This is a genomic window from Streptomyces ureilyticus (assembly GCF_011045025.1).
In the GTDB taxonomy this organism is placed as follows: domain Bacteria; phylum Actinomycetota; class Actinomycetes; order Streptomycetales; family Streptomycetaceae; genus Streptomyces; species Streptomyces ureilyticus.
Genome location: NZ_JAAKZX010000004.1, coordinates 1 through 56,333, shown reverse-complemented (window position 1 = coordinate 56,333; position 56,333 = coordinate 1). Strand labels below are relative to the sequence as shown.

The 56,333-nt window shown below is 69.1% G+C and carries 56 protein-coding genes (1 of these 56 running past the window's edge); 35 read left to right on the top strand and 21 right to left on the bottom strand.

The genetic code is table 11. The annotated features are described in order from the left end of the window. From G6048_RS02065 to G6048_RS02050, 4 genes are all read left to right on the top strand, one after another. Positions 1–332 carry the final stretch of a glycoside hydrolase family 26 protein gene (locus tag G6048_RS02065; protein WP_165337670.1) on the top strand. It extends 742 nt beyond the left edge of the window, so only the last 332 of its 1,074 coding nucleotides appear in the window; the start codon falls outside the window, past its left edge; it ends in the stop codon at positions 330–332. After that, a complete protein-coding gene (locus G6048_RS02060; RefSeq protein ID WP_235989419.1) occupies positions 329–2,389 on the top strand; it encodes an ArnT family glycosyltransferase in 2,061 nt (686 codons plus the stop codon). The genes G6048_RS02065 and G6048_RS02060 overlap by 4 nt, the downstream gene beginning before the upstream one ends. Beyond that, complete coding sequence (locus tag G6048_RS02055; RefSeq protein WP_165337669.1) at positions 2,386–4,284, top strand: glycosyltransferase family 39 protein; 1,899 nt, start codon at positions 2,386–2,388, stop codon at positions 4,282–4,284. The genes G6048_RS02060 and G6048_RS02055 overlap by 4 nt, the downstream gene beginning before the upstream one ends. Before the next feature lie 74 nt (positions 4,285–4,358). Beyond that, positions 4,359–5,120: a polyprenol monophosphomannose synthase gene (locus G6048_RS02050; protein ID WP_165337668.1), complete on the top strand. Its 762-nt coding sequence runs from the start codon at positions 4,359–4,361 to the stop codon at positions 5,118–5,120. Between the two features lie 79 nt (positions 5,121–5,199). Here G6048_RS02050 and G6048_RS02045 read toward each other — a convergent pair whose 3' ends face one another. Continuing rightward, a complete protein-coding gene (locus G6048_RS02045; RefSeq protein WP_165337667.1) occupies positions 5,200–6,069 on the bottom strand; it encodes a hypothetical protein in 870 nt (289 codons plus the stop codon). Between the two features lie 290 nt (positions 6,070–6,359). Here G6048_RS02045 and rplM point away from each other — a divergent pair, with 290 nt between their 5' ends. The 3 genes from rplM (at position 6,360) to glmM (ending at position 8,883) form a co-directional block, all read left to right on the top strand. Beyond that, a complete protein-coding gene (rplM, locus tag G6048_RS02040) occupies positions 6,360–6,803 on the top strand; it encodes a 50S ribosomal protein L13 (RefSeq protein WP_033329151.1) in 444 nt (147 codons plus the stop codon). A 42-nt stretch (positions 6,804–6,845) separates the two neighbouring features. Continuing rightward, positions 6,846–7,373: a 30S ribosomal protein S9 gene (rpsI, locus tag G6048_RS02035; protein ID WP_165337666.1), complete on the top strand. Its 528-nt coding sequence runs from the start codon at positions 6,846–6,848 to the stop codon at positions 7,371–7,373. A 148-nt stretch (positions 7,374–7,521) separates the two neighbouring features. After that, the gene (glmM, locus tag G6048_RS02030) at positions 7,522–8,883 is read left to right on the top strand and encodes a phosphoglucosamine mutase (protein WP_165337665.1); all 1,362 of its coding nucleotides are present in this window, start codon (positions 7,522–7,524) and stop codon (positions 8,881–8,883) included. Here the strand turns inward: glmM and G6048_RS02025 are convergent. Beyond that, entirely contained in the window at positions 8,880–9,827 is a 948-nt protein-coding gene (locus tag G6048_RS02025; RefSeq protein ID WP_165337664.1) for a DUF389 domain-containing protein, read from the bottom strand. The genes glmM and G6048_RS02025 overlap by 4 nt on opposite strands. A 24-nt stretch (positions 9,828–9,851) precedes the next feature. Beyond that, complete coding sequence (gene coaA / locus G6048_RS02020) at positions 9,852–10,841, bottom strand: type I pantothenate kinase (protein ID WP_165337663.1); 990 nt, start codon at positions 10,839–10,841, stop codon at positions 9,852–9,854. Positions 10,842–11,025: 184 nt separating this feature from the next. On the opposite strand from coaA, the gene G6048_RS02015 reads away from it, so the two are divergent. Continuing rightward, on the top strand, positions 11,026–11,250 hold the full coding sequence (locus G6048_RS02015) for a hypothetical protein (protein ID WP_165337662.1): 225 nt from the start codon (positions 11,026–11,028) through the stop codon (positions 11,248–11,250). A 104-nt stretch (positions 11,251–11,354) separates the two neighbouring features. After that, positions 11,355–11,723 (top strand): holo-ACP synthase, encoded by a 369-nt coding sequence (locus G6048_RS02010; protein WP_165337661.1) that lies wholly within the window; start codon positions 11,355–11,357, stop codon positions 11,721–11,723. Between the two features lie 17 nt (positions 11,724–11,740). Here G6048_RS02010 and G6048_RS02005 read toward each other — a convergent pair whose 3' ends face one another. Beyond that, complete coding sequence (locus G6048_RS02005) at positions 11,741–13,189, bottom strand: NAD(P)H-hydrate dehydratase (RefSeq protein WP_165337660.1); 1,449 nt, start codon at positions 13,187–13,189, stop codon at positions 11,741–11,743. A 121-nt stretch (positions 13,190–13,310) separates the two neighbouring features. On the opposite strand from G6048_RS02005, the gene alr reads away from it, so the two are divergent. The 4 genes from alr to G6048_RS01985 all read left to right on the top strand — a co-directional run bounded on the left by alr (position 13,311) and on the right by G6048_RS01985 (position 16,626). After that, on the top strand, positions 13,311–14,453 hold the full coding sequence (alr, locus tag G6048_RS02000) for an alanine racemase (protein WP_165337659.1): 1,143 nt from the start codon (positions 13,311–13,313) through the stop codon (positions 14,451–14,453). A gap of 69 nt (positions 14,454–14,522) precedes the next feature. Beyond that, positions 14,523–15,770, top strand: coding sequence for an alpha/beta fold hydrolase (locus tag G6048_RS01995; protein WP_165337658.1), 1,248 nt, complete (start codon positions 14,523–14,525; stop codon positions 15,768–15,770). Next, positions 15,736–16,302 carry a tRNA (adenosine(37)-N6)-threonylcarbamoyltransferase complex ATPase subunit type 1 TsaE gene (gene tsaE / locus G6048_RS01990; protein WP_165337657.1) on the top strand — a complete coding sequence of 189 codons (567 nt, stop codon included), beginning with the start codon at positions 15,736–15,738 and terminating at the stop codon, positions 16,300–16,302. Before G6048_RS01995 ends, tsaE begins: the two co-directional genes overlap by 35 nt. Before the next feature lie 147 nt (positions 16,303–16,449). Continuing rightward, on the top strand, positions 16,450–16,626 hold the full coding sequence (locus tag G6048_RS01985) for a hypothetical protein (protein ID WP_165337656.1): 177 nt from the start codon (positions 16,450–16,452) through the stop codon (positions 16,624–16,626). Between the two features lie 50 nt (positions 16,627–16,676). On the opposite strand, the gene G6048_RS01980 is transcribed toward G6048_RS01985, so the two are convergent. After that, entirely contained in the window at positions 16,677–17,234 is a 558-nt protein-coding gene (locus tag G6048_RS01980) for a hypothetical protein (RefSeq protein WP_328825650.1), read from the bottom strand. Between the two features lie 121 nt (positions 17,235–17,355). Between G6048_RS01980 and tsaB the strand changes: the two genes are divergently transcribed. The 15 genes from tsaB (at position 17,356) to G6048_RS01905 (ending at position 33,183) form a co-directional block, all read left to right on the top strand. Further along, entirely contained in the window at positions 17,356–18,009 is a 654-nt protein-coding gene (gene tsaB, locus G6048_RS01975; RefSeq protein WP_165337655.1) for a tRNA (adenosine(37)-N6)-threonylcarbamoyltransferase complex dimerization subunit type 1 TsaB, read from the top strand. Between the two features lie 29 nt (positions 18,010–18,038). Continuing rightward, positions 18,039–18,512, top strand: a complete 474-nt coding sequence (gene rimI / locus G6048_RS01970) for a ribosomal protein S18-alanine N-acetyltransferase (protein ID WP_165337721.1) — start codon at positions 18,039–18,041, stop codon at positions 18,510–18,512. Continuing rightward, positions 18,505–19,602 carry a tRNA (adenosine(37)-N6)-threonylcarbamoyltransferase complex transferase subunit TsaD gene (tsaD, locus tag G6048_RS01965; protein ID WP_165337654.1) on the top strand — a complete coding sequence of 366 codons (1,098 nt, stop codon included), beginning with the start codon at positions 18,505–18,507 and terminating at the stop codon, positions 19,600–19,602. The genes rimI and tsaD overlap by 8 nt, the downstream gene beginning before the upstream one ends. Next, positions 19,599–19,868 (top strand): hypothetical protein, encoded by a 270-nt coding sequence (locus G6048_RS01960; RefSeq protein ID WP_165337653.1) that lies wholly within the window; start codon positions 19,599–19,601, stop codon positions 19,866–19,868. Before tsaD ends, G6048_RS01960 begins: the two co-directional genes overlap by 4 nt. 199 nt (positions 19,869–20,067) lie before the next feature. Further along, entirely contained in the window at positions 20,068–21,105 is a 1,038-nt protein-coding gene (locus G6048_RS01955) for a LacI family DNA-binding transcriptional regulator (RefSeq protein ID WP_165337652.1), read from the top strand. A 250-nt stretch (positions 21,106–21,355) separates the two neighbouring features. Further along, on the top strand, positions 21,356–22,648 hold the full coding sequence (locus tag G6048_RS01950; RefSeq protein WP_165337720.1) for an extracellular solute-binding protein: 1,293 nt from the start codon (positions 21,356–21,358) through the stop codon (positions 22,646–22,648). A gap of 9 nt (positions 22,649–22,657) precedes the next feature. Next, positions 22,658–23,674, top strand: a complete 1,017-nt coding sequence (locus tag G6048_RS01945) for a carbohydrate ABC transporter permease (RefSeq protein ID WP_165337651.1) — start codon at positions 22,658–22,660, stop codon at positions 23,672–23,674. 158 nt (positions 23,675–23,832) lie between these two features. Next, positions 23,833–24,597 carry a carbohydrate ABC transporter permease gene (locus G6048_RS01940; protein ID WP_235989423.1) on the top strand — a complete coding sequence of 255 codons (765 nt, stop codon included), beginning with the start codon at positions 23,833–23,835 and terminating at the stop codon, positions 24,595–24,597. Between the two features lie 55 nt (positions 24,598–24,652). Further along, positions 24,653–26,893: a beta-xylosidase/alpha-l-arabinosidase gene (locus G6048_RS01935; protein WP_165337650.1), complete on the top strand. Its 2,241-nt coding sequence runs from the start codon at positions 24,653–24,655 to the stop codon at positions 26,891–26,893. Between the two features lie 131 nt (positions 26,894–27,024). Then, complete coding sequence (locus tag G6048_RS01930; RefSeq protein ID WP_165337649.1) at positions 27,025–28,053, top strand: LacI family DNA-binding transcriptional regulator; 1,029 nt, start codon at positions 27,025–27,027, stop codon at positions 28,051–28,053. A gap of 166 nt (positions 28,054–28,219) precedes the next feature. Continuing rightward, positions 28,220–29,341, top strand: coding sequence for an LCP family protein (locus G6048_RS01925; RefSeq protein WP_165337648.1), 1,122 nt, complete (start codon positions 28,220–28,222; stop codon positions 29,339–29,341). 38 nt (positions 29,342–29,379) lie between these two features. Further along, a complete protein-coding gene (locus G6048_RS01920) occupies positions 29,380–29,928 on the top strand; it encodes a YciI family protein (protein WP_165337647.1) in 549 nt (182 codons plus the stop codon). Between the two features lie 347 nt (positions 29,929–30,275). After that, entirely contained in the window at positions 30,276–31,121 is an 846-nt protein-coding gene (locus tag G6048_RS01915; RefSeq protein ID WP_165337646.1) for a hypothetical protein, read from the top strand. A gap of 59 nt (positions 31,122–31,180) precedes the next feature. After that, on the top strand, positions 31,181–31,768 hold the full coding sequence (locus G6048_RS01910; RefSeq protein ID WP_165337645.1) for a Uma2 family endonuclease: 588 nt from the start codon (positions 31,181–31,183) through the stop codon (positions 31,766–31,768). Between the two features lie 65 nt (positions 31,769–31,833). Then, entirely contained in the window at positions 31,834–33,183 is a 1,350-nt protein-coding gene (locus tag G6048_RS01905) for an RNA polymerase sigma factor (RefSeq protein ID WP_408056110.1), read from the top strand. 215 nt (positions 33,184–33,398) lie between these two features. Here G6048_RS01905 and G6048_RS01900 read toward each other — a convergent pair whose 3' ends face one another. Further along, positions 33,399–34,241 (bottom strand): alpha/beta fold hydrolase, encoded by an 843-nt coding sequence (locus G6048_RS01900; RefSeq protein ID WP_165337644.1) that lies wholly within the window; start codon positions 34,239–34,241, stop codon positions 33,399–33,401. Between the two features lie 4 nt (positions 34,242–34,245). After that, positions 34,246–34,863, bottom strand: a complete 618-nt coding sequence (locus G6048_RS01895) for a dihydrofolate reductase family protein (RefSeq protein ID WP_165337643.1) — start codon at positions 34,861–34,863, stop codon at positions 34,246–34,248. Positions 34,864–35,084: 221 nt separating this feature from the next. Here G6048_RS01895 and G6048_RS01890 point away from each other — a divergent pair, with 221 nt between their 5' ends. Beyond that, a complete protein-coding gene (locus tag G6048_RS01890) occupies positions 35,085–35,534 on the top strand; it encodes a GNAT family N-acetyltransferase (protein WP_165337642.1) in 450 nt (149 codons plus the stop codon). 165 nt (positions 35,535–35,699) lie between these two features. On the opposite strand, the gene G6048_RS01885 is transcribed toward G6048_RS01890, so the two are convergent. After that, positions 35,700–37,043: a UDP-glucose dehydrogenase family protein gene (locus tag G6048_RS01885; RefSeq protein WP_165337641.1), complete on the bottom strand. Its 1,344-nt coding sequence runs from the start codon at positions 37,041–37,043 to the stop codon at positions 35,700–35,702. A gap of 227 nt (positions 37,044–37,270) precedes the next feature. Between G6048_RS01885 and G6048_RS01880 the strand changes: the two genes are divergently transcribed. Further along, positions 37,271–38,428 carry an acyl-CoA dehydrogenase family protein gene (locus tag G6048_RS01880; protein WP_165337640.1) on the top strand — a complete coding sequence of 386 codons (1,158 nt, stop codon included), beginning with the start codon at positions 37,271–37,273 and terminating at the stop codon, positions 38,426–38,428. Positions 38,429–38,528: 100 nt separating this feature from the next. On the opposite strand, the gene G6048_RS01875 is transcribed toward G6048_RS01880, so the two are convergent. The 3 genes from G6048_RS01875 to G6048_RS01865 form a co-directional block, all read right to left on the bottom strand. Beyond that, positions 38,529–39,272 carry an SAVMC3_10250 family protein gene (locus G6048_RS01875; protein ID WP_165337639.1) on the bottom strand — a complete coding sequence of 248 codons (744 nt, stop codon included), beginning with the start codon at positions 39,270–39,272 and terminating at the stop codon, positions 38,529–38,531. Positions 39,273–39,347: 75 nt separating this feature from the next. Further along, positions 39,348–39,815: a hypothetical protein gene (locus tag G6048_RS01870; protein WP_165337638.1), complete on the bottom strand. Its 468-nt coding sequence runs from the start codon at positions 39,813–39,815 to the stop codon at positions 39,348–39,350. Positions 39,816–39,899: 84 nt separating this feature from the next. Then, on the bottom strand, positions 39,900–40,124 hold the full coding sequence (locus G6048_RS01865) for a DUF397 domain-containing protein (protein ID WP_165337637.1): 225 nt from the start codon (positions 40,122–40,124) through the stop codon (positions 39,900–39,902). 67 nt (positions 40,125–40,191) lie between these two features. Here G6048_RS01865 and G6048_RS01860 point away from each other — a divergent pair, with 67 nt between their 5' ends. Further along, positions 40,192–40,422, top strand: a complete 231-nt coding sequence (locus G6048_RS01860) for a hypothetical protein (RefSeq protein WP_165337636.1) — start codon at positions 40,192–40,194, stop codon at positions 40,420–40,422. 301 nt (positions 40,423–40,723) lie between these two features. Here G6048_RS01860 and G6048_RS01855 read toward each other — a convergent pair whose 3' ends face one another. The 5 genes from G6048_RS01855 to G6048_RS01835 all read right to left on the bottom strand — a co-directional run bounded on the left by G6048_RS01855 (position 40,724) and on the right by G6048_RS01835 (position 45,515). Further along, positions 40,724–41,554, bottom strand: coding sequence for a helix-turn-helix domain-containing protein (locus G6048_RS01855; RefSeq protein ID WP_165337635.1), 831 nt, complete (start codon positions 41,552–41,554; stop codon positions 40,724–40,726). Continuing rightward, positions 41,551–42,075 carry a DUF6879 family protein gene (locus tag G6048_RS01850; RefSeq protein WP_165337634.1) on the bottom strand — a complete coding sequence of 175 codons (525 nt, stop codon included), beginning with the start codon at positions 42,073–42,075 and terminating at the stop codon, positions 41,551–41,553. The genes G6048_RS01855 and G6048_RS01850 overlap by 4 nt, the downstream gene beginning before the upstream one ends. Beyond that, entirely contained in the window at positions 42,059–42,250 is a 192-nt protein-coding gene (locus G6048_RS01845; RefSeq protein ID WP_165337633.1) for a hypothetical protein, read from the bottom strand. The genes G6048_RS01850 and G6048_RS01845 overlap by 17 nt, the downstream gene beginning before the upstream one ends. Positions 42,251–42,453: 203 nt before the next feature. After that, positions 42,454–43,065, bottom strand: coding sequence for a DUF998 domain-containing protein (locus G6048_RS01840; RefSeq protein ID WP_165337632.1), 612 nt, complete (start codon positions 43,063–43,065; stop codon positions 42,454–42,456). Between the two features lie 59 nt (positions 43,066–43,124). Further along, positions 43,125–45,515: an ATP-binding cassette domain-containing protein gene (locus tag G6048_RS01835; RefSeq protein WP_165337631.1), complete on the bottom strand. Its 2,391-nt coding sequence runs from the start codon at positions 45,513–45,515 to the stop codon at positions 43,125–43,127. Between the two features lie 239 nt (positions 45,516–45,754). On the opposite strand from G6048_RS01835, the gene G6048_RS01830 reads away from it, so the two are divergent. From G6048_RS01830 to G6048_RS01820, 3 genes are all read left to right on the top strand, one after another. After that, positions 45,755–46,183, top strand: a complete 429-nt coding sequence (locus G6048_RS01830) for a helix-turn-helix transcriptional regulator (RefSeq protein ID WP_165337630.1) — start codon at positions 45,755–45,757, stop codon at positions 46,181–46,183. Between the two features lie 10 nt (positions 46,184–46,193). Beyond that, on the top strand, positions 46,194–46,610 hold the full coding sequence (locus tag G6048_RS01825; RefSeq protein WP_206341054.1) for a VOC family protein: 417 nt from the start codon (positions 46,194–46,196) through the stop codon (positions 46,608–46,610). A 147-nt stretch (positions 46,611–46,757) separates the two neighbouring features. Then, entirely contained in the window at positions 46,758–47,123 is a 366-nt protein-coding gene (locus tag G6048_RS01820) for a four-helix bundle copper-binding protein (RefSeq protein ID WP_165337628.1), read from the top strand. A gap of 78 nt (positions 47,124–47,201) precedes the next feature. On the opposite strand, the gene G6048_RS01815 is transcribed toward G6048_RS01820, so the two are convergent. Both G6048_RS01815 and G6048_RS01810 read right to left on the bottom strand, forming a co-directional pair. After that, the gene (locus G6048_RS01815; RefSeq protein WP_165337627.1) at positions 47,202–48,479 is read right to left on the bottom strand and encodes an LCP family protein; all 1,278 of its coding nucleotides are present in this window, start codon (positions 48,477–48,479) and stop codon (positions 47,202–47,204) included. Positions 48,480–48,701: 222 nt separating this feature from the next. Next, the gene (locus tag G6048_RS01810) at positions 48,702–50,150 is read right to left on the bottom strand and encodes an LCP family protein (RefSeq protein ID WP_235989418.1); all 1,449 of its coding nucleotides are present in this window, start codon (positions 50,148–50,150) and stop codon (positions 48,702–48,704) included. A gap of 225 nt (positions 50,151–50,375) precedes the next feature. Between G6048_RS01810 and G6048_RS01805 the strand changes: the two genes are divergently transcribed. Then, complete coding sequence (locus G6048_RS01805; RefSeq protein WP_165337625.1) at positions 50,376–51,398, top strand: glycosyltransferase family 2 protein; 1,023 nt, start codon at positions 50,376–50,378, stop codon at positions 51,396–51,398. A gap of 22 nt (positions 51,399–51,420) precedes the next feature. On the opposite strand, the gene G6048_RS01800 is transcribed toward G6048_RS01805, so the two are convergent. The 3 genes from G6048_RS01800 to G6048_RS01790 all read right to left on the bottom strand — a co-directional run bounded on the left by G6048_RS01800 (position 51,421) and on the right by G6048_RS01790 (position 56,256). Next, entirely contained in the window at positions 51,421–53,088 is a 1,668-nt protein-coding gene (locus G6048_RS01800; RefSeq protein ID WP_165337624.1) for an LCP family protein, read from the bottom strand. A 77-nt stretch (positions 53,089–53,165) separates the two neighbouring features. Beyond that, entirely contained in the window at positions 53,166–54,914 is a 1,749-nt protein-coding gene (locus G6048_RS01795) for an LCP family protein (protein WP_165337623.1), read from the bottom strand. A gap of 244 nt (positions 54,915–55,158) precedes the next feature. Continuing rightward, positions 55,159–56,256 (bottom strand): LCP family protein, encoded by a 1,098-nt coding sequence (locus G6048_RS01790; protein ID WP_408056112.1) that lies wholly within the window; start codon positions 56,254–56,256, stop codon positions 55,159–55,161. Positions 56,257–56,333 lie beyond the last annotated feature (77 nt).

Sequence of the window (56,333 nt, the reverse complement as noted above, 5' to 3'; positions counted from 1 at the left end):
ACGTCGACTGGGTCGGCGTCATCGGCTACTACGCGGAGTACGGCCCCCACACGTACAAGTCGCTCTACGGACCGACGATGACCCAGATCCGGACCTTCACGAAGAAACCGTTCATCATCGCGGAGACCGCGGCGCAGGCGGGCGAGCGCAAGCCCGCCGACATCAAGGACCTCTTCCAGGGGACCGCGAAGCGCGACGACGTCATCGGGTTCGTCTGGTTCAACTACGACAAGGAAACCGACTGGCGCATCAGCAGCGGGCCGCTGTCCCAGAAGACCTTCCGGGAGCAGGCCCAGAGCGACAGCTTCGGATTCGATGTGACCAAGCCATGACGAAGCGACGCACGCCCACCTGGGCGGAGGACTCGGAGGTGCGCGGCGGGGGGCACGAGCGCCCGTACGCGTACGAGCAGGGGAATCAACAGGCCTACGACCAGGGGAATCAACAGCAGTACCAGGGACAGCAGCAGCCGTACGGGCAGGGGAACCAGCAGGCGTACGACCAGGGGAACCAGCAGGCGTACGGGCACGGGGATCAGCAGGCGTACGCACAGCCGGGGCAGCAGCCGTACGGGCAAGGGCACCAGCAGTCGTACCCGCAGGCGCAGCAGCGGCAGGTCGGGAACGAGAGCCTGCGGCAGTACGTGCAGAACGCGCCGCCTCCCCTGTACCCGCACCATCCCGAGTACGACGAGGGCGCCGCGGGCGGGCGGCAGCTGACCAATACCGGCACCTGGCGGTTCAACGGCCGGACGTCCAAGTACCTGGACCAGGCGACATTCCAGATCTACGCGCCCTTCGACCCGTACGCGCAGTACACCGCGGTCGAGCCGGAGCCCGAGGCGCAGGAGGAGAAGCCGGGGTACACGCTGCCCGCAGTGCCCGAGTCGGCCTGGTCGGTGGACACCCGGCGCAGCAGGCTGCTGGGGCGCTTGATACTGCTGTGCATCCTGCTCGTGCAGGCCGGGCTCTCCCTGCGACTGGGCGGGACGGCCTTCCAGGACGAGGCGCTGTATATCGCGTCGGGCCACTACGAGCTGGACAACCTGCTGCACGGCACCAAACTGCCGGTGGACTTCGCGGCCTACTTCTCCGGGCACCCGAAGCTGTACCCGATCCTCGCGGCCGTCGTGGACGACCGGTTCGGCCTGTTCGGCGTACGAGTGGTCAGCCTGCTGTTCATGCTGGGGGCCACCGGGCTGCTCTACTCGCTCACCCGGCGGCTGTTCAACCTGCGTGCCGCGCTCGGCGCGGCCGCGCTGTTCTCGGTGGTCCAGTCGACAGTGGTGCTCGGCAACCTCGCCACGTACGATGCCGCCGCCGTCTTCCTGCTCGCGCTGTCGGCTTGGGCGGTGGTGCGCACCGACCGGATGAACGCCCTGGCGGTGCTGCTCGCGGCGCCGCCGGCCGCCCTCGCGTTCGGGGTGAAGTACGCGTCCGGGCTGTATCTGCCGACCCTGGTGGTCCTCGCCGTGATCACCGCGCATCGGCACCGCGGCATCCGCGCGCTGGGCCGCGGTGTGGTGCTGGGCGCGGGCACCGTGGCCCTGCTCGCCGTCGGCTACTACTTCTCCGGTCCGCTCGGCGGCATCAGCTCCACCACCACCGACCGTGAGAAGGGCGCGGACACCGCGGCCACGATGCTCCAGCACAGCGCGGAGTGGGGCGGTCTCCTCTTCCTGGCCGCGCTGGTCGGATCGATCGCGTACGTGCTGCGCGCACGGATGGGCGAGATGCCGTGGATCGGCGGCGAGACCACGGGGCGCTGGCGGCGCGCCGCACTCGGCCTGGTGCTGACGGGGACCACGCTGCTCGCCCCCGCGTACCAGATCAACCTCCAGACCGAGATCTCGCTCTACAAGCACGTCGGCTTCGGTCTTCTCTTCGCCGCGCCGCTGGCCGGCCTCGGCATGGCCCGTCTGGTCGGCCCGCACTTCCGGCATCCGCAGCTCGGGATCCTGCTGTACGTCCTGACGTTGGTCTTCGGCATGGTGCAGGCCCAAGAACGGGCACACAGCTTCGCGGACTCCACGCAGATGATCGCGTACATGCGCACGATCGTCGACAAGAAGGGCGAGTACCTCGCGGAAGAGGCGGAGGTCCCCGGCTACTACCTGCGGGACAAGACCTACTGGACCCAGTGGAACAACACCTACTTCATGGACTACCGCGGCAAGGACGGCAAGCAGTACGCCGGCGCCGGCGCCTTCCGGCAGGCCGTTCGCGACGGAAAGTTCGACGCCATCGTGATGCACGGCGCGATCAGCCCGGCCACGTACGCGGCGGTCAAGGAGGGGCTGAAGGGCAACTCCCGCTACCGGCTGGCCGCCGTGTTCCCCTACACCTCGAGCTACGGAGAGAACGCCTACCGGATTTGGGTGAAGCGATGAGTACCAATGCCTCCCCTCCGTACGGCGGCGGATACCCCGATGCCCAGGGCGGCCATGATCCGTACGCGGGTCAGGGCGCCTACGCCTACGGCGGGCAGGACGCGTACACCGGTGGCCAGGGCGGCTACGCCCAACCCGGCCACCAGGGCACCTATGCCGACCCGTCGCAGGGCGCGTACGCGGCTCCTGGTCAGTACGCCGACCCCGGTGCGTCCCCTCACCCCGGCTCGTACGCCGTTCCCGGCCAGGACACCTACACCCCCGAGCCCTCTCCGGTCGAGCCGACCCCGCGCCGGCGCCGGGCGCCCGAGGCCGAGGCGGGCTCCAAGGCGGAGGAGCCCAAGGGCGACGAAGAGCCGCCCGACGAGCCGGAGGGCAGCCGGCTCGCCGCCGCGGTGACCTTTCTGCTGCCCACGGTGTTCGCTCTCGTGCTCATCCAGCGCGGGATCGGCGACCGGCAGCTGTCCACGGCCGAGCACGCCACCTGGTGGGCGGCCTCGCTGTCGCTGCACGACCTGAGCCTGCTGATCCGCTCCACCGACGTGGTGCTCACTCCGTACTACGTGCTCATGCACCTCTGGGTCGCCGTCGCAGGGGACTCACCGACCGCGATGCGCATACCCGGCGCGGTGGCCATGGCGGCGTCGGCCGGTCTGCTCGCCCTGCTCGGGCGGCGGCTGTTCACCACACAGGTGGGCGTCCTCGCGGGGTTCGCCCTCGCCGTCGTCCCGCTCACCACGCGGTACGGGCAGGAGATCCGGCCGTACCCCTTCGCGGTGGCCGCGGTGCTGCTGTCGACACTGCTGCTCGCCCGGGCGCTGGACCAGCCGTCGTTCAAGGTATGGGTCGCCTACACGCTGTCGGTGCCGCTGATCGGCTGGAGCCATCTCGCCTCGCTCGCGGTGCTCGGCGCACATCTGGTGATGATCCTGATCGCACGGCGCGCGGGCGACAAGATCGTGGGCTGGGCCTATGCCGCGGCTTGCACCCTGGGCATGTGCTTCGTCATCCCCATGGCCGTGTCGGGCTCGTCGCAGAGCGGGACGATCGCCGGGAACAACCCGGGGCTGACGGACCTGATCGACTTCCCCAAGGACCTCTTCGGTTCCTGGGCGGTGGCCCTGCCGGTGATGGCGCTCGGTGCGATCGGGTTGTTCTTCGCCGGCCGACTGGCTCTTCCGCTGGCCGTCTGGATCGTGCTGCCACCCGTGGCGACGTACGTCACCGCCGCGCAGCTGCATCTCTTCCTGCCGCGCTATCTGGTGTTCACGGCACCCGCGTGGGTGCTGCTGGCGGCCGTGGCAGCGTGCCGGCTCGCCGGTCCGGTGGCCGGGGCGAAGGCCGGTACGGGGGCGGCGGCCCGGCGCGGGTTCGGCTGGGTGCTCGTGGTGGCCACGGTCGCCGGGATCGTCTTTCAGGCGCGGCCCGGCATTCGCGAGGCTCGCCAGGACGCGCCGGGGGAGTCGGACTTCCGAGGCGCCGCGCGGGTCATCGAGGCGGAGCAGCGCAAGCGCGACGGCATCGTCTTCAACGGTGACGTGGTCGAACGCCGGGCCATGGCCTACGAGTTGCGGAACGACGCGGGCCGCCCGCGGGACTCGCTGATGTACCGCACTCCGCAGGCGCTGGGCTCGTTCGGTGCGGCCGAATGTCCGCAGCCCGAGAAGTGCCTGGCCAAGGCCGACCGACTCTGGCTCGTGTCGACGACGCTCGACGGGAATCCGTTCAGCGGCATGCCGAAGGAATCGGCGACCGCGATCAAGAAGAGCTTCCGCACCGTGAAGACACGGAAGCTGGACAGTCTCCAGCTCGTGCTCCTCGAAAGGACACGCGAGGCGACGGACGACTCCACCGAGGAGAAGGACGACGCCGGCAAGCGCAAGGTGCACACCTGAGCTGGCTTTGGGACGGACGCCGGAATCGCCCGCGTCCGTAGGGGTTCCTGCATGGGGACAAGGGGAGGGAAAAGATGACGTACGACCTGGGGGCGGGCACGGCGGTCACCGTGGTGATGCCTACGTACAACGAAGCAGCCAACCTGCCGAGAATGGCCGAAGCGGTGCTTCAACTACCGCTGAACGGGCTGCACTTGAAGATAGTGGACGACTCCAGCCCGGACGGCACCGGCCGGATAGCCGAAGAGCTGGCGGAGAAGTACAACGCCGATGCGCCGGCCTGGCAGCCCCGGATGAGCGTGCTGCACCGTACCGAGAAGGACGGCCTCGGGCGTGCGTACGTGGCGGGCATGAGCGCCGCCGTCGACGAAGGCGCCGAGTACGTCGTGCAAATGGACGCGGACGGCAGCCACCCCGTGGAAGCGGTCCCACGGATGCTCGGCACCGCCGTGGCCTCGGGCGTCGGACTGGTCGTCGGCAGCCGGTACGTCGAGGGAGGCTCGCTCGACGAGGACTGGGGCGCGCACCGCGTCCTGCTGTCCCGCTTCGCCAACCGCTACGCGCGCACCGTGCTCGGCACGAAGATCCGCGACATCACGGCCGGCTTCAACCTCTGGTCGGCCCAGACCCTGAGGGACGTGGACCTGCGCTCCCTGGACAGCGCGGGCTACAGCTTCCAGGTCGAGCTCAAGTACAAAGCCGTACGAGCCGGTCACAGCGCCGTCGAGATCCCGATCCGCTTCGAGGAGCGCACCGAGGGCGTGTCGAAGATGACCTTGCGTACGCAGCTGGAGTCGGCGGTCGTGCCCGTACGGCTGCGGCTGAAGCACAAGTAGTCGGCTGGGAACAGTGGTTGGCGGCGGTCGCCCACGGATGGCCGCCGCCTTCCCGCTACCCGCCAGCTTGCCGGTGCCGCTATTCGTTGGCCGCGGCCGAAGCCTGAGCCTCGCCACGGCGTCGGATCTGGCGGAACGTGAACTCCCCGAGGTCGTCACCGGTGGCGAAGACCTTCGTGTCCTTCTGGGTGACGTCCTTGCCGTTGGTGAAGCCGGCGACCGTGAAGTAGGCATAGCGGCCGTACGAGTTGGTCGTCGAGCGGCAGACCGCCGAGCTGCAGAAGGCGGGAACGCCGTCGCCCGACAGCGCCTGGACGACGCTCTTGTCGTCGGCGTCCTTCTTGGTCTTCGTCGCCTGGGCCTCGGTGTCGAAGACGGCCACGCCGACCGTCACCGCCACACCGTCCAGGGAGTACGTGACGCGCATCAGCCGCGTGCAGTCGTTCTTCGTGAGGACCGTGCCGAGCGTGCCCTGGGCGGCCGACGCGCAGTCCTTCGTGGACGCGGTCTTGCCCTTCTCGTAGCGGCTCTCGCCCATCGTCAGCCGCGAACCGGGGAAGAGGGTGTCCGGGCTGAGCGGAGCCGTGTCCTTCTTCACGTTGGAGATGAAGTCCTTCGGGTCCAGCGGCGGAGGCGCCGAGGTCTCCGCGAACGACGGCTCGGGCCCGGTGGTGTCCGGCGGGATGTCCGAGGTGGCGGGCAGATCGGAGGCAGGCCGGTTCGCCGCCTGGCCGTTGCCGTCCGTCGAGACCACGGCCACGGCGACGGCCGCGCCGATCGCGACGGTGGCCAGCGCGCCGCCGCCCACCATCAGCCACCTGCGGCGCCTGTTGCGCGACTCGGACGCCTCGGCGAGCGCAGCCCAGTCGGGGGTCTGGCTGCCCCACTGCGGCTGCTGAGAACCCGATCCCCCGGAACCCCACTGGGGTCCCCCCTGCCCAAAGCTCATGGGGCGCATCTTAGACGGGACAGGGGGTGTACTGGTCTCACACCAGTAACAGAGCCAACTCTCGGCTGGTCGCGCGTTTTGACCCGTGTGGGCTGCCAGAGCTATTCTTGCCCTTCGTTATGTGTATTGGCTTGCTCATTCTCACGTGAGAGGCCCTTACACCGGTCCACCGGGGCCGATGACCAGCGATCTGCATGCGGTTGCGTCGCCGCCGTGCGGTCAGGGCTGTCGTGATCGTCCGTGGTGGCCTTGTCAGGACCCACTCACTGAAGAAGCGAAGGCTACGAACCGTGCGTACGTACAGCCCCAAGCCCGGCGACATCACTCGCCAGTGGCATGTCATCGATGCCCGGGACGTCGTTCTCGGCCGTCTGGCAACCACCGCCGCCACCCTTCTGCGGGGCAAGCACAAGCCGATCTACGCTCCGCACGTCGACGCTGGTGACTTCGTCATCATCATCAACGCGGACAAGGTCCACCTGTCCGGCAACAAGCGGACCCAGAAGCTGGCCTACCGCCACTCCGGGTACCCGGGTGGTCTGCGCTCCGTCCGCTACGACGAGCTGCTGGACAAGAACCCCGAGAAAGCGGTCGAGAAGGCCGTCAAGGGCATGCTCCCGAAGAACACCCTGGGCCGTCAGATGCTCTCGAAGCTGAAGGTCTACAGGGGTGACCAGCACCCGCACGGCGCGCAGCAGCCGCAGCCGTACGAGATCACCCAGGTCGCGCAGTAAGTCCGGCCACCCCTAAGACCAGAAGAGAATCTGAGGAGAATCGTGGCCGAGACCACTACCGAGCAGCCGGTCGAAGAGACCGAGACCGAGCTCGTCGACATCGAGCAGTACACCACCGAGTCCGAGGCCCCCGTCGAGGGCGAGTACACCTCGGAGTCCATGGCCTCCCGCTTCGGCGAGCCGCAGCCGGCCGCCGGACTGGGCCGCCGCAAGAACGCCATCGCCCGCGTCCGGATCGTCCCGGGCTCCGGCAAGTGGAAGATCAACGGTCGCACCCTTGAGGACTACTTCCCCAACAAGGTGCACCAGCAGGAAGTCAACGAGCCCTTCAAGGTGCTCGAGCTCGACGACCGTTACGACGTTGTCGCCCGCATCTCGGGTGGCGGCGTCTCCGGTCAGGCCGGTGCGCTCCGTCTCGGTGTCGCCCGCGCGCTGAACGAGGCGGACGTCGACAACAACCGTGGCGCCCTGAAGAAGGCCGGGTTCCTTCGTCGCGACGACCGTGCGGTCGAGCGCAAGAAGGCCGGTCTCAAGAAGGCCCGCAAGGCGCCTCAGTACAGCAAGCGCTAGTCGTACCGCGTGCTCTGCACGCAGCATCCGCCCCGGCGGCACTCTCGTGCCGCCGGGGCGTGGCATTTACGCCAAGTAGGCATTTATCAGGGCCTTACCTGGACACTCTGCTTGAGCCGCAATTTCTGAGCATGTTCGGAGGACACCAGTGGGACGACTCTTCGGCACGGACGGCGTGCGCGGTGTTGCCAACGCGGACCTGACGGCTGAGCTGGCGCTCGGCCTGTCCGTCGCGGCGGCGCACGTACTGGCCGAGGCGGGCACCTTCGCGGGCCATCGGCCGACGGCGGTGGTCGGTCGGGATCCGCGGGCGTCCGGGGAGTTCCTGGAGGCCGCCGTGGTCGCCGGTCTCGCCAGCGCGGGCGTGGACGTCCTGCGCGTGGGCGTGCTGCCGACGCCGGCGGTGGCGTATCTCACCGGCTCACTCGGCGCCGACCTCGGCGTGATGCTCTCCGCCAGCCACAACGCCATGCCCGACAACGGCATCAAGTTCTTCGAGCGCGGCGGCCACAAACTCGCCGACGAGCTGGAGGACCGGATCGAGGCCGTGTACGAGGAGCACCGCACCGGCGCTCCCTGGGACCGCCCGACGGGTGCCGGGGTGGGCAGGGTGAAGTCGTACGACGAGGGCTTCGAGCGGTACGTCGCGCACCTCATCACGGCGGTTCCGAACCGTCTGGACGGTTTGAAGGTCGTCCTCGACGAGGCGCACGGCGCCGCCGCCCAGGTCTCGCCCGAGGCCTTCACCCGGGCCGGTGCCGAGGTCGTCACCATCGGTGCCGAGCCGGACGGGCTGAACATCAACGACGGGTGCGGCTCCACGCACCTGGGCCTGCTGCGGGCCGCCGTCGTCGAGCACGGCGCCGACCTGGGCATCGCGCACGACGGCGACGCCGACCGCTGCCTCGCCGTGGACCACACGGGCGCCGAGGTCGACGGGGACCAGATCCTGGCCGTAATCGCGCTGGCGATGCGGGAGCGTTCCGCACTGCGCTCCGACACCGTTGTCGCGACGGTCATGTCCAACCTGGGCTTCAAGCTGGCCATGGAGCGCGAGGGGCTGTCGTTGGTGCAGACGGCGGTCGGTGACCGTTACGTCCTGGAAGAGATGAAGCAGCACGACTACGCCCTCGGCGGCGAGCAGTCCGGGCACGTGATCATCTCGGACCACGCGACGACCGGCGACGGCACCCTGACCGGCCTGCTGCTGGCCGCCCGGGTCGCCCAGACGGGACGTACGCTCAAGGACCTCGCATCCGTCATGGAACGGCTTCCGCAGGTACTGATCAATGTGCCGGACGTCGACAGGTCCCGGGTGAACACCTCGGCCGAACTGACGGCCGCGGTCGCCGACGCGGAGCGCGAACTCGGTTCCACCGGGCGGGTGTTGCTGCGTCCCTCGGGTACGGAGCCGCTGGTACGGGTGATGGTGGAGGCCGCCGATCTCGACCAGGCGCGGAGGGTGGCGGAGCGGCTCGCCGATGTGGTGAAGTCCGCGCTCGGCTGTTAAGTCTGGGCCTTCTTGGCGTTGCGTTCACGCTGCTTGGCCCAGAAGAACTCCTGGGTGAGCAGCGTGAGGGTGCCGGCGAGGATGATGCCGAGCAGGTTGAGCAGGAGCTGCTCGGTGGAGCCCACCATCTGTTTTGTGTCCCCGTAGCTGAGGGCCACCGCTGCGTTGGCGGCGGCCGGGACGGTCGTCACGGAGATCGCGACGCCGACGAGGGCGCCCGACTTGGCGGAGGTCAGCGAGAGGGTGCCGGCGGCGCCGGCGAGGACGGCCACGACGAAGGAGAACCAGTCGGGGGCGTAGACGAAGGCGGTGTTGGGCCGTTCGCTCTCCAGCCGGTCCTCCGTGAACAGGCCCACGGCGTCCATGAAGTCGCTGAAGAGGACCGTCACCCCCATGGCGAAGGCGAAGCCCACGAGCAGCGCGATCGCCGAGCGCAGCGCGAGCCGCGGGGTGCGCCGCACCAGTGCCGTGCACAGACCGGCCAGCGGTCCGAACTCCGGGCCGACCGCCATCGCGCCCACGATCAGGATCGCGTTGTCGAGGACCACACCGCAGGCCGCGATCATCGTGGCCAGTGTGATGAAGGCGATGTACGTGACCGAGAGCGTCGACTCCTCGTGGGTCGCGTCCGCCAGGTGCTCCCACAGGACCGCGTCGGCGCCCTCGCCCGGCGCGTCGTCGCGCGCCTGGTCGGCACGCTCCGACAGCGAGAGGTCGATGTTCTCGATGGCGATGGAGCCGCACTTGTCGATGTCCAACGCCCGCAGCTCGCCCAGCAGTTCGTCGCCCGCCTCGCGCGCCACGTCGCACATCACGACGTCCCCGGCGGGGTTGCGGGCCGCGCCCTGCATCACGACGAGATGCGTGGTGCCGACGGTGTCCTCGATGAGGCGGACCACGCCGTCGGTCTTGTCGGGCGGCGTGATCAGGCGCAGATGCAGCATGCCCGGCAGAGTAACCGGGCTCGATTACAGCTTGCGCAGGCTCAGACGCTGCACCTTGTGGTCGGGGCCCTTGCGCAGGACGAGGGTGGCGCGGCCGCGCGTGGGGGCCACGTTCTCCAGCAGATTGACCTTGTTGATCGTCCGCCACATGGTGCGGGCGTAGTCGAGGGCCTCCTCCTCGGAGACCTGGGTGTACTTGCGGAAGTACGAGGACGGGTTCTGGAAGGCCGTCTCGCGCAGCTTGCGGAAACGGTTCAGGTACCAGTGCTCGATGTCCTCGGGCCGGGCGTCGACGTACACGCTGAAGTCGAAGTAGTCGGCGAGGCCCACGCGGGTGCGGCCGTCCTTGCCGGGCAGGGCGGGCTGCAGAACGTTCAGGCCCTCGACGATCAGGATGTCGGGGCGGCGCACGGTGAGCCGCTTGCCCGGCACGATGTCGTAGATCAGGTGGGAGTAGACGGGCGCGGTGACCTCGCCCTTGCCGGCCTTGATGTCCGCGACGAAACGCGTCAGGGCGCGTCGGTCGTACGACTCCGGGAAGCCCTTCCGCGACATCAGGCCGCGCGCCTGCAACTCCTTGGTCGGCAGCAGGAAGCCGTCCGTGGTGACCAGCTCGACGCGTGGATGCTCGGGCCAGCGGGACAGCAGGGCCTGGAGGAGACGGGCGACGGTCGACTTGCCGACCGCCACGGAGCCGGCGACCCCTATGACGAACGGCGTACCGGACTGCGAGCCCTGCTCGCCGAGGAAGGTGTTCAGCGCGCCGCGCAGGCCGTCCGTGGCCTTCACGTACAGGTTCAGCAGCCGGGACAGCGGCAGGTAGATGTCCCGCACTTCGTCGAGGTCGATGACATCGCCCAGGCCGCGCAGCTTCTCGACCTCCTCGGCGGTCAGCGGGAGCGGCGTCTTCTCGCGAAGCGCACTCCACTCGGCACGGGTGAGGTCGACGTAGGGAGTCGCCTCCGGCCTGGACCGGTGGGCGCTCCGTGGCGACGAGGAGACCGAAGAGATCACAGTCCATTGTTACGGGAGCGGGGACGCGGTGGCGGGTGGGGTCCGTCACGTCCGTGGATGGCGCTTCCTGTGGATGAGTTGTGAGGAAAGTATGGACCTGCGAGGCCGGTGGGGATACGGTCCGGGCAGCCGGGAGCGAGCCGCCTTCCGGCGGTTTCCGGGGGTTGGGGTGGTGGCTGTGGCCATGCGTATTCGTGATGCGGTGCGGTGGAGATCCGCGCGCGGTGACGCGGACTTCGAGGGGCGCGTGAGCAGCGAGCTGGCGGTGGATCTGCCGGACGAGGACTTGGGTGAGTACCTCTACGACTGCATCGACCTGTACGAGATGGGGAGCAAGCCGCGGTGTGAGGAAGTGGAGTACCTGGAGCTGGTGCAGGAGGCTATAGAGCGGGTTGAACGGGGTCGCTGAGCGCGCCGAACCCCGCCCCCCCCGTAGGCACCCACCCAACGGCCGGAGGCCTAAGCTGCGCGCATGTGCGCAGTGGTGGGTTGCGGCCCCGTGGGAGTGGTCTCGTGATCATCGGAGTGGGAATCGATGTCGCCGAGATCGACCGGTTCGCGGCGTCGCTGGAGCGGACACCCGCGCTCGCGGAACGGCTCTTCGTCGAGCGGGAGTTGTGGCTGCCGAGCGGCGAGCGACGCGGGGTCGCGTCACTCGCGGCCCGCTTCGCGGCCAAGGAGGCGCTCGCCAAGGCGCTCGGGGCGCCGAGCGGGCTGCACTGGACGGACGCCGAGGTATACGTCGAGGACAGCGGGCAGCCACGGCTGCGGGTGCAGGGGACGGTGGCGGCTCGAGCCGCGGAGCTCGGCGTGCGGTCCTGGCACGTGTCGCTGAGTCACGATGCGGGAGTGGCTTCGGCGGTGGTCGTCGCGGAGGGGTAGCGGCTCCCGTCGCCACCTCAGCTCATGACATCCCGCCACGCGGAGCGGACCGACTCGGACACATCGTGCGCGCCCACCGGCGCCCCGTCCGCCGCGAACCGCCCGGCGAGCCCGTGGAGGTACGCCGCGACGCTCCCGGCGTCCAGGGCGCTCAGCCCCGAGGCCAGGAGCGAACCGGCTAGCCCCGACAGCACGTCCCCGCTGCCCGCCGTGGCCAGCCACGACGTCCCCGTCGCGTTGACCCGGACCGGCCCGCCCCCGGCCGAAGCCACCAGCGTGGTCGAGCCCTTCAGCAACACCGTCGCCCCGTACCGCTCCGCCAGCTCCCGCACGGAGTGCAACCGTGCCGCCTCGACCGACTCCCGCGAGACGCCCAGCAAAGCGGCGGCCTCACCGGCGTGAGGCGTCATCAGCGTGGGCGCCTTCCGGGCCCGTACGAGATCCCGGTCCGCGAGCCGGAGGCCGTCCGCGTCGACGAGGACGGGTACGTCCTGGGCGAGCACCTCGGCCACGGTCTGCGCGTCGTCTCCGGCTCCGGGCCCGACGACCCAGGCCTGCACGCGTCCGGCCCGCTTCGGTCCCTGGTCCGAGACGAGGGTTTCGGGGAAGCGGGCGATCACGGCGTCCCCGGCGGGACCGACGTACCGTACGGCCCCTGCCCCGCCCCGTAGCGCACCCGACACCGCGAGTACGGCCGCCCCGGGATAACGCGAGGACCCGGCGGCGATCCCCACGACCCCCCGCCGGTACTTGTCGCTCTCGGCGCCCGGAACAGGCAACAGCGCCGCCACATCGGCATGCTGCAGGGCCTCCGTCTCGGCCTCGTCGGGCAGCGAGAGCCCGATGTCCACGAGCCGCACCGAGCCCGCGTACTCCCGTGCCGGATCGATCAGCAGCCCCGGCTTGTGCGTGCCGAAGGTCACGGTCAGGTCGGCACGGATCGCCGCGCCGCGTACCTCGCCGGTGTCGGCCTCGACACCGCTCGGCAGATCCACGGCGACGACGGCGGCGCGGGAGGACGCGGCCAACTCGGCCAGCGGCGCGGCGTCGGGGCGCAGTCCGCCCTTGCCGCCGATGCCGACGATTCCGTCGATCACGAGATCGGCGGAACGGATCGCCCGCTCGACGGCTGCGTCGCTTTCGCTGTCCTCAGTGGAGTGGACGCGGCCGCCCGCCCGGCGCAGCGCGGCCAGGCCGCCGGGATGGGTTCGCTCGGGGGACAGCAGTACGGCCGTGACGCCCGCGCCGCGGCGGGCGAGGCGGGCTCCCGCGTACAGCGCGTCTCCGCCGTTGTCTCCGCTGCCCACCAGCAGCACGACCCGGCTGCCGTACACCCGCCCCATCAACTCCGCGCAGGCCGCGGCCAGTCCGGCCGCCGCCCGCTGCATCAGCGCCCCTTCCGGAAGCCGCGCCATCAACTCCCGCTCGGCCGCCCGTACCGTCTCCACTCCGTACGCACTACGCATACGCCGAGTCTCGCGTACGTGGCGGCCTCGCGTGCAGCGGGCCGGTACCCCGGGTGAGCCCGCTGCTCACAGAGGTACGGGCTCGGCAGGGCTGTCAGTGGGCTCTGAGACACTGGGCGCAATGAATGAGACAGCGTCCGCGCGTGCCCGCGCCGAGATCGATCTGGCCGCTCTGGCGGCCAATCTGGGGACCCTGCGCGCCTGCGCACCGGACGCCGCCCTGATGGCGGTGGTGAAATCCGACGCGTATGGACACGGGGCGGTGCGGTGTGCACGGGCGGCGCTCGACGCGGGGGCCACCTGGCTCGGGACGGCCACGCCCGAGGAGGCCCTGGCCCTGCGTGCCGCGGGGCTGCCGGGCCGGATCATGTGCTGGCTGTGGACGCCCGGAGGCCCTTGGCGGGAGGCCGTCGAGGCCGATGTGGATCTGGGGATCAGCGGGCTCTGGGCGCTGCGGGAAGCCGTCGAGGGCGCGCGCGCCGCGGGACGCGCCGCCCGGGTCCAGCTCAAGGCCGACACCGGGCTCGGGCGCAACGGATGCCAGCCCGGTGACTGGCCCGAGTTGGTCGCCGCAGCCCTGCGCGCCGAGGCCGACGGGCTGGTCCGGGTCACCGGACTCTGGTCGCACTTCGCCTGCGCCGACGAGCCGGGGCATCCCTCCATCGGGGCCCAACTCACCGCCTTCCACGAGATGTTGACGTACGCGGAGAAGCAGGGCATACAACCCGAAGTACGGCATATCGCCAACTCGCCCGCCACGCTCACACTCCCGGAGACCCACTTCGATCTCGTACGCACCGGAATCGCGACGTACGGCATCTCACCCAGCCCCGCCCTCGGCACCGCCGCCGAGCTGGGGCTGCGGCCGGTGATGACACTGTCGGCCTCGCTCGCGCTGGTGAAGCGCGTTCCGGCGGGACACGGCGTCAGTTACGGGCATCACTACGTCACACCGGGCGACACGACGCTCGGCCTGGTGCCCGTGGGATACGCGGACGGGATCCCGCGGCACGCCTCCGGCACCGGGCCCGTCCTGGCCGGCGGCAAATGGCGGACGGTGGCGGGGCGGGTCGCGATGGACCAGTTCGCCGTCGATCTCGGCGGGGACCAGCCAGCGGTGGGAGAACGCGTGGTGCTGTTCGGGCCCGGCGATGAGGGTGAGCCGACCGCCGAGGACTGGGCCCAGGCCGCGGGCACGATCGCGTACGAAATCGTGACCCGGATCGGAACCCGCGTACCGCGCGTCTATGTGAATAGTGAATAACGCACAGGACGGGTACTCAGCTTTCCGGGGACGGCCCCCGGACCACACAGCGGCGAAGAGGAGCGGTACGTGAGCGAGAGCAGGGCGGAGGCCGTCGCCTCGGTGGCCTCTGCCGCGGGGAGCGCCGCCGCAGGGGGTGCCGGGAACTGGAGTAAGGCGGGCATCGTCGGCACCGCGATAGGCGTCGTCGCCGCGGGCGCTGCCGCCGGAGTCGCGATAGAGCGGCTCACCGTCGGCCGCGGCATGCGCAAGAAGGCCCGCCTCGCCCTCGACTCGGCAGGTCCGTACGGCGCACTGCGCGGCATGCCCGGCACGGCGACCGCGGACGACGGCACGGAGCTCTACTACGAGATCGACGACGTCGAGCAGGACGCCACGCTCTCCCCCCGCCGCCGCAGACTGTTCGGCCGCAAGGCACCAGCACCCGTCACCGTCGTCTTCAGCCACGGCTACTGCCTCAGCCAGGACTCCTGGCACTTCCAGCGGGCCGCACTGCGCGGTGTCGTACGGACCGTCCACTGGGACCAGCGCAGCCACGGACGCTCCGGACGTGGTGTCGCACAGGTCCAGGACGGTGTGCCGCTCGACATCGAGCAGCTCGGCCGCGACCTGAAGGCCGTGATCGACGCGGCCGCCCCCGAGGGGCCGCTCGTGCTCGTCGGGCACTCGATGGGCGGAATGACGGTGATGGCCCTTGCCGACCAGTACCCCGACCTCATCCGCGAGCGAGTGGTCGGTGTCGCTCTCGTCGGTACGTCGTCGGGGAAGCTCGGCGAGGTCAACTTCGGGCTACCCGTCGCGGGCGTCAACGCGGTGCGGCGCGTACTGCCCGGCGTACTGAAGGCGCTGGGGCAGCGGGCCGATCTGGTGGAGAAGGGGCGGCGGGCCACGGCCGATCTGTTCGCCGGGATCATCAAGCGGTACTCGTTCGCGTCCAGGGACGTCGATCCGGCGGTCGCGCGGTTCGCCGAGCGGCTGATCGAGGGCACGCCGATCGATGTGGTCGCCGAGTTCTATCCGGCGTTCACCGACCACGACAAGACGGAGGCGCTGGCGTACTTCGCCGAGCTGCCCGTCCTCGTACTGTCCGGCGTCAAGGACCTGGTCACGCCGAGCGAGCACAGCGAGGCGATAGCGGACCTGCTGCCGGACGCGGAGCTGGTGCTCGTGCCGGACGCCGGGCACCTGGTGATGCTGGAGCACCCGGAGGTCGTCACGGACCGTCTCGCCGACCTCCTCACGCGCGCGGGAGCCGTCCCGGCCGGCGCTAACGTGGGGGGCTATGGAAGCACCAGCAGCACCGCACAGCCCGGCTGATCACCCGATGCCGTACGCCACCGCCGAGCTCACCGTCAACTCCCCCGAACAGATGCAGGAGTTGGGCCGCCACCTGGCCAAGCTGCTGCGCCCCGGTGACCTTGTGATGCTCACCGGCGAGCTCGGCGCGGGCAAGACGACGTTCACCCGTGGGCTCGGCGAAGGGCTCGGCGTACGGGGCGCGGTCACGTCGCCCACCTTTGTGATCGCGCGCGTTCACCCCTCCCTCGGCGACGGGCCGCCCCTCGTGCACGCCGACGCGTACCGCCTGAGCGGCGGCCTTGACGAGATGGAGGACCTCGACCTCGATGTCTCGCTGACCGATTCGGTGATCGTCGTGGAGTGGGGCGAGGGGAAGGTCGAGGAGCTGACCGAGGAGCGGCTGCATGTGTTCATCCACCGGGCGGTCGGAACTGCGTCTTCCCGGGGGGCGACCCCCGGACCCCCGGAGACGGACGAGGTCCGGCACGTGACGCTTCGCGGGGTGGGGGAGCGGTGGGCCGCCGTGGATCTGAGTGTGCTTTCGGCTTGAGGGCGGGGCCTGAGGGCCGGGTTTCGTAACGTTCCGACGTGGCGTCGGCAAGAGGTTGCGTGGGGTGGGTTCGGCGTGTTCCTATGGGTAGCGGTGTTGGTTAGGGTTACCTAACTACGTCTGCTCCGGGAGCCCCAGGAGGCGGCCATGTCGACGTCGGATCGCGAACCTGTGCGGGTTCCTGCGGAGGCTGGTGGGGTGTCGGTGCGCGAGTTGCTTGCGGCCTGCGCCGCCGCCCGCGTCGTGTCCACGCCGCCGCGGGACCCGGCGCCTGCGCCGCGGGCGCCCGCGCCGGGGGAGCGGCAGCATCGCGAGGCCGCGTAAGCAGGGGGTTTCGGCTGACGGTTCGTCGTGGCTGGTCGCGCACGGACGAGCTACTCGACCACGACGACCTTCGTGCCGACCGTCGCGAACTCCCACATCGCATCGCCATCCGCCCGGGATTCCCGAATCCCGCCGAGCTTCTTGCCGGTGTCGGGCGCGGGAGTCGAGCCGTCCACCGCCGCGCTGAAGCCGATCGTCGTGCCGTCCACGCTCGCGAAGCGGACCACGTGCTCGACGGCGACTCCGTCGGAGCCGGTGATGGAGCCGGACCGCGAGGTGACGGTGTACGTGTCGGGCGCGGGGTCGACCGTGCCGGGGGTGACCGAGAAGGTGCGGGTCACCTTGTCGTTCGCGGCGACCAGCCAGACGCGGTCGGCCTGTACCGAGTACACGACCCGCTGACCGCTGCCGGACCGGCCCGGCAGCGCCGCCGCCGTGTTCGGCTTGGCGCGCGGGGACGGGGCGGAAGCCCCGGGGGACGACGACGTCCGATCCGGTGCGCCCAGCGTGTCCGGCACATTGGCGGACGCCTGGTAGGCGAGGAAGCCGACTGCGGCGACCGCCGCCACGGTGAGCCCGGCCACGAATCCCGAGCTGCTCCTAGCCACCTTGGGTGCCCACCTCTCGTACGGCATACGTGTCAACGTGACAGTTGAGGTGACGGTAGCAGCAGGGGCGCGTGGGACCTGGGCGACGGTGCCTTCGCCCCGGGCGCCGTAGGCTGTTCGCGTGCTCTTGCTCGCTCTGGATACCGCCACCCCCGCCGTCACCGTCGCCCTGCATGACGGGACGAGCGTCGTCGCCTCGTCGAGTCAGGTGGACGCCCGCCGGCACGGGGAGCTGCTGCTGCCCGCCGTCGACCGGGTGCTCACCGAGTCCGGGCTGCGGCTGGACGCCGTCACCGGCATCGTCGCGGGCGTGGGACCCGGCCCGTACACGGGGCTGCGGGTCGGCCTGATGACCGCCGACACCTTCGGGCTCGCGCTGGGCGTGCCCGTGTACGGACTGTGCACGCTCGACGGACTCGCGTTCGCGGCCGACATACAGGGTCCCTTCGTCGTGGCGACCGACGCGCGGCGCAAGGAGGTCTACTGGGCGCGGTACTCCGATTCCCGTACGCGTGTCAGCGGGCCCGCCGTGGACCGGCCCGCCGAGATCACCGAAGCCGTCGCCGGTCTGCCGGCGGTCGGCGCGGGCGCGCTGCTCTACCCAGACACCTTCCCGGATGTGTACGAGCCCGAGAACGTCTCCGCGTCGGCGCTCGCGTCCCTCGCGGCCGAGAAGCTGGCCAAGGGCGAGGAACTCCCCGCGCCCCGGCCGCTGTATCTGCGCCGCCCGGACGCCCAGGTGCCCAAGAACTACAAGGTGGTCACCCCCAAGTGACTCCCGTAGTGACTCCCGTGCTGCGCGAGATGCGCTGGTGGCACATCGATCCCGTACTGGATCTCGAGAAGGCCCTCTTCCCCGAGGACGCCTGGTCGCGGGGCATGTTCTGGTCCGAGCTGGCCCATTCCCGGGGGCCGACGGCGACGAAGCGGTATGTCGTGGCTCAGGACGGTGAGCGGATCGTCGGGTACGGGGGACTCGCCGCCTCCGCGGACGTGGGTGACATACAGACCATCGCCGTCGCCCGTGACCAGTGGGGCACCGGGCTCGGTGCGCTGATCCTGACCGAGCTGCTGCGGGCCGCGACCACCTTCGAGTGTGCCGAGGTGATGCTCGAGTGCCGGATCGACAACATCCGCGCCCAGAAGCTGTACGAGCGCTTCGGCTTCGAGCCGATCGGCTTCCGGCGCGGTTACTACCAGCCGGGCAACGTCGACGCGCTCGTGATGCGCCTGCAAGATCCCTCAACCTCAGTGCAAGGAACCGAGATCCATGGCTGACGAACCACTCGTCCTCGGCATCGAGACCTCCTGCGACGAGACCGGCGTCGGCATCGTCCGCGGCCACACGCTGCTCGCGGACGCGGTCGCGTCGAGCGTCGACGAGCACGCGCGCTTCGGCGGCGTCGTCCCGGAGGTCGCGTCCCGCGCGCACCTGGAGGCGATGGTGCCGACCATCCACCGGGCGCTGAAAGAGGCAGGCGTGAGTGCGCGGGACCTGGACGGGATCGCCGTCACGGCCGGTCCGGGGCTCGCGGGCGCGCTGCTCGTGGGAGTTTCGGCGGCGAAGGCGTACGCGTACGCGCTGGGCAAGCCGTTGTACGGCGTCAATCACCTGGCCTCGCACATCTGCGTCGACCAGCTGGAGCATGGGGCGTTGCCCGAGCCGACCATGGCGTTGCTGGTGTCCGGCGGCCACTCCTCTCTGCTGCTCTCCTCGGACGTCACCTCCGACGTACGGCCGCTGGGCGCGACCATCGACGACGCCGCGGGCGAGGCCTTCGACAAGATCGCGCGGGTGCTGGACCTGGGTTTCCCGGGCGGTCCGGTGATCGACCGGTACGCGCGCGAGGGCGACCCGGAGGCGATCGCGTTCCCGCGCGGGCTGACCGGGCCGCGGGATGCGGCGTACGACTTCTCCTTCTCGGGGCTGAAGACGGCGGTCGCCCGCTGGATCGAGGCCAAGCGGGCGGCGGGGGAGGAGGTGCCGGTGCGTGACGTGGCGGCCTCCTTCCAGGAAGCGGTCGTGGATGTGCTGACGCGTAAGGCCGTGCGGGCGTGCAAGGACGAGGGCGTCGAGCACCTGATGATCGGCGGAGGGGTCGCGGCCAACTCGCGGCTGCGGGCCCTGGCGCAGGAGCGCTGCGAGGCCGCCGGACTTCAACTGCGGGTGCCGCGGCCGAAGTTGTGCACGGACAACGGGGCGATGGTGGCGGCGCTCGGTGCGGAGATGGTGGCGCGGAACCGGGCCGCCTCCGACTGGGATCTGTCGGCGGACTCGTCGCTACCGGTGACGGAGCCGCATGTGCCCGGGCGCGATCGTGATCACGATCACGTGCACGAGGTGAGCAAGGAGAACCTGTACTCGTGACGGTCGCGTTGATGTGGGAAGCGCGGGCGGCGGCAGGCCGGGGCGAGGAGCTGCTGGCCTGGGTCCGGGCGCAGGACCTCGCCGTGAGGCCCCTGCGCCGGGAGACCTTCCGGGCACCGCAGGACCGCGTCCTGGTCATCACCTGGTGGGATGCTCCGTACGACGCCGACCTTCCCGAACTGCCTGAGCCGGACGGGGCGCTGGTGACGCGGGGGGTGCACAGGTGGCGGTTCGATTCTGTGGGCGCCGATCAGGGCGGATGGTGATCGTCCGACCGTCGTCGGGACAGCCGTCGGGACCGCGACTCGGTTGTGGCGTGGCCTCTTGGCCGGGGAGTTTGTGCCTTCATCGCACGCGCCGCCGCCCAGGTGGACTGACCCAAGCCACCCGGGCCCCCTGTAGCCTTCACGCCGACCCCGGTTTTCCGGAAGACTGCTGCAAGGTTTCGGCAACGGAGGTGGGCGCGTGGCCCGGGAGAGCATCAAGAGCAAGGTGACCATCACCGAGATCGCCCGGCAGGCCGGGGTCTCGGTGCCCACTGTGTCGCGCGTCGTCAACGGCCGCTCCGACGTGTCGCCGGACACCCGGGCCCGGATCGAGGACCTGCTCAGACACCACGGCTACCAGCGCAAGTCCTCCCCGCCGGGCGGCCGGGCGGTTCTCATCGACCTGGTCTTCAACGACCTCGACAGCCCTTGGGCCGTGGAGATCATCCGGGGGGTGGAGGAAGTCGCGCACGCCTCGGGTGTGGGCACGGTGGTGTCCGCCATCCACGACGCGCAGGGCTCGGCGCGGCAGTGGATGACCAATCTGCGTACCCGCGCCTCGGACGGGGTGATCCTCGTGACCTCCGTCCTCGAACCCCGTATGCACGAGGAACTGCGGCGGCTCGGTGTCCCGCTCGTCGTCGTCGACCCGGCTGGCTCGCCGTCCTTGGACGCGCCGACCGTCGGAGCGGCCAACTGGGCGGGCGGCATGGCCGCGACGGAACACCTGCTCGGTCTCGGCCACCGCAGGATCGGCCTCATCGCCGGGCCCCAGCGACTGCTGTGCTCACGGGCCCGGCTCGACGGCTACCGCGCCGCTCTCGAAGGCGCGGACATCGCGGTCGACGACGCGCTGATCGTGCCGGGCGACTTCTACCACGCGTCCGGCTTCGACGGCTGCAACGCCCTGTTCGACCTGGACGAGCCGCCCACCGCCCTGTTCGCCGCCAGCGACCAGATGGCGCTCGGCGCCATCGAGGCGTTGCGGTGCCGAGGGCTCCGCGTGCCGGAAGACATGAGCGTCGTGGGGTTCGATGACCTGCCGGAGGTCCGCTGGTCGGCGCCGCCGCTCACCACCGTGCGCCAACCCCTCGCGGACATGGGCAAGTTGGCGACGCGTACGGTGCTGCGCCTCGCCGCGGGCGAGGAGCCCGCGTCCCCCAGGGTCGAGCTCGCCACCGAGCTCGTCGTACGGGCGAGCACGGCGCCGCTGGCCCGGCAGGCCCGGCGTTCCTGACGTTCCGGACGAACCTGGGGCGCCTGCCGATCCACCCGGCCTCGATCCACCCGGCCTCGATCCACCCGGCCTCGATCCACCCGGCCTCGATCCACCCGGCCTCGATCCACCCGGTCTCGCATCGCCCGGGTCTCGATAATTCCGATGTTTGTCAGGAGCGTTGACATACCCGTCGGCGCGCCCGTAACTTCCGTGCGCAACTCGACCGATAATTTTCGGGTTCTCTTCCGGAAGGTGTGCGATGCGAGCGTTGGGTAACACCTCACTCTCCCGCCGCGGGTTCTTGGCGGCCTCCGCGGCGACCGGCCTGGGGGCCGCCGCCCTCAGCGCGTGCGGCTCCTCGGGCGGTGGGAACAGCTCCGGCAAGACGGAGATCGAATGGTGGAACATCACCACCACCCAGCCCGCGAAGAAGCTGTGGGCGCAGCGGGCCAAGGAGTTCGAGGCCGCGCATCCCGACGTCAAGATCAAGATCGTTACGCTGGAGAACGAGGCGTACAAGTCGAAGATGACCGCGCAGACCGCCTCGGGCAAGCTGCCGGACATCTTCCACACCTGGGGCGGCGGTGTGCTCCAGCAGCAGATCGACGCCGGTCTGGTCGAGGACCTGTCGGGCAAGATCTCCTCCTGGACGAAGGACTACCTGCCCGCCTCGGTGGCGCCGTTCCGGCTGGACGACAAGATGTACGCCGTCCCCTTCGACGTCGGCATGGTCGGCTTCTGGTACAACAAGGCGCTCTTCAAGCAGGCCGGCATCGACACCCCGCCCACCACCTGGTCCGGCTACCTCGACGCCGTCAAGGCCCTCAAGGACGAGGGGATCACGCCCATCGCGCTGGCCGGCAAGGAGAAGTGGCCGGGCATGTACTACTGGGCGTACCTCTCGATGCGGGTCGCCGGCCTCGACGCGATGCAGAAGGCCGCCGACGACGCCGACTTCACCGGCGAGGACTTCGTCAAGGCCGGTGCGCACCTCGAGGAGCTGGTCGCCCTGAAGCCCTTCCAGAAGGGCTTCCTCGGCGCCGCCTACTCCACGCCCACCGGTGAGGCGGCCGCGATGGGCAACGGCAAGGCCGCCATGGAACTGATGGGCCAGTGGGCGCCGGTCGTCCAGGAGGATGCGGGCAAGGGCCTCGGCAAGGACCTCGGCTTCTTCTCCTTCCCCGAAGTGGAAGGCGGCAAGGGCGCGCTCACCGAGGTGTTCGGCGGGAGCAACGGCCACGCGGTGCGCAAGGGGGCGCCGGACGCCGCGGTGGAGTTCCTGAAGTTCTTCGCGGAGCAGGAGTTCGCGGAGAAGCTCGTCAAGGAGACCGGTCTGGTTCCGGTGTCCAAGGCCGCGCAGGGTGCGCTGACGGACCCCAACCTCATCGCCGTCTCGGACGCGCTCAGCAAGTCCACCGGCTTCCAGCTCTACCTCGACCAGGCCTACGCCCCCGCTGTCGGCCAGGAGATCAACGACAGCGTCGCAGCGCTCATCGCGGGCTCCAAGTCGCCCGAGCAGGTGACGCGTTCGGTCACGCAGGTCGCCAAGAGCGAGGGTTAACGGCCGTCGATGACTCACCCGACCTCGACCGCATCGACATCGACGTACGCGCCAGGGCTCGGTAGATCCCCTGGCGCGGCGCCCGAGTCACCCGTACCGAAGATCCGGCCGTCCGCCCTGCACCGCCTGCGCGCCTGGTTCTCGGCCTTCGTCTTCACCGTCCCGGCCCTCGTCCTGTTCGGCCTGCTCGTCCTTGTGCCGATGGGCTACGCGTTCTACATCAGCTTCTTCAACTGGGGCGGATTCGATACGCCCACGGACAGCGTGGGGTTCGACAACTACACCCGGCTCTTCGACGACCCGGTCTTCCTGGGCGACCTGTGGCGCGGATTCCTGCTCATCGCGTTCTCCATCGTCCTCCAGCTGCCGTTCGCGCTCGCCATGGCCGTGCTGCTCAACCAGAGGCTGCGCGGCCGAGCTGTCTACCGGATGCTGTTCTTCGCGCCGTACATCCTGTCCGAGGTCATCACCGGCGTGCTGTTCAGCATGATCTTCGCGCCGGACGAGGGGCTTGCCGACAGGGTCCTCGACGCGGTCGGGCTCGCCGGTCTGGGCGGGGACTGGTTCGCGGGCCAGGACACCGTGCTGCCCACGCTGTTCCTCGTCATGACGTGGAAGTACTTCGGCTTCCACATGATGCTCTACCTGGCGGGTCTGCAGGGCATCCCGGCCGAGCTGCACGAGGCGGCACGCATCGACGGGGCGAGCACCTGGCAGCGCTTCCGTCACATCACGCTGCCGCTGCTCGCGCCGACGCTGCGGATCAGCGTCTTCCTGGCCGTGATCGGTGCCATCCAGCTCTTCGACCTGGTGTGGGTGATCACGGCGGGTGGTCCCGACCACGCCTCAGAGACCATGGTCATCAGCCTCTTCCAGTACGGCTTCAAGCGCTACCAGATGGGCTACGCCAGCGCCATCAGCGTGGCGATGTTCCTGATCAGCCTCGTCTTCGCCCTCGCCTACCAGCGCTTCGTGCTGCGCCGCGACACCGAAGGAGCCATCACCACCATGCGAGGTAACCGATGAGCGCGGTTGCGAAGACGGACATGCAGAAGACGAACGCGCCGAAGACGAACGCGCCGAAGGCGAGCGCGCCGAAGAGGAACGTCCCCAAGAGCGTCGTACGCCGCCGAAGGCTCCGCGCCCTCCCCGTGTACGCGATCCTGTGGCTGGTCGGAGTGTTCATGGTCACTCCGCTCCTGTACGCCCTCGTCTCCGGCTTCAAATCGACCGAGCAGCTCTCCAGCAACGCCTTCGGCCTGCCGGACCCGTGGGTGACCTCGAACTACACGTCGCTGCTCGGGTCGGGCCCGTTCTGGCGGGCCGTCGGCAGCAGCACCGTGATCGCTCTGGCCACCGCCGTGCTGACGGTGGGGGCGGCGGCGCTCGCCGCGTACGCGCTGGCCCGGTTCGCCTTCCGGGGACGGGAGTTGCTGTTCACCCTGTTCACGATGGGGCTGATGTTCCCCTTCGCGGTGGCGATCCTGCCGCTGTTCGTCCTGCTGCGCTCCTTCGGGCTCCTCGACAACCCGTGGGGCGTGATCCTGCCCCAGGCGGCCTTCGGCCTGCCCATCACGATCGTCATCCTGCGCGGCTTCTTCCGGGAGATACCGGGGGAACTGGAGGAGGCCGCGACGATCGACGGCTGCTCCTCCTTCGGTTTCTTCTGGCGCATCCTGCTGCCGCTGGCACGCCCGGCGCTCGGCACGGTCTCGGTCCTCGCCATCGTGGGGAGCTGGAACAACTTCCTGCTCCCGCTGCTCGTCTTCAGCGAACCCACGTGGTGGACGATCCCGGTCGGCATCCAGCAGTTCCAGGGTCAGTACGCCTCCGATGTGGCCCGCATCTTCGCGTACCTGGTCCTCGCCATGGCACCCGCCCTGGCCTTCTACGCGGTCGCCGAACGCCAGCTGATCGGCGGCATCACGCTCGGCGCGACCAAGGGCTGACCCGAACCCCGGCGGACGAAATCCCCTTGATCCCCTTACGGATGTGAGGAGTTACATGATCCACCCTTGGCAGGACCCCGCTCTGCCCGCAGGCGTCCGCGCCGCCGATCTGCTCGCCCGCATGACCCCGCAGGAGAAGATCGCGCAGCTCTACGGCGTCTGGCCCGGCTCGAACGAGACCCCGGGCGGGGACATGGCGCCGCTGCAGCACGCCCTGTCCGAGGACGTGGACCTCACCGAGCTGCTTCCACACGGCCTCGGCCAGCTGACCCGCCCCTTCGGCACGTCACCGGTCGAACCGGCCGAGGGCGTCGCCCGGCTGGCCTCCCTCCAGGAACGCGTCCGCGGCGCGAACCGCTTCCGGCTGCCCGCCCTCGCGCACGAAGAGTGCCTCACCGGATTCACGGCCTGGCAGGCCACGATCTTTCCCACACCGCTCGCCTGGGGCGCGAGCTTCGACCCGGCCCTGGTGAAGGAGATGGCGTCGGCGATCGGGGCCTCGATGAAGTCGGTCGGCATCCACCAGGGGCTGGCTCCCGTTCTCGACGTCGTACGGGATCCGCGCTGGGGCCGCACAGAGGAGTCGATCAGCGAGGACCCCTACCTCGTAGCGACCGTCGGCACCTCGTACGTACAGGGCCTTGAAGAGGCGGGCATCGTCGCCACGCTCAAGCACTTCGCCGGGTACTCCGCCTCGCGCGGCGCCCGCAACCACGCGCCCGCGTCGATCGGCCCGCGCGAACTGGCGGACGTCATCCTGCCGCCGTTCGAAATGGCCCTACGGGACGGCGGCGCACGGTCGGTGATGGCGGCGTACAACGACATCGACGGGGTGCCCGCGCACGCGCACCGTCAGCTGCTCACCGAACTCCTCCGGGACGACTGGCAGTTCACGGGAACCGTCGTCGCCGACTACTTCGGCGTGTCCTTCCTGGAGACGGCGCACCAACTCGTGGACTCCCCGGCGGGAGCGGCGGCGCTCGCGCTCGCGGCGGGAGTGGACGTGGAACTGCCGGCGGTTCGCTGCATGGGAGCGGGACCCCTCGACGAGGAACTGGTGGACCGGGCGGTGCTGCGCGTTCTGACGCAGAAGTGCGAGCTGGGGCTGCTGGATCCCGACTGGGCGACGCCCGCGGCACCATCCGCTCCGGTCGATCTCGATCCACCCCACATGCGGGTACTGGCACGGCGGTTGGCGGAGGAGTCGGTCGTCCTGCTGTCCAACGACGGCACGCTGCCGCTAGTGCCCCGGCAGGCCCCCGAAGCGCGGCGAATCGCGGTCCTCGGCCCGCTCGCCGACGACCCGGCGGCCATGCTCGGCTGCTACACGTTCCCCCGCCACGTCCTCCTCGACCACCCCGAGGTTCCGATGGGGGTCGCCGTGCCGACGCTGCTCGAAGCGCTGCGCGCGGAGCTGCCGGACGTGGAGTTCGTGGACGATCCCGCGGCCGCCGAGCTGTGCGTGGTCGCGGTCGGCGACCGGTCGGGGCTGTTCGGGCGCGGCACGTCGGGCGAGGGCTGCGACGCGGCGGACCTCGAACTTCCCGACGGACAGGGCGCGTTGCTGGACAAGGCGCTGGCATCCGAAACGCCGGTCGTCCTGGTCGTGCTCTCGGGCCGCCCCTATGCACTCGGACGCTGGGCGGACCGGTGCGCCGCGGTGGTTCAGGCCTTCTTCCCGGGCGAGGAGGGAGGGCCCGCGGTGGCGGGCGTACTGTCGGGTCGGGTCAACCCGTCCGGGAGGCTCCCCGTGAGCGTGCCGCGTGACCCCGCCGGCCAGCCCTGGACGTACCTCGCCCCGCAGCTCGGACAACGCGGAGAAGCCAGCAGCCTGGACCCCACGCCGCTGTTCCCGTTCGGACACGGGCTGTCCTACACGACGTACGACTGGCAGGAACCGGCGGTCGACGCCGACGAGTTCCCGACGGACGGCGAGACCACGCTGCGTCTGACGGTGCGCAACACCGGCAAGCGGCCCGGCGCGGAGGTCGTCCAGCTCTATCTCCACGACCCGGTCGGCAAAGTGGCCCGCCCGGTGGCCCGACTGGTGGGCTATGCGCGGGTGCCGCTGGAGGCGGGGGAGTCGACGGAGGTCCACTTCACGTTTCCGGCGGACCTGGCCGCGTACACGGGGCCGGACGGCAACCGGATCGTGGAACCCGGAGCGCTGGAGCTGCGGTTGGCCGCGTCCTGCGCCGAGGGAGGCGCGCGGTATACGGTGCCGGTCACGCTGACCGGGCCGGAGCGGGTCGTGGGCAGGGAGCGGCGCATGCGGTGCGAAGTGCGGGTGAAGTGAGAGGGCCGGGCTGTGCCTCGTTGCCTCATCCGAAGGCATCCGAATGTTGCGAATTCCGTTTCGAATATTACGGGAATGTGTAGCCGTCAAGGGGCTTCGTCAACAGGGTGAGCAGGGATACGATCGCGCCCATGACTCACCCGAATCCCGCCGTGGCCCGGTCCGCGACGCTCGCCGAGATCGCCCGCGATGCGGGAGTCTCGGCTCCGACTGTTTCGAAGGTGCTCAACGGCCGTGCCGATGTGGCCCCCGCGACCCGCACCCGCGTCGAGGAGCTGCTGCGCCACCACGGCTATCGGCGGCGCCGGGCCGAGGCGTCCCGTTCGCCCTTGATCGACCTGGTCTTCCATGAGCTGGAGAGCGCTTGGGCGATGGAGGTCATCCGGGGCGTCGAGAACATCGCGCGGGACGAGGGGCTGAGCGTGGTGCTCTCCGAGAGCGCGGGCCGCCTCACCCCGGGACGTACCTGGGCCGACCAGGTCGCGGCCCGCCGCCCGCACGGTGTCGTCCTCGTGCTGAGCGGGCTCGACGAGTCCCAGCGGGCGCTGCTGACCAGCCGCTCCATCCCGTTCGTGGTGATGGACCCGGCCGGCGACCCCGGTGACGACGTGCCGTCCGTCGGCGCCACCAACTGGCAGGGCGGGCTTGCCGCGACCCGCCATCTCGTGGACCTCGGCCACCGGCGGATCGGCGTGATCAGCGGGCCCTCGCGGATGATGTGCAGCCGGGCGCGGCTCGACGGCTACCGGGCCGCGCTGGACACGGCCGGGTTGCCCGTCGACCCCTCGCTGATCCGGACCGGCGACTTCCACCACGAGGCCGGCTACCGCCGCGGGCTCGAACTGCTGAAGCTGCCCGACCGCCCGACGGCCGTCTTCGCGGGCAACGACCTCCAGGCCCTCGGGATGTACGAGGCAGCCCGTGAGCTGGGGCTTCGCGTGCCCGAGGACCTCAGCATCGTCGGCTTCGACGACCTGCCGGTGGCCCGCTGGGTGGGCCCGCCGTTGACCACCGTGCGCCAGCCCCTCACGGAGATGGCCGAGGCGGCGGCCCGGCTCGTCCTCGACCTCGGACGCGGGGAGCCGCCGACGACGGCGACGCGGGTGGAACTGGCGACGAGTCTGGTGGTGCGGAGCAGCACGGGGGCGCCTTCGGTGTAGCCGGCTGAGCGGGGCGTACTGACCGGGACGTACTGACCGGGCGCACTGCCTGGGACGTTGCGAAACTTTCGAAAGTCTGGGAGAAAACCACCGAAAAATGAGAGTTTCCTCAGTAAAACCGGTTAGGGGTTTCTGGCCGTAACAATTCGGACTTACGTTCCTCTCTGTGAGCGGAGACGGCGAAGGCGGGACCGACGCTGGGAACGGCGGCGGGAACGAGGACGGGAACGACGACGGCGGCGGGCGCGGAGGCGGCCCCGGCGATGTCGTCGACCGCCGTACCGGCAGGCGCTCACGGCTGCTCAAGGCCGCCGGCATCGCGCTCGGTTGCGTGCTCGTCGCCTCGCTCGCCGGCGCGGCCTGGGCGTACTGGCACCTGAACCGCAACATCGACAGCGTCGACATCAACAGCGCGCTCGGCGACGACCGCCCGGCGCGCGCCATGGTGACACCGGACGGCGCCGCCTCCCCGCTACCGAGCGGCGCCCTGAACATCCTGGTCCTCGGCTCGGACTCGCGCAGCGGCGAACGCAACGCCACGCTCGGCGGGGGCGGCGAAGGCGACGGTGCCCGTTCCGACACGGCGATGGTCGTGCACATCGACGAGGGCCGTACGGGCGCGACGATCGTGAGCATCCCGCGCGACACGCTCGTCACGCGCCCGGCCTGCCCGCGGGAGTCGGGCGGTTCGACCTCGGTGGCGTACAACGCGATGTTCAACAGCGCCTACTCCGTGGGCGGTCCGGTCTGCGCGGTCAAGACGGTCGAGTCCATGACGAACGTCCGCATGGACCACTACATAGAGATCGACTTCGCCGGTTTCGCGGACCTGGTGGACGCGCTGGGCGGCGTCACGGTGACGACGGACGAGGACATCTCCGACGAGGACAGCCATCTCGAACTGGAGGCGGGCACCCACCACCTCGACGGCGAGCAGGCCCTCGCCCTCGCCCGCACCCGCCACGGCATAGGCGACGGCAGCGACCTCGGCCGCATAGGCCTCCAGCAAACCCTGGTCAAGGCCCTGTTGGACCAGGTCTCCGCCACCGACCTCCTCACCAACCCGGCCAAGCTCTACAACGTCGCCGACACCTTGACCGGCAGCCTCACCACGGACACGGGCCTCGACTCCCTGACCGAGCTGATGAGCCTGGGCCGCAGCCTTCAGGGTCTCTCCTCGGCCGACACCAGAACGGTGACGATGCCGGTACTCCCGGCCCCCTTCGACCGCAACCGGGTGATCGCGGACGAGCCGGAGGCGACGCGACTGTGGGAGTCGCTGAGATGAGGTGCTCCTGGCAGGCGCGACCCTGAGAGTCTGTGGCCATGGAGTTCTTCTGCTACCACCGTGATCGGCCCGACTCCCTCAAGCTGCGCAACGAGCTGCAGGAAGCCCACTGGTCCTACATGGACGGCTACGCGCCCCAGCTGATCGCCCGCGGCCCGACCTTCGCCACCGACGGCGAAACGCCCACCGGCAGCGTGCACATAGTCGACCTCCCGAATCCCGCCGCCGCCCGCGCGTTCGCCTTCGACGAGCCCAACTACCAGGCGGGCGCGTACCGGGACGTACTGCTGCGCCGGTGGCGCAACCTGCTGGGCCGCACGATGTGGGACTTCCCCGGCGGCCGGGAGGGCGGCAATCGCTACCTGGTGCTCGGCCTCGGCTCGGGCGAGGCCGCCGACCTCGTACTCCCGCCCGACCAGAACGAGTTGATCGCGTACGGGCCCCTGCTGTCCGACGACGACGCCACCTGGCTGGGCACGGCAGTACTGGTCCGCGCCCCGGACTCGGACACGGCACGGGCCGTACTGACCGCGGATCGGTACGCCGATATCGAGGTGCACGACTGGGAGTTCGGCGGGCGGAGGTAGCGAGCACTCGAGGCTCGAAGCTCAACTCGATCGATGACGCCCACGAGTTGACCATCACCGCCTCCGCGTGGACGGAGTTCGGCGGGCGCGTCGCCGCTTGAGCTTCGGGAGTCGGGATTCGAGACTCTTTTGCAAGGAATGGGTGGGTTGGTTGAACCCGCCCTCCCTCCCCTGTGGCTGTATGCGGAGGGCCCAAGAGCCGCTCGGGCCAGGGGAGATGACTTTTTGCGATCGAGTCGCGACGGAGTGTGGCAAGCGTGTAGCGTTCGCGGAAACTAATGACCCCCGTGGGTGTTGGAGCACCGCGCGGGGGTCTGACCAACGAATCGAAACGAGCCCTTCGATCCATGGCTACCGCCCAGCTTAGTGCTGCCCCGCGCCCCTCCGCCCACCCCATGGCCAATCCGGGGTACGGAAAGAAGTCGGCGCCCGACCAAGAGCCCCGTACCGGACGGGACTTCGGTCATCTGCCCGCTCGCGAGGCCTCCATCGCGACGTATCTGGACCGGCTCGACGACGAGGCCGACATCTCCATCAAGACGCTGGCCAAGCACCTCCCGTACGGCCAGTGCGCCATCGGCACCGCCCTCAACAACCTTTCTGCGGCAGGGCATTTGCGCCGTGTACGCCGTCCGGTCACCGTCGACGGCTGCCCGCGCTGGGTGTGGCACACGTTCTTCTCGCGCACCGCCCGCGACGACGCCTGGTGGGACTCCTTCCTCGCCGGAGAGGCACCGGTCACCGAGCCGACACCGGCGGCGCCGTCAGCCGCGTACGACGCACTCGCCCAGCTCGGCCGAAACGACGCCCGGCTGACGCTCTCGGCCGCCGAGTGCGGGGCGCTGGAGGAGCAGGCGGCCGAGTGGTTCACGCGAGGGGCGGGGGAGGCGCAGCTCGTGCAGGCGGTGTCCGCCGGGCTCCCCGAACGGGTCGAGCACGCCTACGGCTTCGTACGAGCCCGACTCATCGCCAAGCTTCCGCCCGAGCAGCATCAGCCCAGGCAGCCGCGTTACGAGATGGTCTGCACGGCGTGCGGCGAGCCGGGGCCCTCCGGCGGGCTGCGGGGCGGGCTGTGCGGCGGCTGCTGGGGAGAGCGGCCCGGCCTCGGAGCCGACCAGGTTCACGACCACGCGGAGCGGCTGCGTGCCGCCCTGCGCACAGGGACACGTACAGAGAAAGGATCACGCGCATGACGATCGTGCAACACAGTCCGCCCGAACTCGGGGCAGGATGGGAGGGAGGAGGCGACGCCATGACCCCCAGCACTGCCGATCACCAGCCCCAGATGCTCGTCGAGGAATTCGAAGAGCTTGCCCGGAACGCACCCGAGCTTGTGCGACTGGAGTTCATCAACGGAAAGGTCGTGGTCAAGCCCGTGCCGGACGGTAACCACAGCGAGATCATCGCGTGGCTCCAGCAAGTGTGCATGCAGCATCGTCCGGATCTCACGCTGTACGCGGAGCGGGAACTCAAGATCGAGCAATACCGCAGGGGGCGGGCCAAGGTGGACGGGGTACTGGCTCCTCGTAAGCACTTCGTCGGGACGGACGAGTGGGCCGAGCCGGACGGCGTCCTGATGACCGTCGAGGTCACCTCCCGCGACCGGGACGCGAACCAGCGCGACCGCATCGACAAGCCGTACGGCTACGCGGCCGCGGGAATCCCCGTCTACCTTCTCGTTGACCGGGATGCGAACAGCGTTGTCGTGCACGCGGACCCGGACCCGAAGAAGGGGAGGTACGACTCGGTCACCAGCCGGGCCTTCGGCGTCGCGATCGACTTGCCGGACCCTGTCGGCTTCACCCTGGAGACCGACGAGCTCAAGGAGTTCGCCTACTGATGAATGCCCTCCCCGACGGCTGAGCGCCTTGGCCGTACGGCCCGCGGGTGATCTGATGGTGTGGCGTGAGACCAGAGTCGACAGACCAGCCGACAGATCCCGCGGGCCCCGCCGGCGTCAGCGCCGATGCCGGCACTGACGGCACGGAAGCCGCCGCCCAGCGCACCATCGAAACCGTCTTCCGCATCGAGTCCCCCCGCATCATCGCCGGCGTCGCCCGCATCGTGCGGGACGTCGGTATCGCCGAGGAGCTTGCGCAGGATGCGCTGGTCGCCGCGTTGGAGCAGTGGCCGCGCGACGGCGTCCCGGACAACCCCGGGGCCTGGCTCACGGCCACGGCCAAGCACCGGGCGATCGATCTCGTACGGCGGCGGGAACGGTACGCGCGCAAGCTGGCGGAGATGGGCCGCGACCTGGAGACGTCCGCGCCGCACGGCCACGTCGACGAACCGTCCGATCCCGACGACATCGACGACGACCTGCTGCGGCTCGTCTTCACGGCCTGCCACCCCGTGCTCTCCGCCGAGGCCCGCATCGCCCTCACCCTGCGCCTGCTCGGCGGCCTGACCACCCCCGAGATCGCCCGCGCCTACCTCGTCCCCGAGGCGACCATCGCCCAGCGCATCGTCCGTGCCAAGCGGACGCTCGCCACGAAGGGGGTCGCCTTCGAGGTTCCGTACGGGCCGGAGCGCGAGGCCCGGCTCGGGTCCGTACTGGAGGTCATCTACCTGATCTTCAACGAGGGGTACGCGGCCACCGCCGGCGACGACTGGCTGCGCCCGGCGCTCTGCGAGGACGCGCTCCGACTCGCCCGCGTACTCGCCGAATTGATGCCGAAGGAGCCCGAAGTGCACGGTCTGGCCGCGCTGTTGGAGCTTCAGGCGTCACGCTCGGCCGCGCGTACCGGGCCGTCCGGCGAGCCGGTGCTCCTCAAGGACCAGAACCGGTCCCGCTGGAACCGCATGCTGATCCGCCGAGGTTTCGCCGCCCTCGCCCGCGCCGAGTCGGTCACCACCGGCGGCGGTCCGGGCCCGTACGTCCTCCAGGCCGCCATCGCCGCCTGCCATGCCCACGCCTACACGTACGAGGAGACCGACTGGAGCCGCATCGCCACGCTGTACGGCCTCCTCGCCGCCCGCACCCCGTCCCCCGTCGTCGAACTGAACCGCGCCGTCGCCGTCTCCATGGCCGAAGGCCCCGAACCGGCCCTCACCATCGTCGACGCCCTCACCACCGAACCCGCCCTGCGCGACTACCACTTGCTGCCGAGCGTGCGCGGCGATCTGCTGGCCCGCGTGGGCCGCACGGCCGAGGCACGGGCCGAGTTCGAGCGGGCGGCGGCGCTTACGCGCAATGAGCGGGAGCGGGGGTTGTTGCTGGCGCGGGCCGCGGAGTGCTCTGAGCTCGGCGGATAGTGTGACTGAGCTTTTCAGTTGGTTGTGACCGCGCTTCCGTGACGACTGCGCCAGAAGGACGGCGCCCGCCTCCACGCTGGGCCGCCGCCAACCACCGCGGCTGTCGGAACCGCCTTCGGGAGTTCCGCGGGCGCCGATCGCGGGCGCGCGGCCGGGTCGAGCCTCCGACGCTCGCTGCCGTGCGGTTGCCGTGCCCGCGCGGCACGCGCCGTCCTCTACCTGAGCGTGAGCATCGCCTCGGCGACCTCACCGACCGCCGCATCGGGGATCGCAGTGGCGGCGCCCTCGAGGACGAGCAGCCGTGCCCCGGGGATTTCGCGCGCGATCGCCTCGCCGTTGCCGACGGGGAAGAACCGGTCGCGTCGGCCGTGGACGACGAGCGTGGGGATCTCGATCTCGGGCAGGCGCTCGCGCCAGCGGGGTGTGCAGTCGAGCCGGGAAAACACCATGCCCATCTGGTTGGCCATCTGGACCGGGGCTGCGGTACCGGGCGTGCGGTCCCAGATGCGCGCGGCGATCGCGCGCGCGGCGACGGGGTCGTCGCCGAGGATCTCCGCGCCGGCGGCGGCGAACTCCGCCACCGCCTCGCGGTCGGTCCAGTCGGGCATCGGATGCGCGAACAGCCGGCTCATCGTCGCCTGGTCATGGTCGGGGAGGTCGTCATCGGGCGGGCCGGGCGCAACCGCGCGGGTGCCGGCCAGGGTGAGCGCCGAGAACGCGCCCGGATGGTCGAGCACCGCCACCTGGGCGACCATCCCGCCGACGCCGATCCCCGCGAGATGCGCGGGCCCGCCGCCGAGCGCGCCGGCAAGGGCCGCCGCGTCGGCGGCGAGGTCGCGCAGCGTGTAGGCGGGCGCCTCCGGGTCCGCCGTCGTCGACTCACCGCTGTCGCGCAGGTCGTAGCGCACCACGCGGCGCCCGCCGGCGGCGAGGCGCTCGCACAGCGCGTCGGGCCAGGAGAGCATCGTGGTCCCGCCCGCGAGCAGGACGAGCGGCGCGTCGTCGTCACCGAACGACTCGACGCCCAGGGCGATCTCATTGACGTTGACGGTGGTCATCGGGTCACCTCTGGACGTCGTAGGTCAGGTGCGTCGCGGTCGATGTCGAGATCACGCTCCGCTGCACCAGCATGCGCGGCGTTCCGCCGGTGAACAGTGGCGTCCCGGCACCCAGCACGACGGGCGCGAGGTGCAGCGTCAGCACCTCGACCAGCCCGGCCTCGAGCGCCGAGCCGATCGTGGCGCCGCCGCCCATGAGGACGACGTCGAGGTCCTTGCCGCTGTCCGACGACGCCGCCTCGGCGCGCTCGCGCGCGGCGGTGACGGCGTCGGGCAGACCGGTGGTGACGAACGTCCAGTCCAGGTCGGTGAGCCGCACCGACTCCGGCGGCGAGCTCGTCACGACGACGAACGCGGGCTTGCCGACCTCGCCGGCGCCGTAGCCGGTCTTGTCGTCCCAGCCGCCCGGCCCGTCGACCACGTCGAAGAGCCGACGGCCGAGGACGACGGCGCCCGAGCGGGCGGTCGCCTCGCGCAGGACCCGGCGGTCGTCGTGGTCGTCGGAAAATGCCCAGGTGTGCAGGGCCTCACCGCCGGTGCCCAGACCGTTGTCCGGGCCGGGATCGGGCCCGGTGACGAAACCGTCGAGAGAGACCGAGATGTCAGCGATGATGCGAGTCATACCAGGGCAGACCCGATCCGCCGCCCAAACTCATCGCTCACGCATGAAGGGTGTGCCGGAAGTGTGGTGGCCGGCCGGGCGGGTGTGGTGCGCGTCACGGGTCGGTGAGTAGTTGGACGACAGGGAGCCCGGTTTGTCGAAGCAGCATCCGTGGCCTGATTCCTCGTATGACGCCGGAAAGCACTCGGCGAGGCCCCAACGCCGCTGTGATACTCCGTCGCATGACCGCTGAACAGCACCCCACGCTCGCTGCGTCGCTGCAGGTCGGCGCCCAGGACGACGAACTGCAGCAGCGGCTTGACGACGAACTCACCGCCTTCAACGCCGGCGAGAGCGGGGCCGGGCGGCCGACCGAGCTCTCCGTCCGGGTGACCGACACGGCCGGAGAACTGGTCGGCGGGCTCACCGGCTGGACCTGGGGCACCCTCTGCGCCGTCGAGATGCTGTGGGTGCGCGAGGACCAGCGGCGCGCCGGCTGGGGCGCCAGGATCCTGAGGGCCGCCGAGGAGGAGGGCGCGCGGCGCGGCTGCATCGACGCGATCGTCTCCTCTTACACGTTCCAGGCCCCCGGCTTCTACCGCGCACAGGGCTATCGCGAGACCGGTCGACTCACAGGCGTCCCCGGCGGGCACGAAGACGTGTACTTCCACAAGTCGTTGGCGGCCTCCTGAAGGCCGACGCCGGTGATGGCTACGCCAGATGCTCATCGCCCACGACAACATCCGGCCGGCATGCCACGGAAGCGAGGTCACAACCAACTGTGATGCTCAGCGGGGTCAACCAGCGCGTTCAGCCACAGATTGCCGCCCGGCCAACAGGCGGACGTGCGGGGGCGGTCAAGCCGCCGGACGCCCCATCGCCCGGTACGTCCAGCCGGCCGCACGCCACACCGCCGGGTCCAGCGCGTTGCGCCCGTCCAGCACAAGCCGTCGCGATACGGCCCCGCCCAGCACCGCCGGATCCAGTTCCCGGAACTCACGCCACTCGGTGAGGTGCAGGACGACATCGGCGCCCCGTACGGCCTCGATGGCGGAATCGGCGTACCCGAGCGTCGGGAAGAGCCGCCGCGCGTTCTCCATCCCCTTCGGGTCGTACACCGTGACCTGCCCGCCCTGAAGATGGATCTGCCCGGCGACATTCAGCGCCGGCGAATCCCGTACGTCGTCGGAGTCCGGCTTGAACGTGGCTCCCAGCACCGCCACCCGCTTCCCGAGGAACGAGCCGCCCCCCAGCGCCTGACGCGTCAGCTCGACCATCTGCCCGCGCTGCCGCATGTTGATGGAGTCGATCTCTCGCAGAAACGTCAGCGCCTGGTCGGCGCCCAGCTCGCCCGCCCGCGCCATGAACGCCCGGATGTCCTTCGGCAGACACCCGCCACCGAAACCGATTCCCGCGCGCAGGAACTTCTTCCCGATCCGGTCGTCGTACCCGATCGCCTCCGCCAGCTTGGCGACGTCACCGCCCGAGGCCTCGCACATCTCGGCCATGGCATTGATGAACGAGATCTTGGTGGCGAGAAAGGAGTTCGCCGAGGTCTTCACCAGCTCGGCGGTCGGGAAGTCCGTCACCACGAAGGGCGTGCCCTCGGCCAGCGGCGTCGCGTACACCTCACGCAGCAGCTTCTCCGCGCGCTCGCTGCGCACACCGGCGACGATCCGGTCGGGGTGCAGCGTGTCCTTGACGGCGAGGCCCTCGCGCAGGAACTCGGGGTTCCAGGCGAGTTCGGCGTCCTCGCCGGCGGGCGCGAGTCCGGCCAGCGTACGAGCGAGCCGGTCCGCGGAGCCGACGGGCACGGTGGACTTGCCGACGACCAGGGCGGGGCCCTTCAGATGCGGGGCAAGCGAGGTGAAGGCGGCGTCGACGTACGACATGTCACAGGCGTACTCGCCATGCTTCTGCGGTGTGTTCACGCACACGAAGTGGACGTCACCGAACTCCGCGACCTCGGCCCAGTCCATCGTGAAGCGCAGCCGCCCGCTGGCCCCCTCGATCCCGGCGACATGCTTGCGCAGCAAGTCCTCCAGACCGGGTTCGTAGATCGGAACCTCGCCCCGCTGAAGCATCTCGATCTTCTCGGGCACGACATCGAGGCCGAGCACCTCGAAGCCGAGCTCGGCCATGGCCGCGGCGTGCGTGGCGCCGAGATAGCCGGTGCCGATCACGGTGATCTTCAGGGCCATGGGTGCTCCAGTAGGTGGCGGATGAGATGCGCTGCCTGAGCATAGTCGGGGGCGGGCGGGGGGCGGCTTGCGGCTCATCCGGCAACGCCCCGCTGTCGCTCCCGGTTGTTTGTCTGTCCCTTCTTTATCTGTCCCGCTGTCGCGAAGCTCACGTATCACTAGCGTGGGCGGGCCCCTAAAATTTGAGTTACTTAACGGTAATTAGCGTCCTTGGAGCGTGAGATACCTTGGCCGGATCGGCTGAATTCGACCTGTACCGCCCGTCCGAGGAGCACGACATGCTCCGCGATACGATCCGCGCCCTCGCGGAGGCGAAGATCGCGCCGTACGCCGCCGCGGTCGACGAGGAATCCCGTTTCCCGCAGGAGGCCCTGGACGCGCTGGTCGCCTCCGACCTGCACGCCGTCCACGTACCGGAGAGCTACGGCGGCGCGGGCGCGGACGCGCTGGCCACCGTGATCGTGATCGAGGAGGTGGCCCGCGTCTGCGCCTCCTCCTCCCTGATACCGGCCGTGAACAAGCTCGGCTCGCTCCCCGTGATCCTCTCTGGCTCGGAGGACCTCAAGAAGAAGTACCTGGGCCCGCTGGCCGCCGGCGACGGGATGTTCTCGTACTGCCTCTCCGAGCCGGACGCGGGCTCGGACGCGGCGGGCATGAAGACCAAGGCGGTGCGGGACGGTGACTCGTACGTCCTCAACGGCGTGAAGCGCTGGATCACGAACGCGGGCGTGAGCGAGTACTACACGGTGATGGCCGTGACCGATCCCACCAAGCGCTCGAAGGGCATCTCGGCCTTCGTGGTCGAGAAGTCGGACGAGGGCGTCTCCTTTGGCGCGCCGGAGAAGAAGCTCGGCATCAAGGGCTCGCCGACCCGCGAGGTGTACCTCGACAACGTCCGCATCCCCGCCGACCGCATGATCGGCGAGGAGGGCACGGGCTTCGCGACGGCGATGAAGACCCTGGACCACACCCGCATCACGATCGCCGCCCAGGCCCTGGGCATCGCCCAGGGGGCGTTGGACTACGCCAAGGGTTACGTCCAGGAGCGCAAGCAGTTCGGCAAGGCGATCGCCGACTTCCAGGGCATCCAGTTCATGCTCGCCGACATGGCCATGAAGATCGAGGCCGCGCGCCAGCTGACGTATGCGGCTGCGGCGAAGTCCGAGCGGGGCGACTCCGACCTCACGTTCCAGGGTGCGGCGGCGAAGTGCTTCGCTTCGGACGTGGCGATGGAGGTCACCGTCGATGCGGTGCAGCTGCTGGGCGGGTACGGGTACACCCGGGACTACCCGGTGGAGCGGATGATGCGGGACGCCAAGATCACGCAGGTGTATGAGGGAACCAACCAGATCCAGCGGATCGTGATGGCGCGCAACCTGCCGTAGGGCACGCCCTTCACTTTCCGATTCCGTAGCCCTCCGTCCACCTCGGGTGGAGGGCTACGTACGTGTCCGGGGGCCGGTGGTGTCGTCAATGACAACCCGGTCAGGACAGTTCACGTGCGTATTCCACGGTGAGCGGGCTGGCGACGAGGCATCGAGCATTCGTGCCCTCGGCCGGCAGCAGGGCCGTCACCCGCGCGTATCCACGCATCCACGCTGCGGTCCCCGCCGGAGTGCGCGAGTCGATGGCGTGGAGCAGTTTCCGTACGCCGCTCCTGCCTAGGCCGTTGCCGTCGGTGGATGTGCCCTCTGGGGAGGCGATGGCTGTTTGGCCGTCCTGTTCCGCCAGTGCCCTCACTACACGACCGGCGTTGGTCATGAACGCCGTGCCAGCGCTGTCCGCACCTCCTCCATCGATCTCCTCAAGTGGTGGTCCGTCGACGGGCACGGGCATGTAACCCACCAGATGGCGGACCGAGCCATGCATCAACAGTCGGCAGTTGGCCGCACGCTCATGGTCCGGGTCTTCGCCAGGGCCTGGGTCTGCAAAGAGTGCGAGGTGGCGGTATTCGCCTCTGAGTGTCACGCAGCGCAACGGTGCCTCGAACTGGACCCACTGGCCAGGCCGTAGATCCGGCTCGGCGAACCACCGCGCCAAGGTCGCGAGGTGGTTGTCCACTTCCTGAAGGTGCCGCAAGCGGCTGCGGGCGTCATCGGCTGTGGCGGCGTCGAGATCGACACCGCCGAGCGGCGTGGTCAGACGCAGTGCACTGGCCCTGGGAACACGACGGGGTGACATAAGGAACTGGCGCAGCTTCCCGTCCGACAGATAGATGACCTCGCGCAACTCTGCCCGCAGTGTCGTCACCCTCGACTGCGTCGCCCATGATGCCATCCGGTGCCGGTTCGCTCGTTGCTTCAATTATCCGAGAGGGCACGTCAGTTCAGGGGCCGCGCGATTTGGGGAGCAGGTCACCACAGCCAGGGACAGATACGAGGGGCGGTCGAGGTAGAAGCCGAGTGACACGTCACCGCCCCAACCCAGCCGCTCTTTGGCATCGTTGACGCGTAGCGCCAGGTGGGTGGTGTCGCGGTCCTTCTCGGAGGTGAACCGGGGTGCGTACTGGGCCAGTTGTTCCCCCAGCCATGCCGCTGCCTCCTTCGCGTCTCCCCAGGTACCTCGAACCAAGGTGCGCGGCTTGATCAGCCAGTACGCCGTTTCCAGTGGCGGCAGATCCGAAGTGGGGAACTCCGCCGCCACCTCGCGGTAGCGCTGGATCAGTTCCGGCTTGCTTCCGGCCGGAGGTGGGTCGGGGTGCGGGGGCCGCCGTAGGGCTTCGTGGTCGAAACGCTCTTTCGGGCCGGTCCAGAGATACCCGTGATGGTGCACCAGTCGATCCCGTTCGGTGTCAAGGGACGAAGGACCAGTCGGGCCCGACCCGATGGAGGGGCCGGCCCGACTGGAGGGGGAGGATCAGACCGACAGGCCGAACCGCGCCGGGTCGATACCCGCCGCGTCCAGTTCCTCCGTGGTGAACCGCAGCGGTTCGATGTCCGGCCGCTTGCTGTCACCGAGGGCCCAGGAGCCGTCACCGATCCGGGCCAGGGTCACGCACCCTTCGGTGCAGGGGCCGCCGCACGCCTTCACGAACGAGGTCCGCTCGATGTCGAGCGCGTACAGGTCGATTCCGTTCTGCATCGCTGCACCTTCCTGCTCAACTAAGCGCGGCCATGGCTGACCGCCGCCGCCACGAGGGCGGGAGTTCATGGGAGAAGAGGCAGGCGTCGGATGTGCGGAGTTACGACCCGGCTTTCTGGGAGGCGGCCGTCAGATTCCGCGACCCGGCCGCGACACGAAGGGCTTCCGCTATCTGCTCGACGTGCTCGGCCTGGAGCATGCCTATGTGCACGAGCGGAGTGCCGTGATGGGTGACCATCGGCCGCAGGTGCCGCTGCACACGCTCAGGAATGCCGAGTGCGGCCAGAGCTTCACGTAGTGCGTCGGTGGCGTTGTCCGCCCGGCTGCGACTGTCCCGCTACGTCTGCATGTCCATCAGTGCGCCTCTGCCTGGTGCCTGCGCATCCTTACGTTGGCGTCGGATACAGCGCTGTAGTCCATCCTGGAACGGGCGTTGTCGCGGGCCACCGCGAAGGACAGGCAGACAGAGCAACCGGGATTGGGCGACGGCTCATAGTGCGGCTCCGACAAGCACGTACCTGCCGTGGTCCGGGTTTCAGGATCGGAAGTTCTCTCTTCGCTTTCCATGGCGCTATCTTGAGTGGGCCACGGATGCGGTTCTAGCCTGTTTCTTGTTCCTGCAAGAATTCGTCGCGGATGCCCTCGACCAGGTTCCGCATGGTGTCACCGGACACCGCTGCCCGTTCGAAACCGCCGAATTTCTCTGCGTAGAGACATACGTCTCTGGGGTCCGTCACGACTACCTCAGCGTGGACGGTCTCGACCGTGACCATTCGCTCGTCGCGGATGACGAACGCATGATTCGCAATGTCGTGCTGCTGAATCCCCAATGGAACTATTCGAATGTCCACATGAGACAGGCGGGATATGGAAACGATGCGGTCGAGTTGTGCCGCCATCATCTGCGGCGGGACAATGCGCCACCGTAGGACCGGTTCGGTGATGACGAATCGCAGCGACTTGGTGGTGTCGTAGAGCACCGCTTGACGCTCAAGCCTGCCATTGATTGTTCGGGAGAGAGAGTCCTCGCTGAGGCTGTGGCGTTGGAGGACAGCCCGGATGTACTCCGGCGTCTGAAGCAATCCCGGCACCAGTGCGGGCTGGAACAGTCGCAGCATGGACATCTGCGACTCAAGGGCCTTGGCGGCTTGCTGGCCCTTGTGGACGCCGGTGCGCTTCAGGAGCCGCCATGCTGTCGCTTCTGTCGCCGATGCGCGGGCGGCGTCGGTGTACTCCGCTTTGACCTCGTCCGAGACACCGATGGCTGTGAGGATGCGCTCGACGTCCATTGTGCTCGGCGCCAGTTTCGCGTTTTCGATCTTAGACAGCTTGGACGGAGACATGAGTGCGCTACGGGCTACTGCCTTGGCTTCCTTTCCGGACGCCTGGCGAAGCGCCCGCAGCGCGGCCCCAAGCTGTGCTCTGTTCACGCCCCGTACTTGGCCCACCAATCGGGGAACGGCTCCGCGTGGGCGAGTGCCGTGTCACGGTACCGAGTGAATTCCGCTGCTCGGGCTGAGAGCAGGACTTCCGAGCCGGCGAACTTTCCGGTGCCGTCGTAGTTCATCACGGCTACCGAGTTGGAGTCGAAGAGCCAGAAGTCTGGAACGTTCTCCAGGGGGTTGGGACTGTCGGTGATGTCGAGAATGAAGAACTCCTCGCCTCCGGACATGTTCTTCTGGTATCCCCACCCGAGTTCGAACCTCAGGTAGTGCGTAAGCGGGCGGCGCAGAACGTGAACCCGGTAGATCCTTTTCCCATTTCCGGTGTGTGTGCGGAGCTCTTCGACCCAGCCCGCGTTGTAGTCGTCCGGCTGCGGCTCCCCGGCCAGGAACGCGTGATAGGCATCGACGTTCCCGGACCTGCTGTAGTCGTCGAGGGTTTCGAGCCGGAACGCCTCACGCTGGAACGTGTCGAACAGATCGCCAAGATTCCTAGATGAGGTTGTCACGGATGGCCTTCTGGATCAGTTCCATCGGGATCTCGACCAGGGTCTCGTGAGCGGGAATCTGCAGCCAGTGGTCGGTCGGAGTCTCCCCCTGGACCAAGAGCGTGCCGCGATCCGTCGCATAGATCGTCGGGCAATCCTTGATGTCGCACGTGCTGACCAGCTTGGTGACCTTCATGGTCCGGGTTCCCCTCTCCCGTGCTGCTGCCCCTACCCCGCATCAGAGTTGATGCTGCCGAGGCCAGGCCACGCAGGTCAAGCGATCACGGTTGACGGAACAGGAAACCGTGCAATCCGCCCTGAGTCTCAGAGTTGTCCCGTACCACCCCGCGCCCTGTTCTGGCAGGCTCGCGTGCTGACACTGACGACGGCGAGGGGCTGTCAGGCGTGCAAAGTCCGTACGGCGAGCACGGCTAGCCAGGTCCAGCCGACCGTGATGGAGACGCGCTGGATCAGTCCGCCGACGCCGGCCAGGCGTTGGCTATGGCTGAACGCGGCGTTGGCCAGGATCATGGTCGCCGCGAAGAGCACCGCGCTGGTGATCGAGTAGATGGTCCACCCCAGTGAGCCTTGTGAGGCGAGTACGAGGCAGGCCGCGACAAGGGCCAGGAAGGCGATGAGGGAGAGTAGGTCGTGCAGAGTTCCGGCGCGGGTGGGCCGCAGGAGTTGATCGGGAGTGTCGGGAGGGTAGCCGCGCACGGGGTCGGTCCGGAAGGTGCCCGCGCCCAGCAGGCCGATGCCCCATACGCCGATCAGTAGCGCGCCCCAGCGGGAAGGTCCGACCTGCCACAGGCCTGCGGCGGAAGCCAGCGACAGCAAGCCCGTGCATAGGAAGTTGACCGTCTGCGCCCACCTCGCGTGGCCGAGGGTGAGCGAACTGATGGGATGGCGCAGCGACTTGTAGTCCGCCCGTGTGGCGCCTGCCAGTAGATACGTGGCGGTGAAGAGGGGACCGGCAAGTACCCCGCAGGCCAGCAGTAATTGATTCCCCATAGTGCCAACCTAGATTGACACTATGGGGTTGTCAACTTGCGTTGACGGTAGGGGATGCTTCAGCCGCCCACATACTCCGCCAGATGCTCCCCCGTAAGAGTCGACCGCGCCGCGACCAAATCAGCCGGCGTCCCCTCGAACACAACCCTGCCGCCGTCATGCCCCGCGCCCGGCCCCAGGTCGATGATCCAGTCTGCGTGGGCCATGACCGCCTGGTGGTGTTCGATGACGATGACCGACTTGCCGGAGTCGACGAGGCGGTCGAGGAGGCCGAGGAGTTGCTCGACGTCGGCGAGGTGGAGGCCGGTGGTGGGCTCGTCCAGGATGTAGGTGCCGCCCTTCTCGGACATGTGGGTGGCCAGCTTGAGGCGCTGGCGTTCGCCGCCGGAGAGGGTGGTGAGGGGCTGGCCGAGGGTGAGGTAGCCGAGGCCTACGTCGGCCAGGCGGTCGAGGATCTTGTGGGCGGCCGGCGTACGGGCCTCGCCGGAGCCGAAGAACTCCTCGGCCTCGGTCACCGGCATGGCGAGGACTTCGCTGATGTCGCGCCCGCCGAGGCGGTACTCGAGGACCGAGGCCTGGAACCGCTTGCCCTCGCACTCCTCGCAGGGGGTGGCGACGGTGGCCATCACGCCCAGCTCGGTGTAGATGACGCCGGCGCCGTTGCAAGTCGGGCAGGCGCCCTCGGAGTTGGAGCTGAACAGGGCCGGTTTCACACCGTTGGCCTTGGCGAAAGCCTTGCGGATCGGGTCGAGCAGGCCGGTGTACGTCGCCGGGTTGCTGCGCCGCGAGCCCTTGATCGCGCCCTGGTCGATCGACACCACGCCCGCGCCGGCCGGGATCGAGCCGTGCACCAGTGAACTCTTGCCGGAGCCGGCGACGCCGGTCACGACGGTCAGTACGCCGAGCGGGATGTCGACGTCGACGTTCTGCAGGTTGTTCGCCGTCGCGCCGCGGATCTCCAGCGCGCCGGTGGGCTTGCGGACCGTCTTCTTGAGGGTGGCCCGGTCGTCGAGATGGCGGCCGGTGATGGTGTCGCTGCCGCGCAGCCCCTCGACGGTGCCCTCGAAGCAGACGGTGCCGCCCGCCGTGCCGGCGCCGGGGCCGAGGTCGACGACGTGGTCGGCGATCGCGATCGTCTCCGGCTTGTGCTCCACGACGAGCACGGTGTTGCCCTTGTCCCGCAGCCGCAGCAGCAGGTTGTTCATTCGCTGGATGTCGTGCGGGTGCAGGCCGATGGTGGGCTCGTCGAAGACGTACGTGACGTCCGTGAGCGAGGAGCCGAGGTGGCGGATCATCTTCGTACGCTGGGCCTCGCCGCCCGACAGCGTGCCCGCGGGACGGTCGAGCGAGAGGTAGCCGAGGCCGATCTCCACGAACGAGTCGAGGGTGTGCCGCAGCGTGCCGAGCAGCGGCGCCACCGACGGTTCGTCGAGGCCGCCCACCCACTTGGCCAGGTCGTTGATCTGCATCGCGCAGGCGTCGGCGATGCTGATCCCCTTGATCTTCGACGACCGGGTCGCCTCGCTGAGCCGGGTGCCGTCGCACTCGGGGCAGGCGGTGAAGGTGACCGCCCGGTCCACGAAGGCCCGGATGTGCGGCTGCATCGCCTCCCGGTCCTTGGACAGCATCGACTTCTGCAGCTTCGTGATCAGGCCTTCGTACGTCAGGTTGATGCCCTCGACCTTGATCTTGGTCGGCTCCTTGTAGAGCAGGTCGTGCAGCTCGCGCTCGGTGAACTCGCGGATCGGCTTGTCCGGGTCGAAGAAGCCGCAGCCGCTGTAGATACGGCCGTACCAGCCGTCGGCGCTGTAGCCGGGAACCTTGAACGGGCCTTCGTTCAGCGACTTGCTGTCGTCGTACATCGCGGTCAGGTCGAAGTCGGTGACCCGGCCCGTGCCCTCGCATTTCGGGCACATGCCGCCGGTGATCGAGAAGCTCCGCCGCTCCACTTTCTTGCCGGTACTGGTCTCGAGCGTGACCGCGCCCTTCCCGCTGATCGAGGCGACGTTGAAGGAGAAGGCCTGGGGCGAGCCGATGTGCGGCTTGCCGAGCCGGCTGAACAGGATGCGCAGCAGGGCGTTGGCGTCGGTGGCGGTGCCGACCGTGGAGCGGGAGTTGGCGCCCATTCGCTCCTGGTCGACGATGATCGCGGTGGTGAGGCCGTCGAGTATGTCGACGTCGGGGCGGGCCAGGTTCGGCATGAAGCCCTGGAGGAAGGCGCTGTACGTCTCGTTGATCATCCGCTGGGACTCGGCGGCGATCGTGGCGAACACCAGGGAGCTCTTGCCCGAGCCGGAGACGCCGGTGAACACCGTCAGCCGGCGCTTGGGGAGCTCGACGCTGATGTCCTTGAGGTTGTTCTCGCGCGCGCCGTGCACGCGGATCAGATCGTGGCTGTCGGCGACGTGCGGCGCAGGCGACTGCGTGCCCGTGCTTGTGGCCCTGTTCATCGTGTCTCCGTCTTCTGTTGGACCCCTGAGAGGGGCTTCTGCTGGGCGGCCGCCGGCGTGGTCCCGGTCGGCGTCGCCCCGGCTCGATCTGATCGGCTTTCTGGCAGTACGTCTGGTTCTACTTCGTCGGCGCTGTGCACGGCAACGGTTCGCCGTAATCCACAGGCTATGAGCGGCCCGGCCTCCCGCGCTTCTCGATTCCTGACCGGTCCGGCCGCCCACCATGGGAAACTGACCGGGTGAAACGGCCGGATCTCGACGACCTCGTACGGCTGCGGCGGGCCCGCGACCGTATAGACCGTGACTACGCCGAGCCGCTCGACGTCCCGGCGCTGGCGCGGGACGCCCTGATGTCGGCGGGCCACTTCTCCCGCAGCTTCCGCGCCGCCTATGGGGAGACCCCGTACAGCTATCTGATGACCCGCCGTATCGAGCGGGCCAAGGCGCTGCTGCGGCGCGGCGACCTCTCGGTGACTGAGGTCTGCTTCGCGGTCGGCTGTACGTCGCTGGGGTCGTTCAGCTCGCGCTTCAGCGAGCTGGTCGGGGAGAGCCCGAGCGCCTACCGGGCCCGTAACCATGACGACGGCGCGGCCATCCCGGCCTGCATCGCCAAGATCCACACACGACCGGTCAGGAATGGAGAAGCGCCCCCAGCCGCCCGGTCGTAGCGTGAACGGCATGGACATCAAACTCTCCACATGCTTCATCTCCGTCGACGACCACGACAAGGCGATCGCCTTCTACCGCGACGTACTCGGCCTCGAAGTACGCAATGACGTCGGCTTCGAGGGGATGCGCTGGGTGACCGTCGGCTCGCCCACCCAGCCGGACGTGAACATCGTCCTGGAGCCGGCCGCCGCCGACCCGAGCACCTCACCGGCCGACAAACAGGCCCTGGCGGAGCTGATGGCCAAGGGCCTGCTGCGCGGCGTCATCTTCGTGACGGACGACGTCGACGCCGCCTTCGAACGCATCAGCTCCGCGGGCGGCGAGGTGCTGCAGGAGCCGATGGACCAGCCGTACGGCGTCCGCGACTGCGCGTTCCGCGACCCCGCCGGCAACATGCTGCGTTTCAACCAGCCCCGCAAGGAGTGACTTCGCGGCAAGTGTGCTCTTGAGGGGCCTTGGCGGGCTTTGTGGTGGATTGGTGGCGTCCGCCGGATGGCGCGCGGTGGGCGGCAGGCGTACCACGGAAGGGCATGGGGACCCGCCCTTGGGACCCCGACCCCTCTAGGAGGAGCCATGCAGCAGCAGCCCGAGACCATGAGCCCGATGAGCAAGGAGATGCAGGACTGCGTCGAGGCGTGCATGTCATGCCACAACGTGTGCGAGGAGACCATGAGCACCTGCATGCAGATGGGCGGCCAGGCCCAGATGCAGATCATGCGCGCGCTCATCGACTGCTCCGAGATGACGCGTATGTGCGCGGACATGATGATGCGCAGGTCGCCGATGTCGGCCGAGATGTGCGCCATGTGCGCGCGGGCGTGCGAGATGTGCGCGGAGGCGTGTATGGCGATGCCGGACGACGCGCAGATGATGCGCTGCGCCGAGGCGTGTCGCCGCTGTGCGCAGACCTGCCGCGCGATGTCCGGCGCCACGGCCTGAACAACGCGAAAGCCCGCTTCCCAGGCATCCGTCAGGTGCCTGCGAAGCGGGCTTTGCCGTACGAGTCCTCAGGAGCTCTTACTCCGTGACCGTCACCTTCTCGTCGTTCTTCAGCTGCTCCACCAGGGTCTTCATCTTGGCTTCGTCCCACTGGAGGTTGCCGTTGGCGGAGTTGCCGGAGATGGGCATGTTCATGGACTTGCCCTCGCCGCCGGTGACGCCCTTCATGGCCCAGAACATGGAGGCCAGGTTCCACAGGGACATGTCCTTGTCGACGGTGAGGGTGTCGAGGCCGGCGCCCATGGTCGGGTAGAGCTTGAAGGGGTTCATGACCGTGGACGGCGTCGCCGTCTGGCTGGCGAGGGCCGAGAGGAACTTCTGCTGGTTCTTCGTACGGTCCAGGTCGCTGCCCTTGAGCGCGTATCGCGTACGGACGAAGGCCAGGGACTGCTCGCCGTTGAGGGTCTGCTTGCCCGCCTCGAAGTCGGCGCCGGACTTGGTGTCCTTCATGCCGCCCGGGGGGATCGTGATCTCCACGCCGCCGATCGCGTCGACGATCTTCGCGAAGCCGGCGAAGCCGATCTCCGCGTAGTGGTCGATGTGCAGGCCCGTGTTGGCCTCGACGGTACGCACGAGCAGCTCGGGCCCGTCCTCCGCGTAAGCCGCGTTCAGCTTCGTCTGGCGGCCGGTGCCCTCATAGAGCTTGCCGGAGTCGGAGCCCTTGAACGACGGGATCTCTACGTTCGAGTCGCGGGGCAGCGAGATCATCGTGTTCCCGTTGTCTCCGACGTGCAGGATCATCATCGAGTCCGTGCGCTTGCCCTCGGCGGAGCCCGTGCGGAGCTTCTTCTTCTCCTCGGCGGACAGGCCCTCGCGGCTGTCGGAGCCGACGATCAGGTAGTTCGTGCCCTCGCCCGCCTCGGGCCGGTCGATCACCTTGGACAGGTCGACCTCGCGCTTGAGCTTCGAGTCGGCCCAGAAGTACGTACCGACGGAGACCACGACCAGCAGTACGACCACGGTTATCGCGGTCCACTTGATCCGGCGGCCCCAGTTCGGCGCGGGCCGCGGACGGTGGCCGCGGGGTCCCGGTCCGTCGGGCCCTCCGCCGCCCGGCGAGCCGTACACCTGGCCGGTGTTGTAGTCGCTGTTGAAGTTGTCGTCGGGGTGCCCGTATCCGTCGTCGTAGGTGGGCTGCTGCGGGACCCCGCCCCGTGGCGGTGCCGACGGGCCCGAGCCCGGGCCGCGTCCCACCTGTCGCATCGCGCGGGCGCCCTCGGGCTGGGCGCTCGCGCTGCCGCGGCCGTAACGGTCGCCGCCGTTGTCTCCGTGCCATCCCTCGGGCCAATTGTTCATGCGCCCCAGTGTGCAGTGCTCAGCTGTCCGGCTTACAAGAGTCCACGGAAAATCACACCACCCCCGTTGCAAAGCTGATGCAAACCGGACCTTGCGGAGACTGACATAAAGAGAAACGCCATGACAGAACACTCTCCTCGACCGGAATGCAATATTCCGGTCAGGTCGAACAAGCCGGGCGGCGCTATCCGGTCAAGCCCGATCGGTTCGCGATCCGTGGCCTCACGGACACGTCACCTCGTCCCCGGTGGCCACTCCGGCCTCCCCGCGCCGCGCATCCTCCGCCCGTACCTTCGTCACGCGCTTGAAGTCCGAGCCCGCGATCACCTTCAGCGTCGGGCCCTGGCCCTTGACCGCCCGCGACCGGCTGCCCGGCAGGGCCGCCGCCAGGGACTTGGCCGAACGGTTCCAGCCGGGGTCGTACGTGATGAGGGTGCGCTTGACGGAGCGGTCGAGGGCGTTCTTCGGGGCGCCCGTCGTGTTGAAGCCCGTCGCGGACAGCGCGTTGTCGACGCGGCGGCCGAGACCCGGCGTGGTCGTGCCGTTCTCGACCTGGACGTGGATCTGCTGCGGGGCCACATCGACGCGTACGGCCTTGGACGGGGAGTGATGCGGGGCCAGCGGCCGGTCCTCGCGCAGCGCACGGAAGAGCCGCTCCGACTTCTTCGCGTCCCACTTCAGGGTCGAGCCGACGCCCTTCACGGGGAACTCCATCCGCGCGATCGGGACGGTCGCGAACTCCGAGGACGACGGCGAGAAGTTCCGCATCGCCCACCCCAGATCGACCAGATCGTCCGTGCCGAACCCCTTGTCCGCCCGCACAGAGCTGAGCACGGTCTGCGTCACATCGCGGAACTTCATCGGGTTCAGCAGCACACGGGTCGAGGTGACCCGATCGACCAGCGCGGCCAGGAAACGCTGCTGGCGCTGCATCCGGCTGAGGTCGGAGGCGCCGTCGAGGTGCCGGGACCGTACGTACTGAAGTGCCTGACCGCCATTCAGATCGTGCGTGCCGGCGGGCAGGTTCAGCCGGGTGTACCGGTCCTTCAACGGGCGCACCGTGCAGATCCGTACGCCGCCGAGCTCGTCCACCGTTCTCATGAAGCTGGTGAAGTCGACCTCCAGGTAGTGGTCGATCTTCACGCGTGTCATGTTCTCGACGGTACGCACGGTCAGTTGCGGCCCGCCCTCCGCGTACGCGGAGTTGAGCTTGAGCGCGTGCGGGCGGTGCCGTTCGCCGGTGGTGTGGTCGGTGTGCGCGGGTGTCCTGGCGTACGAGTCGCGCGGCAGGCTGACGACGCTGACCCGCTTCCGGTCCTGCGAGATGTGCACGATCATCACCGTGTCCGTGCAGTGGCAGGGCTCGCCGCCGAGGTGGTACTTCGCGCGCTCCGCCTTGCTGATCCGCTCGCGGCCGTCGGTGCCGACCAGCAGGACGTTCATGCCGTCGCCCTGCGCGGGCCGGTTCTTCATGTCCTTGAAGGGGTCGACGCGGTCGATGTCGGCGTCGACGCCGGTGACCACCGCGTGCCCGATGCCGGCCGCCGCGAGCACCGCCACGGAGAGCGAGGTCACCACCCGCAGGGCCCACCGTGGTCGCTTGCGCCGTACGAGCGGCCGCGCTGGGCGCTGCCGCGGCGGGCGAACGGGTCTGCGGGGCGGTGCGGGCAAGGGGGACACCTCCGCGTCGGCGGGTGTGGGTGTGTGTGGGGGGCCGTTGAGTACCGTAGGCCCATACGATCTGCGGCCCGGTGCAGCGGCCGGGCGGCGCGCGTCCGTGTCCCTCGTTCGCGGTAACGTACGGCCTGATGCTGATTTCCTGGGGGCGCTGCGCCTGACAGCCGCTGCGCGGCGAGCCGGACCCCCGGCCGAAAAGACGAGAAGGAACCCCAGCACGTGAATTCCGACGGGCGCCTCCCCGCCGTATCCGTGATCATGCCCGTCCTCGACGAGGAGCGGCATCTGCGCGGAGCCGTCCAAGCGATCCTCGCCCAGGAGTACGACGGCGAGATGGAGGTCGTGATCGCCATCGGTCCGTCCTCGGACCGTACGGACGAGATCGCCGCCGAGCTCGTACGGGAAGACCCCCGCGTGCACACCGTCCCGAACCCGACGGGCCGTACGCCGGCCGCCCTGAACGCCGCGATCAAGGCCTCCCGCCATCCGATCGTCGTCCGCGTGGACGGCCACGGCATGCTCTCGCCGAACTACATCGCCACGGCCGTACGACTCCTGGAGGAGACCGGCGCGCAGAACGTCGGCGGCATCATGCACGCCGAAGGCGAGAACGACTGGGAGCACGCCGTCGCGGCCGCGATGACCTCGAAGATCGGCGTCGGCAACGCCGCCTTCCACACAGGCGGTCAGGCGGGCCCGGCCGAAACGGTCTACCTCGGCGTCTTCCGGCGCGAGGCGCTGGAGCAACAGGGCGGCTACAACGAGGAGTTCATCCGCGCCCAGGACTGGGAGCTGAACTTCCGGATCCGTGAGGCGGGCGGTTTGATCTGGTTCTCACCGGAGCTGAAGGTGTCGTACCGGCCCAGGCCTTCGGTGCGCGCGCTCGCCAAGCAGTACAAGGACTACGGCCGTTGGCGCCACGTCGTCGCCCGCTACCACGAGGGTTCCATCAACCTGCGCTACCTCGCTCCGCCGGTGGCGGTGTGCGCGATGGCGGCGGGCCTGGTGGCGGGCGCCGCGCTGACCCCGTGGGGCTTCGTCGTCCCGGGCGGCTATCTCGCGGCCATCACCGCCGGTTCCGTACCGGCGGGCAAGGGCCTCCCGCTCAAGGCACGCCTGCAGATCCCCGTAGCCCTCGCCACGATGCACATGTCCTGGGGCTGGGGCTTCCTGACCAGCCCACGCTCACTGGCCAGGAAGGTCATCGCGTCACGGCGGCCCGCGGTGCTCGCGGAGAGCTGAGCACCGCGGCGACGCCGGGGAACTACCAGCGGTAGGGCTCGTACACGGGCATGCATTTGTCGCTGTCCGAGCCGTTCAGGGCGTCGGCGGTCTTGGGCACATCCCCGGCCTCGGGCTTGGACTGCTTCGGGTAGGCCGTGCCCTCGCGCCAGTCGGCGCCCACGACGAGGGTGACGCCGGAGACGTCGGTCGACCTCTTCACCGAACTCAGCGGAATCCCCAGCGACTTGGCGACGCGCTGGCCATCGCCCTCCAGCTCGGCACTCGGATAGCGGACGACCGTCTTGTCCTCGGCGAGCGTCACCGTCCCGTCGGCCGTCGCCCTGCTGAAGCCCTTCTCCACGAGCGCCTGGCCCACCGCGTGCGCCCGCCCGCCGACCGGGGCGAGGGTGGCGGAGCGCGTGCCGTTCTGCACCACGATGCCGATTTCGCCGTCCTCGGCGGCCGGGTCGGCGGAGGCCTGCTCCTGCTCCTTCGCGGGCTTCTTCTCGTCCTTGCCCTTGTTGTCGAAGGGCACGTCGTCGCGGATCATCGACCAGACCTGCTCGGCGTCCGCGCCCTTCGGCACCAGGTGGTTGGGGTTCTGCGGGTCAACGTCGTTCGGCATGGTCGTCATGGTGATGCGGTCGGTCGGCACCGTCTTGAGCTGCATACCGAGGCCGTACAGCTCATCGACCTGGCCGATCTCCTCGGAGACCTTCAGGGAGTCCGTGGCCGCCTCGGCCAGGCCCATCAGCCGGCCGGTGTCGGTGAAGACGTTCTGCTTCTTCAGCGTGCGGATCATCGAGTTCATGTACATGTGCTGCGCCTTGGCCCGCCCGAGGTCGCTCTCGAAGGCGTGCCTGGTACGCAGCCACTGCAAGGCCTGCTTGCCCTTGACCTTGTGCTTTCCGGCCTTCAACTTGAGGCCGGAGCCGCCCGGGGTGCCGGGCAGCGCACGGTCATGCACGTTGTGCTCCACACAGACCTCGACACCGCCGATGGCGTCCGCCATCTTCACCACGCCCGCGAAGTCGATCGTCATCCAGTGGTCGATATAGGCGCCGGTCAGGTTCTCCCAGGTGGCGAGCGTGCAGCCGGCTCCGCCGCGGGCCAGCGAGGCGTTGATGATGTCGTTGGTCGCCGGGTAGGTCTTGCCGGTCTCGGGGTCCCTGCACTCCGGGATGTCGACCCGGGTGTCGCGCGGAACGCTCACCACCGAGGCGTGCTTCCGGCCCGCGGACAGGTGGATGAGCATCTGGACGTCGCCCAGCGGCTTGCTGCCCATCTGATCCCGGCTGCCGCCCAGTTTCACGTTCTCCTCGGAGTTTCGGCTGTCGGAACCGATCAGCAGGATGTTCAGCGGCGTCTGGCCCGCCGCGTTCGGCTCCGCCTTCTTGGCCTTGGAGTCTCCGCTGCTGCGCTCGCCCTTGTCGATATTGTTGTTCAGATGCCAGTAGTAGAAGTATCCGGCGCCGGCCGTGCCAAGTATCAGTACCGACAGGGTTATCGCGGACCAGCGGAGTATGCCGCGTTTGCCCCGCGGCCGTCTTCTGCCGCCGCGCCGTCTGCCTCCCGCACCGCCGCCGTCACCGTTGTCACCGCCGCCGTCCGGCGCGGCATCATCGCGCGGACCGTCGTCCCGGCCCAGGTCCTGAGCCTGTTGGACGCGTGGTCGCGCCGGCTCCCCACGCACACCACTCTGCGTCATGTCCGCTGCCTCCCCACCCCTGCACCACTGAACAGGCCTGCCATACGCCTTGGTAGACGTATGGCAGGCCGTTCAGGTCACTTGGCGCACTCGACTTTGTCCGCCGTGGACTTCTCCACATCCGGCGCCGTCGACGGAGCGGTGAGGGATTCCCCGGCCCCCTTGAAGTCCTCTCCCAGGGTCAGCGTGATCGCCGGCAGGCCCTGGGAGTTGGTCACGCTCTCGCCCGGCTTCATGGCAGACCCGGAGAGGCCCATGATGTCGGCGAGCCTGCGTGCCTGGTCTGCCTGATCGGGAGCGTACTCGAGGGTTGTCTTCTTCAGGGAGGTCTCGGCGTTACCCGCGTTCTCCGACTTGAGCACGCCCTCGTCGTTCTGCAGGTAGGTGAGGGTTTCCTGCGCGGAGCCCGGGGCCGCGCCGCCGTTGAGGATCCGTACGCGTACGTCCGCGGGATCGGCCTTTGTGCCCTTGAGGCGGGCGGCGACCGCGGCCTTCTCCTTCTGCTGCTTCTTCTTCACCTCGGTGAACGAGACATCGTCCTTGATCATCGAGAAGATCTCGGGGCCCCTCGTCTCATCGATGACCACCGTGGCCTTGACCTGCTCGGTCGGATTGTCGATCACCGGCACCGTCATGAAGGAGACGTTCTTCGGCGGTACCTTCTTCAGCTCCAGGGCCACGTCCTTGAGCGTGCTGACCTTGCCGATGCCGGTGTCGACGGTCAGCGCCTTGGTGGCGGCCTCCGCCAGATTCAGCAGCTTCGTGGGGCTGGTCAGGGTGTCGCTGGAGGACATCTTCCGCATGAGCGAACCCAGGAACTGCTGCTGCACCTTGATCCGGTCGAGGTCTCCACTGTTGCCGAAACTCTTCCGGGTACGGACGAAGGCGAGCGCCTGCTCGCCCTCCACCGTCGACGTGCCCGCGGGCAGTTTGAGCTTCGACTCCGGGTCGTCGACGGGCTTGGTGAGACAGACCTCGACCCCGCCCACCGCCGACGTCAGCGTCTTCACCGCGTTGAAGTCGGCCATCATGAAGTGGTCCACCGAGATGCCGGTGGCCTCCTTGACCGTACGCATCGTGCAGCCCGGATCCCGTCCGCTCTGCCCGAGGCTCGTGTTGAAGCGGACGTCCTGCGAGCCGGCGATGACCTTGGAGCCGCCGTCCTCCTGCTTCGTGGCGCAGTCCGGAATGTCCACGATCAGGTCGCGCGGAATGCTCATCGCGGTCGCGTTCGTACGGTCCTTGGAGACGTGCAGCAGGATGTTGGTGTCGGCGTGCCCGATGTTGCCGGTGTCGCCGTACCCCTGATTGCCCTTGCCGGTGCGCTTGTCGGTCCCGATGATCAGGATGTTGAAGGCCTCGTCCTTGCTGAAGTTCCCCGCGCCCGCGCTCCCGACGTCCGTCGTGGAGACGTTGCCCTCGAGGTGCTTGACGTAGACGTAGCCCGCAGTGGAGACGGCGACCAGCGCGAAGGCCATGGTGCCGCCGGTCCACAGCGCTATCTTCTTGCCCTTTGGCTTCTGCGGCCGGCCCTTGCGACGGCTCGGCGGCGGCCCCTGTGGCGGGCGCCGCCTGCGCGGGCCGGGCACGACCTCGGGTGCCGGCGCCACCTCCGGCGATCCCCGGTACTCCCGCCCCGGCGCCGTACGGCCGCGCGGGGGCGCGGCGGCACCTGCGGTGGCGGTTCTGGAGGAGCGGGGGCCGGGTACCGACGGCTGCGCTGTGGAAGGGCCCAGTCGCAATTCGTAGTCGCCGGTGTTCGGATTGAGTACCCACTGGTCTGCGGGGTCGATATTGTCCGCCCGCCCTCGGCCTTGCGCGTCCACGGTTGTGTCAGTCCTCCGTCGGGGCCACGCGGCGCCTTCTCCCCTCAAAAAGCGCCCGGTCTCGTTCAAGCAGGTGCACGACCTCATGGCCGGGTGCACCGGACCGCTCACACTATCCGGCCGGATCACGGTCAAGGGACGCCGGTGACAAATTCCACGTCTTACAACCGGTCAATCTGCCCCATTTTTTTGGACGAATGTTCCCCAACTTGGTGTGCCCTTTACTCGCAGACGCGTTCGGCGCTTAACCGCACGGGTCCTCAGCCGCCGTGTTCCCCCGGAAAGTCGGCGCGGGGCTCGTCGAGGGTGAGGGTCCGTCATTACGTTTTCCGCCCGATTTGCCTTCCTGATCGTCCGAGTTGTCCGATACCTCGACCGGAGCATCCCTGCGCAGCCGCTCGAAGAGTTTCTCCGCCTCGGCTTCCACCAATTGGTCGCGATTGGGGTTGTAGGGGTACGACTCCCTCGGCACCGTCAGAAACTGCACACGTTCGGTGGGGATATCGCGCAGGCCGCGCACCAGGTCGTACAGGCCCCGCAGGTTCGCCAGCGCGGGGTCCGTGGTGAGGGACGAGGTCGCCGCGTCGAGTACCGGATAGAGCTTCACGGGATTCAGCAGTACGTCATTGCTGCGGACCTTGCTGACGAGCGCGCCCAGGAACCGCTGCTGGCGTTCCATCCGCTCGGTGTCGCTGCCGTCGCCGACGCTCTTGCGGGCGCGTACGTAGCCGAGGGCCTGCTCGCCGTTGAGCTTTACCTTGCCCGCGGGCAGCCGCAGTTTCGCGGCGCGGTCGTTCATCGGCTCCTTGAGGCAGACCACGACGCCGTCGACCGCGTCCACCATGTCCTTGAAGCCGTTGAAGTCCACGACCATGTGGTGGTCGATCCGGATGTCCGTCAGCTTCTCCACCGTACGGATCGTGCAGGCCGAACCCCCGGCCTGGAAGGCGTAGTTGAACACCGCGAACACCGGTTCGCTGCGGCCGCCGTCCCGGCGCCGGCAGCCCGGCACGTCCACCATCAGGTCGCGCGGTATCGAAACGGCGGTCGCACGGCGCCGGTTCGCCGCGAGATGCAGCAGGATCACGGTGTCGGAGCGCTCGGTGCCGAAGTCCCGCCCGTACTTCCGGTTCTCCTCACCCGAGCGGGAGTCGGACCCGATCAGCAGGATGTTCTGCGCGTCCTTCACCAACGCGGTCGGCCGCTCCTTCTCGTACCGAGCGAGCTCGGCCGCGGCAGCCTCGTCCGCCGTGATGTTCCCGTCCAGCTTCTCGTACACGGCCCTACGGGCGTGACCGACACCGCCGGGCGTGCGGCGCGTCCGGAGCGACCAGCCCCAGATCGCGCACGTACGCCAGATCGTCGTCGTACGTGTCCGTCGGCGGCGCCGTGTACGCGCTCGCCAAGTCCGTCGAGGAC

Bases quoted from the DNA above. Each gene is read 5' to 3' on its own strand.
- G6048_RS02060 (WP_235989419.1), top strand. From the start codon at position 329: ATGACGAAGCGACGCACGCCCACCTGGGCGGAGGACTCGGAGGTGCGC.
- G6048_RS02055 (WP_165337669.1), top strand. From the start codon at position 2,386: ATGAGTACCAATGCCTCCCCTCCGTACGGCGGCGGATACCCCGATGCC.
- G6048_RS02050 (WP_165337668.1), top strand. From the start codon at position 4,359: ATGACGTACGACCTGGGGGCGGGCACGGCGGTCACCGTGGTGATGCCT.
- G6048_RS02045 (WP_165337667.1), bottom strand. From the start codon at position 6,069: ATGAGCTTTGGGCAGGGGGGACCCCAGTGGGGTTCCGGGGGATCGGGT.
- G6048_RS02025 (WP_165337664.1), bottom strand. From the start codon at position 9,827: ATGCTGCATCTGCGCCTGATCACGCCGCCCGACAAGACCGACGGCGTG.
- G6048_RS02015 (WP_165337662.1), top strand. From the start codon at position 11,026: ATGCGTATTCGTGATGCGGTGCGGTGGAGATCCGCGCGCGGTGACGCG.
- G6048_RS02005 (WP_165337660.1), bottom strand. From the start codon at position 13,189: ATGCGTAGTGCGTACGGAGTGGAGACGGTACGGGCGGCCGAGCGGGAG.
- alr (WP_165337659.1), top strand. From the start codon at position 13,311: ATGAATGAGACAGCGTCCGCGCGTGCCCGCGCCGAGATCGATCTGGCC.
- tsaE (WP_165337657.1), top strand. From the start codon at position 15,736: ATGGAAGCACCAGCAGCACCGCACAGCCCGGCTGATCACCCGATGCCG.
- G6048_RS01985 (WP_165337656.1), top strand. From the start codon at position 16,450: ATGTCGACGTCGGATCGCGAACCTGTGCGGGTTCCTGCGGAGGCTGGT.
- rimI (WP_165337721.1), top strand. From the start codon at position 18,039: ATGCGCTGGTGGCACATCGATCCCGTACTGGATCTCGAGAAGGCCCTC.
- tsaD (WP_165337654.1), top strand. From the start codon at position 18,505: ATGGCTGACGAACCACTCGTCCTCGGCATCGAGACCTCCTGCGACGAG.
- G6048_RS01945 (WP_165337651.1), top strand. From the start codon at position 22,658: ATGACTCACCCGACCTCGACCGCATCGACATCGACGTACGCGCCAGGG.
- G6048_RS01940 (WP_235989423.1), top strand. From the start codon at position 23,833: ATGGTCACTCCGCTCCTGTACGCCCTCGTCTCCGGCTTCAAATCGACC.
- G6048_RS01935 (WP_165337650.1), top strand. From the start codon at position 24,653: ATGATCCACCCTTGGCAGGACCCCGCTCTGCCCGCAGGCGTCCGCGCC.
- G6048_RS01930 (WP_165337649.1), top strand. From the start codon at position 27,025: ATGACTCACCCGAATCCCGCCGTGGCCCGGTCCGCGACGCTCGCCGAG.
- G6048_RS01920 (WP_165337647.1), top strand. From the start codon at position 29,380: ATGGAGTTCTTCTGCTACCACCGTGATCGGCCCGACTCCCTCAAGCTG.
- G6048_RS01915 (WP_165337646.1), top strand. From the start codon at position 30,276: ATGGCTACCGCCCAGCTTAGTGCTGCCCCGCGCCCCTCCGCCCACCCC.
- G6048_RS01910 (WP_165337645.1), top strand. From the start codon at position 31,181: ATGACCCCCAGCACTGCCGATCACCAGCCCCAGATGCTCGTCGAGGAA.
- G6048_RS01900 (WP_165337644.1), bottom strand. From the start codon at position 34,241: ATGACCACCGTCAACGTCAATGAGATCGCCCTGGGCGTCGAGTCGTTC.
- G6048_RS01895 (WP_165337643.1), bottom strand. From the start codon at position 34,863: ATGACTCGCATCATCGCTGACATCTCGGTCTCTCTCGACGGTTTCGTC.
- G6048_RS01890 (WP_165337642.1), top strand. From the start codon at position 35,085: ATGACCGCTGAACAGCACCCCACGCTCGCTGCGTCGCTGCAGGTCGGC.
- G6048_RS01885 (WP_165337641.1), bottom strand. From the start codon at position 37,043: ATGGCCCTGAAGATCACCGTGATCGGCACCGGCTATCTCGGCGCCACG.
- G6048_RS01865 (WP_165337637.1), bottom strand. From the start codon at position 40,124: ATGCAGAACGGAATCGACCTGTACGCGCTCGACATCGAGCGGACCTCG.
- G6048_RS01860 (WP_165337636.1), top strand. From the start codon at position 40,192: ATGGGAGAAGAGGCAGGCGTCGGATGTGCGGAGTTACGACCCGGCTTT.
- G6048_RS01845 (WP_165337633.1), bottom strand. From the start codon at position 42,250: ATGAAGGTCACCAAGCTGGTCAGCACGTGCGACATCAAGGATTGCCCG.
- G6048_RS01840 (WP_165337632.1), bottom strand. From the start codon at position 43,065: ATGGGGAATCAATTACTGCTGGCCTGCGGGGTACTTGCCGGTCCCCTC.
- G6048_RS01835 (WP_165337631.1), bottom strand. From the start codon at position 45,515: ATGAACAGGGCCACAAGCACGGGCACGCAGTCGCCTGCGCCGCACGTC.
- G6048_RS01825 (WP_206341054.1), top strand. From the start codon at position 46,194: ATGGACATCAAACTCTCCACATGCTTCATCTCCGTCGACGACCACGAC.
- G6048_RS01820 (WP_165337628.1), top strand. From the start codon at position 46,758: ATGCAGCAGCAGCCCGAGACCATGAGCCCGATGAGCAAGGAGATGCAG.
- G6048_RS01815 (WP_165337627.1), bottom strand. From the start codon at position 48,479: ATGAACAATTGGCCCGAGGGATGGCACGGAGACAACGGCGGCGACCGT.
- G6048_RS01800 (WP_165337624.1), bottom strand. From the start codon at position 53,088: ATGACGCAGAGTGGTGTGCGTGGGGAGCCGGCGCGACCACGCGTCCAA.